The sequence below is a fragment of the Streptomyces sp. NPDC030296 genome (assembly GCF_055572815.1).
On the sequence record NZ_JBVICQ010000004.1, the window covers coordinates 734,797 to 791,703 of the forward strand.

Annotated in this window: 47 protein-coding genes and 2 pseudogenes (2 of these 49 cut by a window edge); 28 read left to right on the forward strand and 21 right to left on the reverse strand. The window is 71.4% G+C overall.

Annotated features, from left to right (window positions below; translation table 11 throughout):
* Positions 1–378, reverse strand: the start of a protein-coding gene (locus tag ACZ4Z3_RS15175; RefSeq protein WP_468501364.1) for an ADP-ribosylglycohydrolase family protein. 534 nt of this gene lie to the left of the window's left edge; only the first 378 of its 912 coding nucleotides appear in the window; its start codon is at positions 376–378; the stop codon falls past the left edge of the window.
* A gap of 1,164 nt (positions 379–1,542) precedes the next feature.
* On the opposite strand from ACZ4Z3_RS15175, the pseudogene ACZ4Z3_RS15180 reads away from it, so the two are divergent.
* Positions 1,543–2,457: pseudogene (locus ACZ4Z3_RS15180) on the forward strand (non-reducing end alpha-L-arabinofuranosidase family hydrolase); the annotation flags it as partial.
* 250 nt (positions 2,458–2,707) lie between these two features.
* Positions 2,708–4,141 (forward strand): DEAD/DEAH box helicase, encoded by a 1,434-nt coding sequence (locus ACZ4Z3_RS15185; protein ID WP_468501365.1) that lies wholly within the window; start codon positions 2,708–2,710, stop codon positions 4,139–4,141.
* A gap of 76 nt (positions 4,142–4,217) precedes the next feature.
* On the opposite strand, the pseudogene ACZ4Z3_RS15190 reads toward ACZ4Z3_RS15185, so the two are convergent.
* Positions 4,218–4,379: pseudogene (locus ACZ4Z3_RS15190) on the reverse strand (helix-turn-helix domain-containing protein); the annotation flags it as partial.
* Positions 4,380–4,643: 264 nt separating this feature from the next.
* On the opposite strand from ACZ4Z3_RS15190, the gene panD reads away from it, so the two are divergent.
* Genes panD through ACZ4Z3_RS15205 form a run of 3 tightly spaced genes read left to right on the forward strand, consistent with a single transcriptional unit; the run spans position 4,644 to position 6,092 of the window.
* Positions 4,644–5,063 carry an aspartate 1-decarboxylase gene (gene panD / locus ACZ4Z3_RS15195; RefSeq protein ID WP_468501366.1) on the forward strand — a complete coding sequence of 140 codons (420 nt, stop codon included), beginning with the start codon at positions 4,644–4,646 and terminating at the stop codon, positions 5,061–5,063.
* 49 nt (positions 5,064–5,112) lie between these two features.
* On the forward strand, positions 5,113–5,457 hold the full coding sequence (locus ACZ4Z3_RS15200; protein ID WP_468501367.1) for a GNAT family N-acetyltransferase: 345 nt from the start codon (positions 5,113–5,115) through the stop codon (positions 5,455–5,457).
* An 8-nt stretch (positions 5,458–5,465) separates the two neighbouring features.
* A complete protein-coding gene (locus tag ACZ4Z3_RS15205) occupies positions 5,466–6,092 on the forward strand; it encodes an aspartate/glutamate racemase family protein (protein ID WP_468501458.1) in 627 nt (208 codons plus the stop codon).
* A gap of 423 nt (positions 6,093–6,515) precedes the next feature.
* Here ACZ4Z3_RS15205 and gndA read toward each other — a convergent pair whose 3' ends face one another.
* Entirely contained in the window at positions 6,516–7,955 is a 1,440-nt protein-coding gene (gene gndA, locus ACZ4Z3_RS15210) for an NADP-dependent phosphogluconate dehydrogenase (protein ID WP_468501368.1), read from the reverse strand.
* Positions 7,956–8,368: 413 nt separating this feature from the next.
* On the opposite strand from gndA, the gene ACZ4Z3_RS15215 reads away from it, so the two are divergent.
* Positions 8,369–9,514 (forward strand): transglycosylase family protein, encoded by a 1,146-nt coding sequence (locus ACZ4Z3_RS15215; RefSeq protein ID WP_468501369.1) that lies wholly within the window; start codon positions 8,369–8,371, stop codon positions 9,512–9,514.
* Positions 9,515–9,555: 41 nt separating this feature from the next.
* Here ACZ4Z3_RS15215 and ACZ4Z3_RS15220 read toward each other — a convergent pair whose 3' ends face one another.
* A complete protein-coding gene (locus ACZ4Z3_RS15220; protein ID WP_468501370.1) occupies positions 9,556–10,686 on the reverse strand; it encodes a DMT family transporter in 1,131 nt (376 codons plus the stop codon).
* Positions 10,687–10,914: 228 nt separating this feature from the next.
* Here ACZ4Z3_RS15220 and ACZ4Z3_RS15225 point away from each other — a divergent pair, with 228 nt between their 5' ends.
* The 5 genes from ACZ4Z3_RS15225 (at position 10,915) to ACZ4Z3_RS15245 (ending at position 17,451) form a co-directional block, all read left to right on the forward strand.
* A complete protein-coding gene (locus ACZ4Z3_RS15225; RefSeq protein WP_468501371.1) occupies positions 10,915–11,664 on the forward strand; it encodes a (2Fe-2S)-binding protein in 750 nt (249 codons plus the stop codon).
* 76 nt (positions 11,665–11,740) lie between these two features.
* Positions 11,741–12,892: a glycogen synthase gene (gene glgA / locus ACZ4Z3_RS15230; RefSeq protein ID WP_468501372.1), complete on the forward strand. Its 1,152-nt coding sequence runs from the start codon at positions 11,741–11,743 to the stop codon at positions 12,890–12,892.
* A 47-nt stretch (positions 12,893–12,939) separates the two neighbouring features.
* The gene (gene glgC / locus ACZ4Z3_RS15235) at positions 12,940–14,160 is read left to right on the forward strand and encodes a glucose-1-phosphate adenylyltransferase (RefSeq protein WP_468501373.1); all 1,221 of its coding nucleotides are present in this window, start codon (positions 12,940–12,942) and stop codon (positions 14,158–14,160) included.
* Between the two features lie 225 nt (positions 14,161–14,385).
* Positions 14,386–15,732 (forward strand): wax ester/triacylglycerol synthase family O-acyltransferase, encoded by a 1,347-nt coding sequence (locus tag ACZ4Z3_RS15240; RefSeq protein ID WP_468501374.1) that lies wholly within the window; start codon positions 14,386–14,388, stop codon positions 15,730–15,732.
* 216 nt (positions 15,733–15,948) lie between these two features.
* The gene (locus ACZ4Z3_RS15245) at positions 15,949–17,451 is read left to right on the forward strand and encodes an SDR family NAD(P)-dependent oxidoreductase (RefSeq protein ID WP_468501375.1); all 1,503 of its coding nucleotides are present in this window, start codon (positions 15,949–15,951) and stop codon (positions 17,449–17,451) included.
* Here the strand turns inward: ACZ4Z3_RS15245 and ACZ4Z3_RS15250 are convergent.
* A complete protein-coding gene (locus tag ACZ4Z3_RS15250; protein WP_468501376.1) occupies positions 17,430–17,933 on the reverse strand; it encodes a hypothetical protein in 504 nt (167 codons plus the stop codon). The two genes, ACZ4Z3_RS15245 and ACZ4Z3_RS15250, sit on opposite strands and share 22 nt — an antisense overlap.
* A gap of 493 nt (positions 17,934–18,426) precedes the next feature.
* On the opposite strand from ACZ4Z3_RS15250, the gene ACZ4Z3_RS15255 reads away from it, so the two are divergent.
* Positions 18,427–18,600, forward strand: a complete 174-nt coding sequence (locus tag ACZ4Z3_RS15255) for a hypothetical protein (protein WP_167738834.1) — start codon at positions 18,427–18,429, stop codon at positions 18,598–18,600.
* Positions 18,601–18,653: 53 nt separating this feature from the next.
* Complete coding sequence (locus tag ACZ4Z3_RS15260; RefSeq protein ID WP_468501377.1) at positions 18,654–19,136, forward strand: GNAT family N-acetyltransferase; 483 nt, start codon at positions 18,654–18,656, stop codon at positions 19,134–19,136.
* A 65-nt stretch (positions 19,137–19,201) separates the two neighbouring features.
* Here the strand turns inward: ACZ4Z3_RS15260 and ACZ4Z3_RS15265 are convergent, their stop codons facing one another.
* Entirely contained in the window at positions 19,202–20,548 is a 1,347-nt protein-coding gene (locus tag ACZ4Z3_RS15265; protein WP_468501378.1) for an amidase, read from the reverse strand.
* A gap of 141 nt (positions 20,549–20,689) precedes the next feature.
* Positions 20,690–22,114 (reverse strand): lipase maturation factor family protein, encoded by a 1,425-nt coding sequence (locus ACZ4Z3_RS15270; protein WP_468501379.1) that lies wholly within the window; start codon positions 22,112–22,114, stop codon positions 20,690–20,692.
* A gap of 128 nt (positions 22,115–22,242) precedes the next feature.
* Between ACZ4Z3_RS15270 and ACZ4Z3_RS15275 the strand changes: the two genes are divergently transcribed.
* Positions 22,243–24,324, forward strand: coding sequence for a SpoIIE family protein phosphatase (locus tag ACZ4Z3_RS15275; RefSeq protein ID WP_468501380.1), 2,082 nt, complete (start codon positions 22,243–22,245; stop codon positions 24,322–24,324).
* A gap of 253 nt (positions 24,325–24,577) precedes the next feature.
* A complete protein-coding gene (locus tag ACZ4Z3_RS15280; protein WP_468501381.1) occupies positions 24,578–25,447 on the forward strand; it encodes an Fpg/Nei family DNA glycosylase in 870 nt (289 codons plus the stop codon).
* A 116-nt stretch (positions 25,448–25,563) separates the two neighbouring features.
* Here the strand turns inward: ACZ4Z3_RS15280 and ACZ4Z3_RS15285 are convergent, their stop codons facing one another.
* From ACZ4Z3_RS15285 to ACZ4Z3_RS15300, 4 genes are all read right to left on the reverse strand, one after another.
* Positions 25,564–26,223 carry a hypothetical protein gene (locus tag ACZ4Z3_RS15285; protein ID WP_468501382.1) on the reverse strand — a complete coding sequence of 220 codons (660 nt, stop codon included), beginning with the start codon at positions 26,221–26,223 and terminating at the stop codon, positions 25,564–25,566.
* A gap of 252 nt (positions 26,224–26,475) precedes the next feature.
* The gene (locus ACZ4Z3_RS15290) at positions 26,476–26,991 is read right to left on the reverse strand and encodes a hypothetical protein (RefSeq protein ID WP_468501383.1); all 516 of its coding nucleotides are present in this window, start codon (positions 26,989–26,991) and stop codon (positions 26,476–26,478) included.
* Between the two features lie 147 nt (positions 26,992–27,138).
* Positions 27,139–27,684, reverse strand: a complete 546-nt coding sequence (locus ACZ4Z3_RS15295; protein WP_468501384.1) for a sigma-70 family RNA polymerase sigma factor — start codon at positions 27,682–27,684, stop codon at positions 27,139–27,141.
* 594 nt (positions 27,685–28,278) lie between these two features.
* Entirely contained in the window at positions 28,279–28,740 is a 462-nt protein-coding gene (locus ACZ4Z3_RS15300; RefSeq protein ID WP_468501385.1) for a universal stress protein, read from the reverse strand.
* Between the two features lie 195 nt (positions 28,741–28,935).
* Between ACZ4Z3_RS15300 and ACZ4Z3_RS15305 the strand changes: the two genes are divergently transcribed.
* Positions 28,936–29,790 (forward strand): polysaccharide deacetylase family protein, encoded by an 855-nt coding sequence (locus tag ACZ4Z3_RS15305; protein ID WP_468501386.1) that lies wholly within the window; start codon positions 28,936–28,938, stop codon positions 29,788–29,790.
* 65 nt (positions 29,791–29,855) lie between these two features.
* On the opposite strand, the gene ACZ4Z3_RS15310 is transcribed toward ACZ4Z3_RS15305, so the two are convergent.
* Positions 29,856–30,527, reverse strand: coding sequence for a class F sortase (locus ACZ4Z3_RS15310; protein WP_468501387.1), 672 nt, complete (start codon positions 30,525–30,527; stop codon positions 29,856–29,858).
* 332 nt (positions 30,528–30,859) lie between these two features.
* Here ACZ4Z3_RS15310 and ACZ4Z3_RS15315 point away from each other — a divergent pair, with 332 nt between their 5' ends.
* Complete coding sequence (locus tag ACZ4Z3_RS15315; protein WP_468501388.1) at positions 30,860–31,351, forward strand: hypothetical protein; 492 nt, start codon at positions 30,860–30,862, stop codon at positions 31,349–31,351.
* 266 nt (positions 31,352–31,617) lie between these two features.
* Here ACZ4Z3_RS15315 and ACZ4Z3_RS15320 read toward each other — a convergent pair whose 3' ends face one another.
* Both ACZ4Z3_RS15320 and ACZ4Z3_RS15325 read right to left on the reverse strand, forming a co-directional pair.
* Positions 31,618–32,382 carry a bestrophin-like domain gene (locus ACZ4Z3_RS15320; RefSeq protein ID WP_468501389.1) on the reverse strand — a complete coding sequence of 255 codons (765 nt, stop codon included), beginning with the start codon at positions 32,380–32,382 and terminating at the stop codon, positions 31,618–31,620.
* Positions 32,383–32,398: 16 nt separating this feature from the next.
* Entirely contained in the window at positions 32,399–32,995 is a 597-nt protein-coding gene (locus ACZ4Z3_RS15325; protein WP_468501390.1) for a hypothetical protein, read from the reverse strand.
* 273 nt (positions 32,996–33,268) lie between these two features.
* On the opposite strand from ACZ4Z3_RS15325, the gene ACZ4Z3_RS15330 reads away from it, so the two are divergent.
* The 3 genes from ACZ4Z3_RS15330 to ACZ4Z3_RS15340 all read left to right on the forward strand — a co-directional run bounded on the left by ACZ4Z3_RS15330 (position 33,269) and on the right by ACZ4Z3_RS15340 (position 37,505).
* Positions 33,269–34,264 (forward strand): SCO0930 family lipoprotein, encoded by a 996-nt coding sequence (locus ACZ4Z3_RS15330; RefSeq protein WP_468501391.1) that lies wholly within the window; start codon positions 33,269–33,271, stop codon positions 34,262–34,264.
* 296 nt (positions 34,265–34,560) lie between these two features.
* Complete coding sequence (locus tag ACZ4Z3_RS15335; protein WP_468501392.1) at positions 34,561–35,373, forward strand: SAM-dependent methyltransferase; 813 nt, start codon at positions 34,561–34,563, stop codon at positions 35,371–35,373.
* Complete coding sequence (locus tag ACZ4Z3_RS15340; RefSeq protein WP_468501393.1) at positions 35,370–37,505, forward strand: putative bifunctional diguanylate cyclase/phosphodiesterase; 2,136 nt, start codon at positions 35,370–35,372, stop codon at positions 37,503–37,505. Before ACZ4Z3_RS15335 ends, ACZ4Z3_RS15340 begins: the two co-directional genes overlap by 4 nt.
* Before the next feature lie 91 nt (positions 37,506–37,596).
* On the opposite strand, the gene ACZ4Z3_RS15345 is transcribed toward ACZ4Z3_RS15340, so the two are convergent.
* Positions 37,597–38,481: a LysR family transcriptional regulator gene (locus ACZ4Z3_RS15345; RefSeq protein WP_468501394.1), complete on the reverse strand. Its 885-nt coding sequence runs from the start codon at positions 38,479–38,481 to the stop codon at positions 37,597–37,599.
* A gap of 93 nt (positions 38,482–38,574) precedes the next feature.
* Here ACZ4Z3_RS15345 and ACZ4Z3_RS15350 point away from each other — a divergent pair, with 93 nt between their 5' ends.
* From ACZ4Z3_RS15350 to ACZ4Z3_RS15370, 5 genes are all read left to right on the forward strand, one after another.
* Positions 38,575–39,282: a succinate dehydrogenase gene (locus ACZ4Z3_RS15350; protein ID WP_468501395.1), complete on the forward strand. Its 708-nt coding sequence runs from the start codon at positions 38,575–38,577 to the stop codon at positions 39,280–39,282.
* 2 nt (positions 39,283–39,284) lie between these two features.
* A complete protein-coding gene (locus ACZ4Z3_RS15355) occupies positions 39,285–41,243 on the forward strand; it encodes a fumarate reductase/succinate dehydrogenase flavoprotein subunit (protein WP_468501396.1) in 1,959 nt (652 codons plus the stop codon).
* Complete coding sequence (locus ACZ4Z3_RS15360; protein ID WP_055711854.1) at positions 41,240–41,989, forward strand: succinate dehydrogenase/fumarate reductase iron-sulfur subunit; 750 nt, start codon at positions 41,240–41,242, stop codon at positions 41,987–41,989. Before ACZ4Z3_RS15355 ends, ACZ4Z3_RS15360 begins: the two co-directional genes overlap by 4 nt.
* 238 nt (positions 41,990–42,227) lie before the next feature.
* Positions 42,228–43,010, forward strand: a complete 783-nt coding sequence (locus ACZ4Z3_RS15365) for a GNAT family N-acetyltransferase (RefSeq protein WP_468501397.1) — start codon at positions 42,228–42,230, stop codon at positions 43,008–43,010.
* Positions 43,011–43,014: 4 nt separating this feature from the next.
* Positions 43,015–43,878 (forward strand): lysophospholipid acyltransferase family protein, encoded by an 864-nt coding sequence (locus tag ACZ4Z3_RS15370; RefSeq protein ID WP_468501398.1) that lies wholly within the window; start codon positions 43,015–43,017, stop codon positions 43,876–43,878.
* On the opposite strand, the gene ACZ4Z3_RS15375 is transcribed toward ACZ4Z3_RS15370, so the two are convergent.
* The 6 genes from ACZ4Z3_RS15375 to ACZ4Z3_RS15400 all read right to left on the reverse strand — a co-directional run bounded on the left by ACZ4Z3_RS15375 (position 43,833) and on the right by ACZ4Z3_RS15400 (position 54,030).
* Positions 43,833–44,849: an LLM class flavin-dependent oxidoreductase gene (locus ACZ4Z3_RS15375; RefSeq protein WP_468501399.1), complete on the reverse strand. Its 1,017-nt coding sequence runs from the start codon at positions 44,847–44,849 to the stop codon at positions 43,833–43,835. The genes ACZ4Z3_RS15370 and ACZ4Z3_RS15375 overlap by 46 nt on opposite strands.
* 142 nt (positions 44,850–44,991) lie before the next feature.
* Positions 44,992–50,187 (reverse strand): family 43 glycosylhydrolase, encoded by a 5,196-nt coding sequence (locus ACZ4Z3_RS15380; protein ID WP_468501400.1) that lies wholly within the window; start codon positions 50,185–50,187, stop codon positions 44,992–44,994.
* Positions 50,188–50,471: 284 nt separating this feature from the next.
* The gene (locus ACZ4Z3_RS15385) at positions 50,472–51,431 is read right to left on the reverse strand and encodes a GNAT family N-acetyltransferase (RefSeq protein ID WP_468501401.1); all 960 of its coding nucleotides are present in this window, start codon (positions 51,429–51,431) and stop codon (positions 50,472–50,474) included.
* Positions 51,432–51,606: 175 nt separating this feature from the next.
* Positions 51,607–52,335 (reverse strand): FAD:protein FMN transferase, encoded by a 729-nt coding sequence (locus tag ACZ4Z3_RS15390; RefSeq protein WP_468501402.1) that lies wholly within the window; start codon positions 52,333–52,335, stop codon positions 51,607–51,609.
* A 2-nt stretch (positions 52,336–52,337) separates the two neighbouring features.
* Complete coding sequence (locus tag ACZ4Z3_RS15395; protein ID WP_468501403.1) at positions 52,338–52,733, reverse strand: FMN-binding protein; 396 nt, start codon at positions 52,731–52,733, stop codon at positions 52,338–52,340.
* 10 nt (positions 52,734–52,743) lie between these two features.
* The gene (locus ACZ4Z3_RS15400) at positions 52,744–54,030 is read right to left on the reverse strand and encodes a ferredoxin reductase family protein (RefSeq protein ID WP_468501459.1); all 1,287 of its coding nucleotides are present in this window, start codon (positions 54,028–54,030) and stop codon (positions 52,744–52,746) included.
* Positions 54,031–54,235: 205 nt separating this feature from the next.
* Between ACZ4Z3_RS15400 and ACZ4Z3_RS15405 the strand changes: the two genes are divergently transcribed.
* The 3 genes from ACZ4Z3_RS15405 to ACZ4Z3_RS15415 form a co-directional block, all read left to right on the forward strand.
* The gene (locus ACZ4Z3_RS15405) at positions 54,236–54,925 is read left to right on the forward strand and encodes a response regulator transcription factor (RefSeq protein ID WP_468501404.1); all 690 of its coding nucleotides are present in this window, start codon (positions 54,236–54,238) and stop codon (positions 54,923–54,925) included.
* On the forward strand, positions 54,922–56,385 hold the full coding sequence (locus tag ACZ4Z3_RS15410; protein ID WP_468501405.1) for a sensor histidine kinase: 1,464 nt from the start codon (positions 54,922–54,924) through the stop codon (positions 56,383–56,385). The genes ACZ4Z3_RS15405 and ACZ4Z3_RS15410 overlap by 4 nt, the downstream gene beginning before the upstream one ends.
* 151 nt (positions 56,386–56,536) lie before the next feature.
* Positions 56,537–56,907: the 5' portion of a polysaccharide deacetylase family protein gene (locus tag ACZ4Z3_RS15415; RefSeq protein ID WP_468501406.1), read on the forward strand. The gene runs 406 nt beyond the window's last position; the window shows 371 of its 777 coding nt (coding positions 1–371); its start codon is at positions 56,537–56,539; the stop codon falls past the right edge of the window.

Here is a 56,907-nt window from a genome sequence, read left to right on the forward strand (position 1 = left end):
GCCGTTGCCCCAGGATCCCTGGCCGCCGAACTGGCCCGTGACCACCTCGCGCCAGGGTTCGCCCGCGCCGATCCGGCGCAGCACGTCGTGCATCGAGGCCCCGTAGCCGCGGTGCGTGTCGGCGGCGTAGGCGGCCGCGAGACGCAGGGCGAGACGGTCCTGGTCGACGGTGCCGCCGCCCTCGGCGAGTTCCCGTACGAGGACGAGCGCCTGGGCGGTGTCGTCGCTCCACCGCCACGGGTGCTCCTGGGGCAGCGTCCGCGCTGCGAGGGCCGCGTCACCGTCCCGGCGCAGAATGCGGAACCAGCGGTCGCCGAAGGCGTCTCCGAAGGCGAGGCCGTACAACGAGTCCAGGGAGGCGGGAGGGATGTCGATCACCGGAGCAGTATCACAGCGCCGACCACGCCCCGGCACTCCGGTTTTCCCCGGGCCCGGAGCCCGGCGGTGTCCGCGGGCCGTCGTAGGCGGGGCTCCGGATCCGCAGGGCCGTCGAAAGCCTGCCTCGGCGTCCGTGGGGCCGACTCAGCTCTGCCACCCGGTGTGCGGGGAGGTGAAGTCCTCGCCGGGGAAGGGCGGTCAGGGGCAGTGGGGCCGCGCGCGCACCGCCCCAGCTGGGGCCAGACCCGCTCGACCTTGCTGATGCGCCGCTCCAGGCCGTGCCCGGTGGGCAGTGCGGCGGCCTTCCGCCGGAAGGCGGCCGCGTGCAGGTCGGTGACCGCCCGTACGTCCCGCACCACCGCGCTGTCCCGTCTGCCCTGGAGCAGGGGCGCCACGGACGTGGACACGTGCCACCGGCGCGCGAGAACACCACGGGGTGCCGAGGCTTCGCGTGCCGATGCCGCCGCCAAGGTCTGTTTGCTTCGCCTCAGTCGAAACCCTCACCTCTCGGCGTCGGTGCGCGGGCGCCCGGGGAACCCGGCGGGCACGCTCCACCTTGCCTTACGCCTTCGGCAGGCCCTTCGAACGCGCCTTCCGGAGTTCCTGTGGGCCGGTCGGGGCTTTGCTCTGGCTCATTCGCAACCTCGGGCGACCTCGCAGGCCCACGGACCGGCCCGTCCCCGTCGAAACATTTCGACATGGGTATCGAATCTTGCGAGAGGTATTGACGCCGTTCATCGGCTCCCTATGATCCGAATTGGTCGACACTCCGCCCCTTGTTCGAAATCACGCACAGGTCACAGGGTGTTCCGCTCGGACGGCGGGGCACCTCCGGGCCGCGCCCCATCGAAACAGTTCGAGCCGCAAGGAGTACGTCGCTCATGCGTATGTCATGCCCTCGTCAGTGCGGCGAGGTGAGTCGCGCAGAGACATCTGGACCCCGGTCGCCTCCGCGCTCGCGGACCGCCGTCAGCCGCACCGCATCGACAGTCCGGCCGCCCCTCCGACAGGGCCGGCCCGGAACGGAACCGTTCACTCCAGAATCGAGAGGTCGTCATGCGCAAAGGAACGTTCAGCCGCAAGCGTCTGTCTGTGGTGCTGGCCGCCGCCACCGCGGCACTGATCTCGGCGGCGTCGCTCGTCGCCAACCCGGCTCAGGCCGCCTCCAGCGCCGCCTGTGCCCTCCCGTCGACGTACCGGTGGACGTCGACGGGTCCGCTGGCGCAGCCGTCGAACGGGTGGGCCTCGCTGAAGGACTTCACCAACGTGACGTACAACGGCAAGCACCTGGTCTACGGGACGAACTTCGGCTCCAACTGGGGCTCGATGATGTTCACCCCCTTCACGAACTGGTCGGACATGGGCTCGGCCCGTCAGAACAGCATGAGCCAGTCCACGGTGGCGCCCACGCTGTTCTACTTCGCCCCCAAGAGGGTCTGGGTCCTGGCGTACCAGTGGGGCGCGTGGCCCTTCATCTACCGCACGTCGAGCGACCCGACCAACCCCAACGGCTGGTCCGCGCCGCAGCCGCTGTTCACGGGAAGCATCTCCGGCTCCGACACCGGCCCGATCGACCAGACCCTGATCGCCGACGGCCAGAACATGTACCTGTTCTTCGCCGGTGACAACGGCAAGATCTACCGGGCGAGCATGCCGATCGGGAACTTCCCGGGCAACTTCGGGTCGTCGTACACGACGATCATGAGTGACACGAAGGAAAGGCTGTTCGAGGCGCCGCAGGTCTACAAGCTCCAGGACCAGAACCAGTACCTCATGATCGTGGAGGCCATGGGGGCGAACGGGCGCTACTTCCGCTCGTTCACGGCGTCCAGTCTGAACGGATCGTGGACCCCGCAGGCCGCCAGCGAGAGCAGGCCCTTCGCGGGCAAGGCCAACAGCGGTGCCACCTGGACCAACGACATCAGCCACGGTGACCTGGTCCGCAACAACCCCGACCAGACCATGACCGTCGACCCCTGCAACCTGCAGTTCCTCTACCAGGGCAAGGCCCCCAACTCGGGCAACCTCCCCTACAACCGCTGGCCGTACCGGCCGGGTGTCCTCACCCTGCAGCGCTGACCGGCCTGATCCGGGAAGCCGGCCGACGGGTGCCTGACGGGGGTTCTCCCACGTCAGGCACCCTCGCGTGGGAGTACGGAGCGACGGGGTGCCGTCCGTCGGCGGCCGAGGGGCCGTCGGTGCCGTGTGCTAGCGTCATGCGTTTGCGTGGTCGTGGCGGTGGGTGGTTCCGCGCGTGCGGCCGGCACTGGTGCGTGGGCCGCTCGATCCTGCCGGGCCTTCCCCATACGTCCCCTGCGGAAGGCAGTTCATGAAGCATCCCGATGACTCCGGCACGGCTCACGGCGGTTCCGACCGGCCCGCTGCCACGGCGACCCCGGAGCCGCCGTCCCCGGCCGTCTCCTTCGCCGGTGCGGGACTGCCGGCGGAGGTGCTGCGGACCCTGACCCGACTCGGCGTGCGTGAACCCTTCCCCATCCAGGCCGCCACCCTGCCCGACGCGCTGCGAGGGCGCGACGTCCTGGGACGTGGGCGCACCGGCTCGGGCAAGACGCTCGCCTTCGGTCTGCCGCTGCTGACCCGCACGGCCGGGCGGCGCGCCGAACCGAAGCAGCCGCACGCGCTCGTCCTCGTGCCCACCCGGGAGCTGGCCGAACAGGTCACCGAGGCGCTGGCGCCGTACGCCGAGGCGCTGCGGCTGCGGATGGCCACGGTCGTCGGCGGCCTGTCGATCGGCCGGCAGATCGCCGCGCTGCGCCAGGGCGCGGAGGTGGTCGTCGCCACCCCGGGACGCCTGCACGACCTGATCGAGCGCAAGGCCTGCCGTCTGGGGCGGGTGAGGATCACGGTGCTGGACGAGGCCGACCAGATGTGCGACCTGGGATTCCTGCCGCAGGTCGTCGACGCTCTCGACCAGGTGCACCCCGAGGGCCAGCGGATGCTGTTCTCGGCCACGCTGGACGGCGACGTCGACCAGCTGGTCCGCGGCTACCTCCGCGATCCTGTCGTCCACTCGGTCGACCCCTCCACGGGCACGGTCACGACGATGGAGCACCACGTCCTGGTCGTCCACGGCCCCGACCGCTACGCCGTCACCACGGAGATCGCCGCCCGTGACGGCCGCGTCCTGCTGTTCCTCGACACCAAGCACGCCGTCGACCAGCTCACCCGGCATCTGCGGGCGAGCGGGGTGCGCGCCGGGGCGCTGCACAGCGGCAAGTCGCAGCCCCAGCGCACCGCGACGCTGGCGCAGTTCAGGGACGGCCGGATCACCGTTCTGGTGGCGACCAACGTCGCGGCCCGCGGCCTGCACGTCGACGACCTCGACCTCGTGGTCAACGTCGACCCGCCCACCGACCCCAAGGACTATGTGCACCGGGCGGGCCGCACCGCCCGCGCCGGCGAGTCCGGCAGCGTGGTCACGCTCGTCCTGTCGGGCCAGCGCCGTGAGGTGAGCCGGATGCTCGCCGGGGCGGGCATCGAGGCGACCGTCACCAAGGTGCGCTCGGGGGAGGCGGAGCTGAGCCGGATCACCGGCGCGAAGGCTCCCTCAGGGGCCCCGCTGGACGGCGGTCCCGCCGCTCCCCGCCCCAAGAACACCAACGCTCCCTTCCGGGGCCTCGGCACGTCCAAGGGCGCGGCCAGGGGCACCTCCCGCGGCGCCGGCGGCGCCTCCCGCAGGGCCGGTGAGGCCCGCAAGCTGGCGGAGGCCCGCAGGGCGGCCCGGGTGCGCCGCGACGGTTGATTCCAGCGACCACGACAGGTCGGACGGACGGCTCACACGGTTCCTCGGCGGAGTCATTCAGCTCGTTGAGGTGGTGGTAGATCGTGAAGCGGCTGACCGTGAGCGCGGCGGCGGCCGTTTCGGGGGCCTGCTTGACCAGGAAGAACCCGCGACGTTCCAGATCGGCGACGACCTGGAGCCTGTGTTCCTTGCGCACCCGATCGACGGGCACGCCGACCGCGTGGACGGCCGCGTCCACCAACAGGGCGGACAGCTCCTCGACGCTGTGGGGGAAGGATTCCCCTCGAGCAGTGGCGGCCGGCCCGGCCGAACCCCCGGGGGCCGACCATGTCCGACCGGCCTTCGACTCGCCGTCGCATTGGATCGGGGATCCGACGACCTCTGCGACTGTGTCGCTGGTCGCGCCCTCGGAGGGCCCTTCGGGTCCGCGGCACGTCGATGTACAGTGAGCGGCGCCCTCGACCTGCAGAAGCGGCGGGGAGCCGTCTCAGAGGAGTCCAAAGTGCTGCGTACTCTCTTCAAGTCCAAGATCCACAGAGCCACCGTCACCCAGGCCGACCTGCACTACGTCGGGTCCGTGACCATCGACGCCGACCTGCTCGACGCCGCCGATCTGCTGCCCGGTGAGCTCGTGCACATCGTGGACATCACCAACGGCGCCCGTCTGGAGACGTACGTCATCGAGGGCGAGCGCGGTTCGGGGGTCATCGGCATCAACGGCGCCGCGGCCCATCTCGTGCATCCCGGAGATCTGGTGATCATCATCAGTTACGCTCAGTTCACCGACGCCGAAGCCCGGACGATGAGGCCCAGGGTGGTGCACGTGGACGGCGACAACCGGATCGTGGCCCTCGGCGCGGACCCGTCCGAACCGGTACCGGGCTCGGACCAGCGGCGCAGCCCCCAGGCCGTCACGGCCTGAGTCCACGGGCGGCCGCCCGGCGACGCCGACCGTACGCGAGGAGAACCGCATGAGCGACATCGAGATCCGCGACGACCGGGCCGGCGGCCGCCTGGAGGCCTTCGCCGGGGACGAACTGGCCGGACACATCCAGTACTTCGTCCTGGAGGCCCCGCGGCGCGCCCTCGTCCCGGTCCACACGATCGTCGAGACCGCGTACGAGGGCCAGGGCATCGCCGGTTCGCTGGCACGGTGGCTGTACGGCACGGCGGAACGCGAGGGCATCGTCGTCGCGCCGCTGTGCCCGTACGTCGTGAAGTGGGCGGAGCGGCACCCCGACGAGGCCCCGGCGGCCGACCCGGAGCTGCTGCGGGCCGCCAAGGACTGGCTCATCGCCCATCCGGAGGGCTTCTGATGGGCGACGTGCTCGCCCTGCTGCACACCTCCCCCCTCCACATCCCCGTCTTCGACACCCTCCGCGACGAGGCCCACCCCGGCCTGGAACTGCGGCACTTCGTCGCCGAGGACCTGCTGACCCGCGCGGGCACCGACGGTCCCGCGTCGGTCGCCGGCGATGTCCGCGCCCTGCTCGACGAGGCCGTCGCCGAGGGCGCCGCGGCGGTGTTGTGCACCTGCTCCAGCATCGGCGCCGTCGCCGAGGCGACCGACGTCGGCGTGCCCGTGCTCCGCGTGGACCGCCCGATGGCGGCCGCCGCCGTGGCCGCCGGGCCGCGGATCGTCGTCCTCGCCACGGTACGCAGCACCCTGGCCCCGACGGCGGCCCTGATCGAGGAGGAGGCCACGGGCCCCGTGGAGATCCGCACCCTCCTCCTCGACGACGCGTGGGCGCTGTTCGAGGCCGGTGACACCGAGGGCTACGCCCGAGCGATCGCCTGGGCCGCCGACGAGGTCACCGACGCAGACGCGATCGTCCTGGCCCAGGCGTCCATGACGCCCGCCCGCCGGTGGACCACGACCACGACCCCCGTCCTGTCCAGCCCTCGACCGGGGCTGGCGGCGGGCGCGGCGGCGGTGCGGCCGACCGGGTGACTGTCCGTGGGGCGCCCGGGTACCCGTGGCACAAGTCCATGGCCGACACCCACTGGCTGGAGGACACGATGACCCACCCAGAACCGGACCCCGTGCGGCCAGGGCCCACCCCGGGCCCGGGCCCCGACCGCCCCGAACCCGTCCCGGCCCCCAACCCCTACCCCGACCCGGTGCCCCCACCGGAACCCGCACCGACCCCGGAGCCGGACCCGGTCCCCCAACCGCCGGGCCCCGACCCGATCCCGGGAGAACCCACCCCCAAACCCCTGTCGTAGCGGGCCCGATGGGCCGACGAACGACCGGTGGCCCGGCGTGAACCACTCCACGCCGGGCCACCGCCCTGTCAGTCGAAGGAGGAGTCAGGGGACCGCCGAGCCCGACCACGACCGGCCGGCCCCGGCGACGTCCCCCGAGGTCACCGTCCTACGCCTCGACCTCCGACCGGTCCCCGCCCCACAGCGTGTGGAACGAGCCCTCGCGGTCCACCCTCCGGTACGTGTGCGCGCCGAAGAAGTCGCGCTGGCCCTGCGTGAGCGCCGCGGGCAGCCGCTCCGCGCGCAGGGCGTCGTAGTACGCGAGCGCCGCGGCGAAGCCCGGCGTCGGCACGCCCTGCCGGGTCGCGGCCACGATCACCTCACGCCAGTCGTCCTGCGCCGCCGCGATCTCCTGCGCGAACGTCTCGTCGGACAGCAGGCTCGGCAGGTCGGGCCGGGCGTCGTACGCGGCGCGGATACGGTCGAGGAAGGCCGCCCGGATGATGCAGCCGCCCCGCCAGATCGAGGCGACCTTGCCGAGGTCGATGTCCCAGTCGTACTCGGCGCGGGCCGCGTCGATCTCGTGGAAGCCCTGCGTGTACGACACGATCTTGGAGGCGTACAGCGCCTGCTCGACCCGGTCGGCGAAGGCGCCCGCCTCCGCCGCGCTGAGCGGCGCCGCCTTCGGGCCCGCCAGCGAACGGGAGGCATCACGCAGGGAGGCGTGTCCGGACAGCGAGCGCGCGAAGACGGCCTCGGCGATACCGGAGACCGGCACACCCAGGTCCAGCGCGATCTGCACGGTCCAGCGGCCCGTGCCCTTCTGCTCCGCCTGGTCGACGACGACGTCCACGAACGGCTTGCCGGTCGCCGCGTCCACGTGCGCCAGCACCTCGGCGGTGATCTCGATCAGATACGAGTCGAGGCGCCCGGTGTTCCAGGTGCGGAAGATCTCCGCGATCTGCGCGGGGGAGTAGCCGGCCACATCGCGCAGCAACTGGTACGCCTCGCCGATCAGTTGCATGTCGGCGTACTCGATGCCGTTGTGGACCATCTTCACGAAGTGCCCGGCGCCGTCCGGACCGACGTGCGTCACGCACGGCGTCCCGTCGGCGGCCTTCGCGGAGATCTTCTCCAGCATCGGGCCGAGGGAGTCGTACGACTCGGCCGGGCCGCCCGGCATGATGCTGGGCCCGTTGAGCGCACCCTCCTCACCGCCGGAGATGCCCGCGCCCACGAAGAGGATGCCCTGCTCGCGCAGCGCGGCCTCGCGGCGACGGGTGTCGGCGAAGTGCGCGTTGCCGCCGTCGATGATCATGTCGCCGGGCTCCAGCAGCGGCGCGAACTCCTCGATCACCGCGTCGGTGGGGCCGCCGGCCTTCACCATCACCACCAGACGCCGGGGGCGCTCCAGCGCCTGGACGAATTCCTTGGCGGTCTCGGCCGCGATGAAGTCGCCCTCGTGCCCGTGCTCCTCCACCAGCGCGTGCGTCTTCGCCGCGGAGCGGTTGTGGACGGCGACCGTGTAGCCGTTGCGGGCGAAGTTGCGGGCGAGATTGCTCCCCATGACCGCGAGGCCGGTGACGCCGATCTGGGCTGAAGTGCTCATGCGGTGGGCTCCTATGGATCCTGGAATCAGTGGTGCCGGTGAATCGGTCGAGTCGTGATGGTCACGTCGTGATGGGCAAGTGGTGCCGGTAGGTCCTCATATTGGTGCTGCCGTCAGTGCTCGCCAGTATTGCCCTTCCGGTCATCCTGACGTGCGGCGGCCCCTTGCACACCGCGCGCCACGTCGTTCTTGAGTACGCGGAAAGGGCCCCACCTGCCTCAATGGAGCGCGCAACCGGCGCGCTTCACGCGCCGCACCCGCTCACGCGTGCGCCGGACAGAGGTACTTACGCGCCGGGACAGGTCGTTTCCACGCCACTCGCGAGGTTGGTGCGGCTGGATTTTCGTCTTGTCATGGCCGGTTCGCGGCGCTTACTTTTGCGACTTCGTGGCAGAGGCGAGGGGGGCTACTCCATGGCCGTACGCGGCCGGCACCGCCGGTACCAGCCGAACAGGATCAACCGTGCTTCACTCACGGTCACAGCCGGCGGCGCCGGCATCGCACTCCCGCTGATCGGCACGGGAGTCGCCGAGGCGGCCGACGTGGACACCTGGGAGAAGGTCGCGGCCTGCGAGTCCACCGGTGACTGGGACATCAACACCGGCAACGGCTACTACGGCGGCCTCCAGTTCAGTCAGTCGACGTGGGAGGCGTACGGCGGAAGGGCCTACGCCGCGCGCGCCGACCTGGCGACCAAGGAACAGCAGATCGCGATCGCCGAGAAGGTGCTGGACGGTCAGGGCCCCCGCGCCTGGCCCCACTGCTCGGTCCGCGCGGGCCTCACCCGCGGCGGGGACGCGCCGCGCACCATCGAGGACGTCAAACCGCAGACCACGCCCCAGTCGCAGGCGGGCAAGGTCGAGATGTACACGGTCGTCCGGGGCGACACTCTCTCCGAGATCGCCGAGTCCGAGGAGGTCAAGGGCGGTTGGCGCGGGCTCTACAACGCCAACCGCAGGGTCATCGGCTCCGATCCGGACCGCATCCTGCCGGGCCAGCGGCTGAGTCTGACCTCGGCTGCCCCGAAGAAGGAGCACAAGAAGGAGCAGCCGAAGAAGGAGCAGACGAAGAAGGAGCGGCCCGAGAAGGAAGCCAAGAAGGAGCCGAAGAAGGAGCAGAAGCGGGAGCAGCGGACCGACTCTCGGCAGGAGTCCGGGTCCCGGGTCGCCCCCGTGAACGCCTCCCTCGGCACCCCGTACCGCGCCTCCGGCTCCTCGTGGTCGAAGGGCTACCACACGGGGGTCGACTTCCCGGTGCCGACCGGCAGCACCGTCAAGTCCGTGGCCTCCGGTGAGGTGGTCACGGCCGGCTGGGGCGGCTCCTTCGGCTACCAGGTGGTGATCCGGCACGCCGACGGCCGGTACACGCAGTACGCCCATCTGTCGGCGATCTCCGTGAAGGCGGGGCAGCACGTGAGCGCGGGCCAGCGCATCGGCCGCTCCGGATCCACCGGCAACAGCTCGGGCCCGCATCTGCACTTCGAGGTGCGGACGGGGCCCGGCTTCGGCAGCGACGTCGACCCGATCGCCTATCTCCGGGCCGGAGGGGTGCGCCTCTGACGCGCCGCCGTACCGCGGGAGGCCCGCTCCGGGCCTCCCGCTCACGTCCCGGCGTGGTCCCGATGCCGGTCGGCGTGCGGCCGCGGCACATACAGCTCGCCGTGGAACGGCCGCAGCTCCAGGCCCGGCCGCCCCTCGTCCACGGGACCACCGGCCCCGCGGAACGGCGCCGGTACGACCACCCGCTGGTCGAGGCCGATCGACCCGTCGGCCGCCGCCGTAACCCCGGCCGGCCGTGAGGGAAGCCCCGCGAGCAGCCGCTCCACGGCGAGAGCCGCCTCCCGGTCGGCGACCGTCGACGCGTCCGCCGTGTCCTCGTCCCCGACCCGCTCGCGCCGCGCCTCCTCGTGGAGCCGCTCGGTGGTGAGCAGGATCAGACCGCCCGCCGCGACGACCCCGCAGCCCAGCGCGAGGAGGGTGCCCGTGGTGCCGTAGCGGAACGTCTCGCCGAACATCGTGATGCCGACGGCCGCCGCCACCACCGGGTTCACGACGGTCAGGGTGGCGAGCGGGGCCGCGAGACCGCCGTTGCGGTAGGAGGCCTGGGACAGCAGCAGACCGGCCGTGGCGAAGACACCGATGACAGCGAGGGTCGGCAGGTCGCCGAGCGCGACACCGTCCGTCCAGTCCACGGCCACCGTCTTGGTGAACACCGAGGACATGCCGAACGCGACACCGGACGCCACCGCCAGCAGGATGCTGCGCGTCGTCGGATGCCGGTGCGTGGCGTGGGCCGCCGTCATCAGCGCCGCCACCGCGCCCGCGCTGACCAGGGCCACCAGCACGCGCTCGGCGGTGTCCAGGGACCGCGCGTCGGCCGTGCCGACCAGGGAGAGCAGGCCGGCGAGACCCACCGTCGCCATGATCGCGCCCCGCCAGGCCGTCGCCCCGGCCCTGCGGCCGACGAAGAGCGCCGCCATGGGCAGAGCGAAGACGATGGTCAGCGCGCCCAGTGGCTGCACCAGGCTGAGCGGACCGTACGCCAGGGCCACCACGTGCAGCAGCCCGCCGAGACCGTTCAGTCCGACGGCGGCCCACCAGCCCGCGCGGCGCAGCGGCGCGTAGGTCCGGCCGGGGGAGGTCACCGCGACACGCTCCTGCACGATCGCACCGCCCGCGTAGGCCACGGCGGAGACGAACGACAGCAGCACGGACAACGCGAGGGCGCTCATGAGCGGCTCCTCGACGAGGGGCGGGGGCGCTCGGCCCGCCACTGCGAACGGTCGGCTTTCATGGTGACCACGATGCCTCGCGAACGTGTTCGCGTCGTCGTACCTGAGCACTCATTTCGTCGTACTGCCGATGGAGTACGACTCGCCGCCTGTCATCCTCAGGAGGGGCGACACGGAGTGCACCCCTCCCCGCGAACACGCCCGTGGGCCCTGGTACTACTCGATGTCGTGGACCACGCCGCCGACCTCACGAACCTCTCCGCCCTCGGCGGCTTCTTCGTACTACGCACGGGGCAGGCACCGGGACGCACACTGCCGACCCTCGCGGAGGCGTACGCGGCACGGGATGCCGATGTGAAGAAGGAGGTTTACGCGAATCCCGTAATTTTCCGTGCCCGGAAGGTGGCGGACAGCGTCCGGGCCCCCGAACCCCGCGTCGCGGCCTCCATCGCGCACCTCGGCCTCGCCGCCCGGCTGTGGTCGGTCGCCCTCGGCACCGCCGCCCTCCACGACCGCGTCCCCGATCTCGACCCGCGGCTGCTGCGCTGGGACCCCGACGCGAGTGCCCCGGACGACCTCTGGCTCACCGGGGTACGGATGCTGCCCGCCGACCGGCTCGGCGAGGTCGTACGGGAGGCGCATCTCGTCCCCCTGGCGGCGGCCCTCTGCTCCCAGCTGCCCGTTTCCCCCCGTCTCCTCCGGGGGAACGCGGCCTCGGCGCTCATGGGAGCCGTGCGGCAGATCGACCGCTGGGCCGCCGCGCACGGACGTGCGGAGGCGGCCGCCCGCGTCCGGCGGCTGGCCGCCGCGCAGCTCGCCCACCCCGATCTCGCCGGCACCCTCGACCCCGCCACCCACCGCCGCCGCAGCTGCTGCCTCTACTACCGGCTGCCCGGCGGCGGACTCTGCGGCGACTGCTGCTTCGACCGGCCACCGGCCCGGACCCGGCCGTCGGGCAGGACGGGTGGCACCCCCTAGAGACATGGCGCTCTTCCCCAACCGCCCCGTGTGGGTGACCATGTGGGAACGAGTCATGTGAGACAGGGGGTTCCGGGTGCGAGTCGGCCTGCTGACCCGGGAGTATCCGCCCGACGTCTACGGCGGCGCGGGGGTCCACGTCGAGTTCCTCGCACGGGAGTTGAGATCCCTCGTCGACCTCGACGTGCACTGCTGGGGCGAGGGCGCCGCGGGCGGCGTCGTACGCCACCGGCCCTGGTCGGCGCTGGACGGCGCCAACGACGCCCTGCGCACGTTCTCCGTGGACCTGTCCATCGCCGCCGGCCTCGCAGGCCGGGAGCTCGTCCACTCGCACACCTGGTACGCCAACCTCGCCGGCCACTTCGGCAAGCTGCTGCACGGCATCCCGCACGTGATGACCGCCCACTCGCTGGAGCCGCTGCGCCCCTGGAAGGCCGAGCAACTGGGCGGCGGCTACGCCCTCTCCAGCTGGGCCGAGCGCACCGCGATCGAGTCCGCCGACGCGGTGATCGCGGTGTCCGGCGCCATGCGCGACGACATCCTCGGCTGCTACCCGGCCCTGGACCCGGCCAAGGTGCGGGTCGTGCACAACGGCATCGACACCTCCCTCTACCGGCCCGACCACGCCACGGACGTCCTCGACCGCGTCGGACTGGACCGGGCCCGCCCCTACGTCCTGTTCGTCGGCCGCATCACCCGCCAGAAGGGCGTGCCCCATCTGCTGCGGGCCGTACGGGACATCGACCCGGACGTCCAGGTCGTGCTGTGCGCCGGCGCCCCCGACACCCCGGAGATCGACCGGGAGTTCCGCGACCTCTTCGAGGAGCTGAGCCGCGTCCGCGCGGGCCTGCACTGGATCCCGCAGATGCTGCCGCGCCCGGAGGTCATCCAACTCCTCACCCACGCCGCCGTGTTCGTCTGCCCCTCGGTGTACGAACCGCTCGGCATCGTCAATCTGGAGGCCATGGCCTGCGGCACGGCGGTGGTCGCGTCACGGGTGGGCGGTATCCCGGAGGTCGTGGACGACGGCGTCACGGGACTCCTCGTGTCCACCGAGGACGACTTCGAAGCTCAGCTGGCCCGCGCCCTCGACTCGGTCCTCGCCGACCCCGCGACCGCCGCCCGCATGGGCGAGGCCGGACGGGAGCGCGCGGTGCGCGAGTTCGGCTGGGACGCGGTGGCCCGGCGGACGGTCCACCTGTACGAGGAAGTCCTCAAACAGGGGTAGGCACACAGGACAGAGCACGGCACAACCGGGCGTAGAGGGGCGGCGGCATGCGGCGCGGTGGACCTTCGGTGCTGGGAATCGTACTGGCGGGCGGCGAGGGCAAGAGGCTGATGCCCCTGACCGCCGACCGCGCGAAACCGGCGGTGACCTTCGGCGGGACGTACCGTCTCGTGGATTTCGTACTCTCCAATCTCGTGAACGCGGACATCCTGCGGATCTGCGTCCTGACCCAGTACAAATCGCACTCCCTGGACCGGCACATCACCACCACCTGGCGGATGTCGAGCCTGCTCGGCAACTACGTCACCCCGGTCCCCGCCCAGCAGCGGCTCGGCCCGCGCTGGTACCTGGGCAGTGCCGACGCGCTGCTGCAGTCCCTGAACCTGGTGCACGACGAACAGCCCGAGTACGTCGCCGTCTTCGGCGCCGACCACGTCTACCGCATGGACCCCCGGCAGATGCTGGCCCAGCACATCGAGGGCGGCGCGGGAGTGACCGTCGCCGGGATACGCGTGCCCCGCACCGAGTCCTCCTCCTTCGGTGTGATCACCCCCGGCTCCGACGGCCGGTCCGTGGAGCGCTTCCTGGAGAAGCCCGCCGACCCGCCCGGCCTCGTCGACGACCCCGAGTGCGTGTTCGCCTCGATGGGCAACTACATCTTCACCACCAAGGCCCTGGTGGAGGCGCTCCAGCGGGACGCCGAGGACGAGAACTCCGTCCATGACATGGGCGGCTCGATCCTGCCCCAGCTCACCGAGCGGGGCGAGGCCCAGCTGTACGACTTCAGCGCCAACCACGTGCCCGGCGAGACCAACCGCGACCGCGGCTATTGGCGGGACGTCGGGACCCTCGACGCCTACTACGACGCCCATATGGACCTCATCGCCGAGCGCCCCGCCTTCAACCTGTTCAACCGCAGCTGGCCCATCTACACCAGCTCCGGGCAGCTCTCCCCGGCCCGCTTCAACGCGGGCGGCATCGCCAGCGAGTCGATCATCAGCGCGGGCTGCCTCATCCGGGGCCAGGTGACCCGGTCCGTGCTGTCGCCGGGCGTGGTCGTCGACCCCGGCGCCGTGGTCCAGGGGTCGGTGCTGCACGACAACGTCCACATCGGCCGGGGCGCGGTCGTCCGGGGCGCCGTCCTCGACAAGAACGTCCAGGTCCCCCCGGGCGCCACCATCGGCGTGAACCCGGAGCGCGACGCCGAGCTGTACACGGTCTCCAAGGGCGGGGTGATCGCCCTCGGCAAGGGCCAGCAGGTGTCGTGACTCTGCACAGACGCGCGTCGAGCGCCTGTGCGGTTCATCACGCCGCGCTGGGCCGGGTGGGTTGAGATGACCCCCGAGTGACGGCAGATGCCCCGATGGTCCCGCCTCTCCCCAGGAGGTGGGACTTAATCTGCTGTTAACTGAGCGTAGCTCGATCGTACTTGACCGTAATCGGCAATCGGCGATTGACTGCACACTCACCCGTCGTCGACGCGAGGCAAGCCATTGACTTCTGACGAGCTCGCACCACTCGACCTGGCCTTCTGGAACATCGAGTCCGCCGAGCATCCCATGCACCTGGCGGCCCTCGGCGTCTTCACGGCGAACTCGCCGACCGCGGGCGCCCACGCCGCCGACCTGCTCGCCGCTCGTGCCGCCGGGGTGTCCGCGCTGCGGATGCGGATCCGGGACGTCTGGCGGCCCGACGTCCGCCTGCCGCTCACCTTCGGCGGCGCGACCCGCGAGCCCGTCGCCGACTTCGAGCCCTTCGACCACGTACGGCTGCACGCGCCGACCCGCGACTTCCACGCGGTGGCCGGCCGGCTGCTGGAACGCCCCCTGGAGCGCGACCGGCCGCCGTGGGAGGCGCACGTCCTGCCCGGGGAGGACGGCACCTCCTTCGCCGTGCTGTTCAAGTTCCACCACGCCCTGGCCGACGGACTGCGGGCGCTGACCCTCGCCGCCGCCGTCATGGACCCCATGGACATGCCCGCGCCCCGGCCGCGCCCCGCCGAACCCCCGCGCAGCCTCCTCGGGGAGGTGCGCAAACTGCCCGCGCTCCTCCGCGACACCCTCTCCGACCTGGGCCGGGCCGTCGACATCGGCACCTCCGTCGCCCGCACCACGCTCGACGCGTCGCTGGGCGCGCGGGGCACCGCCGCGCTGACCGCCGAGCCGAGCGGCACCCGCCGCACCGTCGGCGTGGTCCTCGACCTCGACGACGTGCACCGCATCCGCAAGACCGTCGGCGGCACCGTCAACGACGTCCTCATCGCGGTCGTCGCCGGCGCGCTGCGGCGCTGGCTGGACGAACGGGGCGACGGCAGCGAGGGGGTCACGCCCCGGGCGCTCATCCCCGTCTCCAAGCGCCGGCCGCGCACCGCGCACCCCCAGGGCAACCGGCTCTCCGGCTATCTGATGAAGCTGCCCGTCGACGACCCCGACCCGCTCGGCAGGCTCCGTACGGTCCGTACGGCCATGGACCGCAACAAGGACGCCGGGCCGAACCGCGGCGCCGGCGCGGTCGCGCTGCTCGCCGACCATGTGCCGCCGCTGGGGCACCGGCTCGCCGGGCCCCTGGTCAGCCAGGCCGCGCGCCTCTGGTTCGACCTCCTCGTCACCAGCGTGCCGCTCCCGAGCCTCGGCCTGCGGCTCGGCGGCTGCCCGCTCGCCGAGGTGTACCCGCTGGCCCCCCTCGCCCACGGGCAGTCCGTGGCGGTGGCGATCTCCACGTATCGGGGGAGCGTCCACTACGGGCTGGTCGCCGACGCGGAGGCCGTGCCGGATCTGGAGGTGCTGGGGAAGGCGGTGACGGGGGAGCTGGAGGAGCTGCTGGCGGCGTGCGAGAGCTGACCGGGGGCGCCTTATGGCTCGGGGGTGCGCGGTTCGTCGGCGGGTGCGGGTGGTGTGTGGTTTCTCCCCACCCGCCCGCACCCGCCAAAAACGACGCGTACCCCCGAGCTGCTAGGCGCCCTGGGTTTGGCCAGCCGCGCTCGCGTCCGTAGAATTCCGCGTTCGGTGACGGGCGCGAGTCGGCGCGCCGCGGGTGATCAGGGAAACGGCAGCGCGATGACGGTGACAGAGGACGGCCCGGCGACCACGGACGAGGCCGTGTACGGCCCCGGTATCGACCCGGAGCGGCTCGCCGTCTGCCTCAGCGTGCTCGAGGAACTCGACACGCTGGACGTCGACCACCCGGACGCGATCACGGTGCGCCGCGCCACCGCCGCCATCTACCGCACGGTGAAGCAGCGCCGCCGCCAGGAGCGCCGCGCCGCGAAGACCGCCCACGACAAGGCGGTCACCGAGGCCACCGCGACCGGCTCCGCCCAGCGCATCGACGACGAGACCGAGGGCATCCTGCCGTCGTCGGTGACCGACGCGGGACAGATCGCGGGGATACTCCAGCGCCCGCGCTCCTGCTACGTCTGCAAGACCCGCTACGTCGAGGTCGACTACTTCTACCACCAGCTCTGCCAGGACTGCGCCGCCGAGAACCGCGCCCGCCGCGACGCCCGCGCCGACCTCACCGGCAAGCGCGCCCTGCTCACCGGCGGCCGCGCCAAGATCGGCATGTACATCGCCCTGCGGCTGCTGCGGGACGGCGCGCACACCACGATCACCACCCGGTTCCCGAAGGACGCGATCCGCCGCTTCAAGGCGATGGACGACTCCGCGGACTGGATGCACCGCCTGGAGGTCGTCGGCATCGACCTGCGCGACCCCGCCCAGGTCGTCGCGCTCGCCGACCAGGTCACCGACGCGGGCCCCCTCGACATCCTGATCAACAACGCGACACAGACCGTGCGCCGACTGCCCTCCGCCTATGCCGCCCTGGTCGAGGGCGAGAGCGCCCCACTGCCCGCCGGGGAACTGCCCGCCCACCATGTCATCGGCGCCTTCAACTCCGGCGCGGTGGACCGGCTGACGGGCCCGGCCGAGCTGCCCGTCGGCACCAGCGGCCTCGACGCGCAGCGCGTCGCCGACCTCGCGCTGGTCGCGGGCAACGCCAGCGTCGCCCGGCACCTCGACGGCACCGCCATCGACGCGGGCGGGCTCGTCCCCGACGTGGTGGACAGCAACACCTGGGTGCAGACCATCGAGCAGATCTCCCCGGTGGAGCTGCTGGAGACCCAGCTGTGCAACTACACCGCGCCGTTCATCCTCATCAGCAAGCTCCGCCCGGCCATGGCCGACGCCGCCCGGAAGGCGTCGAGCGGACGCGCGTACGTGGTGAACGTCTCCGCGATGGAGGGCGTCTTCGGCCGCGGCTACAAGGGCGCCGGCCACCCGAACACCAACGCCGCCAAGGCCGCGATGAACATGGTGACGCGGACCAGCGCCCAGGAGATGTTCCAGACCGACGGCATCCTCATGACCTCGGTCGACACCGGCTGGATCACCGACGAGCGCCCCCACTTCGACAAGCTCCGCCTCGCCGAGGAGGGCTTCCACGCCCCGCTCGACCTCGTCGACGGCGCGGCCCGCGTCTACGACCCGGTCGTCCGCGGCGAGCAGGGCGAAGACCTGTACGGCGTCTTCCTGAAGGACTACGCGCCCGGCAAGTGGTGAGACGCCCTCGCCCGGTCCGACACCAGCTCCAGCACCGTCCGCCAGTCCTCCAGCACCCCGGCGTCCACCCCCGGGACGCGGCCCGCCTCGTGCGCGTCCCGCAGCGTCAGCACGTCCTCCGTCAGGGCCGTGTCGGCCCAGCCGCCCGCGTGCATGCGCACGAGGTCGTCGGGGCCGAGGACGTGCAGACGTACGAGACGGGCAACCCGCTCGCCGAGCAGGGGGCGCACCGCGTCGGCGGCCAGGTCGGCGTGGCCGCTGTCGTCACCCGGACGGAGCAGACGGCCGAGGGTGTGCACCAGGCCGGCCACCTGGAGCTCCTTGTCGGCCGGCCGTGCCCGGCGCAGCAACGCGGCGGTGCGCAGGGCGTGCTCGTGCTGATCACCCGGACCACCTGGGCCGCCGGGGACGCCGGGCGCGTCCCTGGCACCTCGGCACGCGTACAGCAGATCCATCAGCTCGTCGATGCCGCGCAGCTCCATGCGTCGGTCCTCCCGAGTCCGCCCGCGAGAAATGCTGTTGCGACACAGGAGCAGATCATGGTCGGCTTGCTATTCGGCCAACGGGACCTGAACTGCGTGCCGAAGGCAGCGATCCGCTGGAGCGCTGGTGGAGCGCGCAGTTCAGGAACTAGGCCGATCGGGTGGTAGTAAAGCGTAATGAAATAGGGCGAACAGCCGGACGGTGGCCCGCTGAACGCGGAATGACTCGAGACAGTTACCTTGTGTTTTCAGCCCCATCGAGCAGGCACCCGCTCATTTGGTTACTCTGTACCGGACGGACAGCCTTATATGGGTTCCACCCACACCCACGGTCCGTCCCGGGACAAGCCGGTCACCACGGCCTGCTCTCACCCAAATGAATCCGGCGCCACCGCGTCCGAACTGACCTCGACTCAGACCCGAGCGGATGTCAGGCGAACAGCGGCAGGCTGGGCCGACGTCCCGAGGGTGACCGACACATAAGGAGTGCGCGGTGACACCAGAGAAGACGAATCGCGATCAGCGCCCCAAGGAACGCACCGAAGGCGCCGGCCGGACGAAGAAGGAACTCGGCAGCCTCGACGTGTGGGCCAGGTCCGCCCCGATCCGGCTCGCCGGCTACGAGGACGACCTCGCCGAGCCCCACATCCTGCCCAGCGTGGACTGACCCCTCAGCGCCCTCGCGATCGCCGTCTGCATGGGCGTGCCAGACTCACGCCCATGCAGATCAGAGAAGCCACCGCCGAGGACTGGCCGCGGATCTGGCCGTTCTGGCACCGCGTAGTCGCCGCCGGCGAGACCTACACCTGGGACCCGGACACCTCCGAGGAAGCCGCCCGCACCCTCTGGATGGGCCCCGCCAAGCGAGTGTTCGTCATCGAGGACGGCACCGGAGCGGTCGTCGGCTCCGCCTTCCTCACGCCCAACTACGGTGGTCCCGCCGCCCGCATCGCCAACGCCGGCTTCATGGTCGACCCCGAGCACGGCGGCCGGGGCATCGGCCGCGCGCTCGCCGAGCACGTCCTGGCCGCGGCCAAGGCCGACGGCTACCGGGGAATGGTCTTCAACGCCGTCGTCGAGACCAACCCGGCCGTCCGACTGTGGACCTCCCTCGGCTTCACCGTCCTGGGCACCGTGCCGGACGCCTTCGAACACCCTCGGGACGGCAGAGTGGGGCTGCACATCATGTACCGGGCCCTCTAGGCCGTGTCCGCCACGCACCGGCCATCGGGACATGCGTTGTCGGCCGGAGGCCGCCTCGGCCCCCGTCAGTCGAGCGGCGCCGTCCGCCGCCACGGGTGCAGCTCCTGCAACTGCTCCGCCACGGCGAGGAGTTCGAGCTCGGATCCGGGGCGGCCCACCAGCTGCACCGCGCAGGGGGCGCCCGACGGCAGCGTGCCGAACGGCACCGACATCGCCGGCCAACCCGTCAGGTTCCACGGCGGGGTGAGCGGCGAGCAGTTCGTGTTCACCAGCAGATTGCGCAGCCATCCCCGCTCGTGCCAGGGCGCGGCGGCCGGCCCGCGCCGGGCGAGCGCCGGCGTCAGCAGCACCTCGTGCTCGGCGAAGAACGGCTCCATCCGCCGGCGCAGCTGCTCCCGCCGGTCGCCCGCCCGGACGCCCTTCAGGAAGCGGCGCCCCACCGCGGCGTGCACCCGGGTGCGCCGGGTCAGCAGCGCCGGGTCGAGATCCTCGGCGTCCACCGCCGTGCCCGCCGTCCAGTGCGCCAGCGACGTCGTGCCCAGCCAGAGCGGATACGGCGGGTCGGCGCGCCGCACCCGGTGGCCCGCCCCGGCCAGCGCCGCTGCCGCCCGGCGCGCGGCATCGGCGTACGGGCGCGTCACGCTCACCCCGACCAGGGGGCTGCGCAGGGAGAGGGCGATGCCGCGGGGCGAGGGGGAAGGGGCCGGTTCGCCGGGGTCCGTGCCCGCGAGGACCCGGAACATCAGGCGGGCGTCCTCGACGGTCGTCGCCAGTGGGCCGTTCTCCGACATGCCGAACCAGTCGCCGTGTCCGATGTCCGCCGGGACGGCACCGAAGCCCGGCTTCAGCCCTACGAGGCCGCAGTTGGCGGCCGGTATGCGCAGCGAACCCATCCCGTCGTTGCCCAGCGCGATCGGCACCAGGCCGGCGGCGACCGCCGCCGCGCTCCCACCGGACGAGCCACCGGTGGTGCGGGTGAGGTCCCAGGGATTGCGGGCGGTGCCGTGCACCCCGTCGGTCGTACCGAAGACACACAGCTCGGGCACGTTCGTCAGGCCCACGACCACCGCGCCCGCCGCGCGCAGCCGGGCCACCGTCACATGGTCCGCGGCGGCCGGGCTGTCCGGTGTCGCCGCCGACCCGTTGCGCGTGGCCTCGCCCCGCACCGCGAGGTTGTCCTTGACCGCCACCGGGACCCCGGCCAGCGGCAGTCCGCCCAGATCGGCGCGGGCCGCCACGTCGTCCGCCTCGGCGAGCGCCGCCTTCGCCCGGACGGTACGGAACGCGCCGATCCGCTCGTCCAGCGACGCGATCCGCGCGAGATGCTCCGCCACCACTTCGCGCGGCGTCACCCGCTTCTCCTGTACGGCGGCGGCGATTTTGGCGGCGGTCAGGCCGACCCAGCTGGTCACGGGGGCTCCCTGTCGATCTGGTGTGCGTGGGAGCACTGTGTCCCCTGGGGCGGCGCCGCGTCGAGAGTCATGACGGCCGAGCACGCGGCATCCCGCGCGGACCGCCGAGTTCGGCTCCACCGGTCGCGGCCGTGACCGGTCCTACCGGTCCCGGACCGCCGACACGGCCAGCCGTGTCGGCGGCATGAACTCCCGTACGTACGTCCGCTCCCAGCAGGCGCCCGTCGCCCGCAGCTCCCGCCAGGTCGTGTAGCGGTAGCGGAAGAGGCGGGCGCGGACGAAGCGCGGCGGGGCGTCGGCGGGGAAGGGGGACCGGCGCAGCAGCCGCAGGGTGTCGCGGTCGTTCTCCAGGAGGCGTTCGACCAGACCGCCGAACCAGGGGTGCGCGTACGCCGGGGAGAGCGCCGCGAACCACATCAGCCAGTCCAGCCGCAAGTGGTACGGGGCGAACTGGCGCGGCCAGCGTCGAGGGTCACCCGGCTTGCCCCGGAACTCGTACTCCAGCCAGCCCGTGTCCTCGCGGGGCACCTCGTCCGCCGTTCCCTCCACCACCACCTCGTACCGGACGCGGCTGACACTGCCGAAGGCCCCGTAGGTGTTGACCAGGTGCAGCGGGTCGAAGGAGCGGTTCATCACCTGGCGGCGGGAGATCATGTTGCGCACCGGGTGGTAGCTGAGCCAGAGGACCAGCGCGGTCATGGCGAGGACGACGATCTCGTACCACAGGGGCGCGCCGGGGGTGTCGGGGGCGCCGGTGCCGAGGTCGACCGCCGACAGGGCCAGCACGATGGTGATCCAGTTCAGCCAGCTGAAGTTGCCGGACAGCACCAGCCACAGCTGGGTCAGGATCATCAGCGTGGCGGCGGCCGTCGCCACCGGCTGCGGGGTGAACAGCAGGAACGGGACGACCAACTGGGTGACGTGGTTGGCGGCCACCTCGACCCGGTGGAGCGGCTTCGGTAGATGGTGGAAGAACCAGCTCAGCGGTCCGGGCATCGGCTGCGTCTCGTGGTGGTGGTCGAGGCAGGTCAGCTTCCGCCAGCACTCGTCGCCGCGCATCTTGATCAGGCCCGCGCCGAACTCCACCCGGAACAGCACCCAACGCACCAGGAACACGACGACGATCGGCGGCGCCACCTCGTCGTTGCCCAGGAACACCGCGAGGAAGCCGACCTCCAGGAGCAGCGACTCCCAGCCGAACGAGTACCAGGTCTGGCCGACGTTCACGATCGACAGGTACATCGCCCACGGCACCAGCCACAGCAGCATGCCGCCCCACAGGGGCAACAGCGAGTCGACTCCGGCGACGAGCGCCGCCGACACCACGCAGCCCGCCCACGCCCACGCGGCGAAGAACCGGTCCGAGTAGTGGAGGTGGAACACGCTCGGTGACCGCCGCCAGGGCATCCGCGCGACGAAACGGGGGATCGGCAGCATCCCCCGCTCCCCGAGCAGCGCCCGGAACTGCAGGGCCGCCCCCAGAAAGGCCACCAGGTAGATCACGGCGAGGGAGCGCTGGAAGAGCAGCCGGGCGAGCCAGTAGTCGGGTGCGGTGAACCAGTCCATGGCTTCGCGCTCCTGGGTCGCGCGCCGGAACAGGGGCGGTACCGACATTAGTGATCGGATCCGGAGGGCTGAAACGGGACAGCCCGTCCCCACTCGAATAATCGGGCAAACCCTGGCAAAGTGGCCACATGGTTGATCGGGGAGCGAGTGAGCTGCCGCTGCCGGACGATTGGCTCGCCCACCCGGACCCCGTCCTGGCGCTCAATCTCATGGGCAGCTTCGACTGGGACCTCGACGCCGGCGTGATGCACATGGACGCCACGGCCCACGAGGTCTTCGACCTGCGCCCGGACGAGTACGACGGCCGCCCCGAGAGCCTGACCGTCCGGGTCCCCCCGGTGGAGGGCCGCAAGCTCGACACCCTGGTGTCCCAGGCCCTCAAGGACGGCAGCGAGAACTACGGCGCCTACTTCCGCATCCGGACGCGCGACGGGACCCTCCGCTGGACCCACACCCAGGGCTACATCCGCCGCGACGAGACCGGCCGCCCGTACCGGGTCATCGGCATCGTCCGCGACGCCACCCGCGAACTGCGGGAGATCAGCGCACGCACGGAGCAGGCGACCCTGGACGAGGCCCGCCGCAGACGCACCGACGTCGTGCAGGTCATCACCGCCGCCCTGGCCCACGCCCGCACCGTCCAGGACGTGATCGACGTCCTGGAGGACACCGACGGCATCACCCACCTCGGCGCGACCAGCCTCGTCATGGGCCTGGTCGAGGCCGGCCGCATCCGGATGATCGCCGCCGGCCCCCGGGCCAGCTACGTACCCGGCACCCGGATCACCCGCCTCGACGTGAAGTACCCGATGAACGAGGTCGTTCGGAGCCTCGCACCGCACTTCATCGAGTCACCGGAGGAGTTCGCCGAGTCGTATCCGCTGCTCTGGCCGCACATCACCGACCTCCAGATCACCTCGGCCGCCTATCTGCCCCTGATCGTGCAGGCCCGGCCCATCGGCGCCATGGGGCTGCTCTACAACGACCGCAGAGGCTTCACCAGCGAGGAGCGCGACGTCCTCGTGGCGCTCGGCAGCAGCATCGCCCAGAGCCTCCAGCGGGCCATGTTCTACGAGGGGGAGAAGGACCTCGCCGAAGGCCTCCAGCAGGCCATGCTGCCCCGGTCCATCCCCAGCGTGCCCGGCGCCGACATCGCCGTCCGCTACCGGGCCGCGTCGTTCGGCGGCTCCCTCGGCCGGGACATCGGCGGCGACTGGTACGACCTCGTCCCTCTGCCCGGCGGCCGCGTCGGCGCGGTCATCGGCGACGTCCAGGGCCACGACACCCATGCCGCCGCCGTCATGGGCCAGCTGCGCATCGTCCTCAAGGCGTACGCCACCGAGGGCCACACCCCGGCCACCGTGATGTCCCGCGCCTCCGCCTTCCTCCACGAACTCGACACCGACCGCTTCGCCACGTGCCTGTACGCGGAGGCCGACCTGTCCACCGGAGTGGTCCAGATCGTCCGGGCCGGACACATCGACCCCCTCATCCGGGCGCCCGACGGCGCCTGCCGCCGGGTGACCGTCGACGGCGGCCTGCCGCTCGGGCTGTCGGCCGAGTTCGGGGGCCTGGAGTACCCAGTGAGCACGATCGAGCTGGACCCCGGGGACACGTTGCTGCTCTGCACGGACGGCCTCATCGAACAGCCCGGCGCCGACCTCGACGACGGCATGCTCACGCTGCAGGAGCTGATCACCACCGGCCCCGACGACGTCGACGACCTCGCCGACCGGCTCATCGACGTGGCGGAGGAACGCGGTGGCGACGACGACGTGGCCCTGCTCCTGCTGCGCCGCCGCAGCCGCAGCTCGGAACAGCCCGGCGGGCGGGTCCAGCAGCATGTCGGCCCCGGCGACCCGGAGGCGCTCACCGAGGCCCGGCACATGATCGGGGCGGCCGTCCGCACGTGGGGCGCGCGGGAGCGGGCCGACGAGATCGAACTCGTCGCCGACGAGCTGATCACCAACGCGCTCATGCACACGGAGGGCTCCGCGATCGTGACGCTGCGGGCGTTGACCGGCACGGAACGGAGACTGCGGGTGGAGGTCGAGGACTCCTCCAGCGCGCTGCCGCGGCGTCGGGAGGCGGGGGAGTCGGGTGTCTCGGGGCGGGGGCTGCTGCTCGTGGACCGGCTGACGGATGTGTGGGGGGTGGAGGCGCGGGGCGGGGGGAAGTGCGTGTGGTGTGAGTTCGTGTTCGCCCAGTAGCTCGGGGGTGCGCGTTCGTATGGCGGGTGCGGGTGGGTGGGGGTTGTTCGCGCAGTTCCCCGCGCCCCTGAAAAGCGACCGGGCCTGCGCCCCGTGCTTTTCAGGATGAAGGCCGGGCCGCAGGCCCGTTCCCTTCAGGGGCGCGGGGAACTGCGCGAGAAACCACGACGAAACAGCACCCGCCGACGGACCGCGCACCCCCGAGCTACTGGGCGCCCGGCGAACCGCCGCAGGCAGTGGCACTCTGGATGGCATGCCGGAACTGCCCGAGGTCGACGCCCTGCGGGACTTCCTGGTCGGCGCTCTCGTCGGCCATGAGGTCGTCCGCGTGCTGCCGGTGGCGATCAGCGTGCTGAAGACGTACGACCCGCCGGTCACCGCCCTGGAGGGGCGGCAGGTCACGGCGGTGGGCCGGTACGGGAAGTTCCTGGACGTGGAGACGGACGGCGGCGAGCTGCACCTCGTGACCCATCTCGCCCGCGCCGGCTGGCTGCACTGGCGGGACCGGCTCCCCGACGGCCCGCCTCGCCCCGGTGGCAAGAGCCCGCTCGCGCTGCGCGTCGCGCTGGAGACCGGCGAGGGCTTCGACCTGACGGAGGCCGGCACCCAGAAGCGGCTCGCCGTGTACGTCGTACGGGATCCGCTGACCGTCCCCGGTGTCGCCCGGCTCGGCCCGGACCCCCTCGCCGACGACTTCGACGCGGCCCGCCTCGCGGAGCTGCTCGCCGGGGAGCGCCGCCAGATCAAGGGCGCCCTCAGGGACCAGAGTCTGATCGCGGGGATCGGCAACGCGTACAGCGACGAGATCCTGCACGCCGCAAGGATGTCGCCCTTCAAGCTGGCGTCGTCACTGAAGCCGGAGGAGGTCCGCGGGCTCCACGAGGCGCTGCGCACCACGCTCACGGAGGCCGTCGAGCGCTCACGGGGCCTGGCCGCCGGGAGGCTGAAGGCGGAGAAGAAGAGCGGACTGCGGGTGCACGGCCGGACCGGTGAGCCCTGCCCGGTGTGCGGGGACACCGTCCGCGAGGTGTCCTTCAGCGACTCGTCGCTGCAGTACTGCCCGACCTGTCAGACCGGGGGCAAACCGCTCGCCGACCGACGGATGTCGCGACTGCTGAAATAGCGCGGCGGCGGTCCAGGAGCCTTCCCGACTCGGGTCCGACTCGGCTCCGTCCATGATCCGCAACCATTGAAGGTACGGACCAGGTACGGGTCGGGCGGCCGGTCCCGGCGGGCGGCTCAGTGCCAGGCCGGGGCCTTCAGTGTGACCAGGAGTTCACCCTCCTGGCTGCGTACCTCGAAGTGGCTGATGTCCTCGCGCTGCATCGAGGTGCCGCCCTGCATCTCGGAGGGGCGGTCCGCGCCCTCCGGGGACTTCCAGTTGGCGGCGGTCTCCTCCGACCCGTCCTTGCCGATCACGATGAGCCGGCAGGCGTGGGCGTCCTCGGCCTCCTTGACCTTCAGCTGGATGTCGCTGCCCCAGATCCGGTCCTCGGCCCTGACCTCGGCCCACACCCCCGTCTTGGGGTCCGTGGCGGCGACCGCGTCCGGAGGGGCGCCCGGACCTGCGAGAACGGCCACGGCGGGGCCGCCGACGGCGATGATCACGGAGGCGGCGAGAGCGAACAGCCAGCGCCTGCGACGTGCACGATGGCGGGCCGCCACCTCGTCGAGCAGCCGTCCGAGCAACTGCGGGCCGGGCGCCGCGAAGGGGTGCACGGCGCGCGGTGTCGCGTTCCGGTACAGCATCAGCTGCCGGGCGGCGGGACGGAACTCGGTGACCTGTACCGCGCACTGGGGGCAGCCGCGGACATGGTCCTCGAAGTGGAAGGACTCCACCTCGTCGAGCACGCCCAGCGAGTACGCGCCGACGTCGTGATGACGATCCTGGGACCACATGGCAATTCCTCGGGCCGGTGTGCGGTGGGGGTTGCTTCCTGCCCCCACCGGTACGGACCAGACCCGAGAATCACTCAAGCCCGCGACCAATGCCAACCAAAAGATTCGGAGCCGTGATCTCGGCGGATTGGTCGCCGACCGAGAAAACTTCCCCGCCGCTGCCCTGACCGGCAGTTCACCGCACCGACATGCCTCGGTCACCCGGAGTGTCCGCGGGGCAGGCCGTCCTCAGAAGGGTCCTCAGAAGCGTCCTCAGAAGAGATGGATCGCCAGATGGCCGAGCGGCAGGCCGAGCCGCCACGCCGGTGTCCAGACCTTGGGGCCGTCGTCCTCGCCGAGCACCGCCCCGCCCCCCGGCACCGCGTCCAGGTCGGGCGCGAGCAGCTCGGTCTCCTCCAGCCACCGCCAGGCCGCCGCCGCCAGTTCCAGGTCCGGCGCGGGGCCGCCCGCCTCCAGCGCCTCGGCGGTGAGGTGGGCCATGCGCTCGCCCACCCAGTCCTGCCACGGCTGGTCGTACGCCGTCAGCGACAGCCAGGTCTCCAACTGGGTCACGACCCGGATGCCGGAGAGCTCACCGCCGGAGTCCGCGAGGAAGATGGTCAGCGCCAGGGCGTCGCGCCCCGCACGGAACTCGAAGGACGTCGGCGGCATGAGGTCGCCGGTCCGCAGCAGTTCCTCGGCGATGTACTCGGCGTAGAACCACGCCATGGGGACGGTCAGTTCGCCGCCGCCGGCGCCGTCCGTGCTCTCTTGACCTCTGTGCAGCATCCCTTCCTGCCTTCCTCCGGTACGTGCGCGTCGCCCGACACCGGGCCCCGGGGCAGGGCCCCATCCGGAACACGGATGAGGACAGCTGATTGCTCAACAGCGGTCCTCAGCAAGGCGCTTTACGGAGGTTTGACTCGGCCATGGGTTTCACCGCAGGTCGGCCGCGTATCCCGGAAGCACCCGGCGCAGGGCGCGCAGCGCGTAGTAAGCGCGCGACTTCACCGTACCGGGCGGGATCCCCAGGGCTTCGGCGGCTTCCGCCACACTCGCCCCCTGGAAATACACCTGCACCAGTACTTCCCGGTGCTCCGGAGTGAGTGTCTTCACAGCTTCCCGCACATCGAGGGTGGCGACGGACCGCTCGGCGTGGTCAGCCATCACTCGGGCGTTCTCCAGCACCGCGTCCCCCACCTCCGCCGGGCGCGCCTGGCGGGCCCGCCGCGCGTCGATGGCAAGGCGCCGGCCGACGGTGAGCAGCCAGGGGCGCACGGATTCGAAGTCGTCGGCGCGCAGCGCCTCCGGGTGCTGCCAGGCGCGTACGAAGGTCTCCTGCACGAGGTCCTCGGCGCGATGGCGGTCCCCGTCGGAGAGCCGCAGCAACAGGGCGAAGAGGGGGCGTCCGTGTTCACGCTGGATCTCGGCCAGTTCGTGTTCGGCGGTCGTCCCGTTGGTGATCGTGGTTCCGGCCGTCATGGGCGTATGGGAACGCGGGCGGCTCCCTGGGGACAGGGGCCGGTCACGGGTGTGCGACGGGCGGTCGAAGCTGTCGACGAACGGTGCGACGAACGGTCTGTCGGCAGGTCGGAGGCGCTGCCTCCGGTCTCCGCACCGGTCTCCGGCCCCGCCCCGCGAAGCCCGGACCCGCGCGAAGGGCGGCTTGATGTCGGCGCCCCGCCCGGCGCCCTGCCGGCGCCCCGCCCGGGTCCCGGCTCAGGGCGGGCCGGAAAGGGCCTGTGGGGGCGCGGGCCCCCTCGCGGGCCGGAGATCCCACCGAAGCCCTGCCCGGGCCCCCAGCGGCCCCCCACGGCTCAGCCGCCCGACACCGCTCCGCGGCGTGGCTCGCGCCCCACGGCACACCGGCCCTGCCGCACTCGGGCGCCGCAGCACAAGGGCCTCGCGGCACAACGGTTCCGTGGCGCTTGGCCCAGACCGCTCGACGGTCCCGTGGCGCTTGGCCCGACCGCTAGGCGGTCCCGAGGTGCTTGCTGCCCCGGCCGCTCGACGGTGTCGCGACACTGGGGCCCCGCGGCTCGACGCGGCTCCGCGTGGCTGTCGTCGTCGGCCGGGCTACGGGACCACCGTCACCGGCCAGCGGCCCGCCTTCACCAGGCGGACCGCGACCGAGCCGACGATGCGGTGGCCGGCCTGTTCGGAGGCGCCCACCACGACCGCGTCCGCCTTGAGGTCGTCCGCCGCCCTGACCAGCCCGTTGTACGGGTCGCCGCGGAACGTGTGGAACTCCCAGCGGGTCTCGAAGACGCCCTTCACCTGCTCGGCGGCCTCACGGATCTGCGCGACGAGGCTCTCGGCGATCTCGTCGGTCGTCCCGGCCACCGGCACCCCGAGTGCCGCTCCGGCGGCCATCACCGGCTGCACGTACACGATCGCCAGCAGCGCCCGCTGCCGTCGGGCGAGGCCCGCCGCGTAGGCCACGGCGCGCAGGGAGGAGTCGGAACCGTCCAGTCCGACGAGGATGACCTTCGGCCCGTCGGTACCCCGTTCGAACTGGTGCGCTTGCTGATCCGTCACGATGGTGAGGCTATCCGAGAGCCCTGGCACCGGTGTGCGCCGAGCGGTCCTGGAGAGCAGCGAGGCGAGGGGCGCGGGCAGAGGTGCACGGACGGGCGCACGGGGGGCGCGAAAACTACTCCCATCGGGTGTTTCCATGCCGCCGCTCCGGTGTCGTGGTGGTGCGCCGTTCCCGAGTTGGTCGACTCATGAGTCATGACGAAGGATCAGATGTTCACGCGCCGCCGCCTCCTGCTCGGCGGTGCCGCCCTGCTCGGAGCGGCCGGTGTGGCGGGCACGACCGCGCTGCTCACCGGCGAGGGGAGCTCCGGCCCGACCCGGGGCGCCGCCACGGCCGCCGGTCCCGGCGCCCGTCCCGCGTTCAAGCCCTCCACCTACCGGTTGCAGCCCATCGCCGGCTACGGCGCCCCGCCGCCCCGGCGTCGCACCCTCGTCCCCGCCACCGTCCGCAGCCGGCCGTACCTGCGGGTGGACGGACGCGGCCGGACCATGGTGCTGACCTTCGACGACGGCCCGGACCCGCGATACACCCCCGACATCCTGCGCATCCTCCGCAAGCACGACGTCCGCGCGATGTTCTTCGTGTGCGGCGAGATGGTGAACCGGCACAAGGGCCTGCTGCGCGAGATGGCGGACGCCGGGCACGCCGTCGGCAACCACACCTGGTCGCACCCCATGCTGCCCAACCTCTCCCGGTCCCGGATCCACGCCGAGATGTCCCGCACCAGCGAGATCATCGACAAGGCCTACGGCGAACCCCCGCTGTGGTTCCGCGCGCCCTACGGCGCCTGGAACCGCGCCACCTTCGAGTTCGGCGCCGAACTCGGCATGGAGCCCCTGGCATGGACCGTGGACACCCTCGACTGGCGTGCCCCGGCGGCGGCCACCATCGCGGACCGCGTGGAGAAGGGCGCGGCACCCGGTGTCGTCGTGCTCTCCCACGACGCGGGCGGCGACCGCTCCCAGAGCGTCCGGGCACTGCGCGAATACCTGCCCGAACTGCTCGACGCGGGATATCGGATCACGGTGCCGCAGCGGAGATACGCGTAGGAGATACGCGTAGCACTGGAAAAGCGAATCGGCTCCGGGCCTTCGCCCGCCCGGTCGGGGAACGCTCAGCGAACCTCGACCAGGCGGGCGAACACGACGACGTTCCCGTCGTAGCCGTTCTGCTTGGAGAAACCGCCCCCACAGGTGATGACCCGCAACTCGGGAATTCCGCTGTTGCCGTAGACGCGGTCACCGGGGAAGTTGTTCTTCGCGAAGACCTCGATGCCGTAGATCTCGAACACCGCGGTCTTCGCGTCACCGCGCTGCACCTCGACGCGGCTGCCCTTCTTCAGCGCCCCGAGACCGTAGAACACGGCGGGGCCCTGATTGTTGTCGACATGGCCGACGAGGACGGCGGTGCCCTTCTCGCCGGGGGAGACCGCGCCAGTGAACCAGCCGGCGAGGTTCGGGTCCTCGGCGGGCGGCGCGTCGACCCAGCCCTGGGCGTCCAGCCCGACGGGCACGACCGGCGCGTCGACCTGGATCGAGGGGATCCGCACCCGGTCGACCAGGGCGTACGGCAGGGGATCGGGCACATTGGTGAAGGTGCCGTGGGGGGCGCTGCGACTGTCGGCGGCGGCCGCCTGGGCAGGCTGCGGCGGTCCCACGTCGAATTCCCCCGAACCGTTCCGGATGAGAGCGAGACCGGTCAGCAGAACCAGCGCTATCACGCCCCACGGCGCGCGCTTTCTCCGCCGCTCCTCCTCTTCGGCCTCGGCCGGCTGGGACCAAGCCATTCGCCATCCCCTCTCGACACGGCCGTCGCCGCGTCAGTCGCGCATAGGAAAACGCTAAGCGTGCCGCAGCAGGACGGCGACGGGGCAGGTACGAACGGGTGGCGGCGAGCCGGGGCCCTCGGCCATCCGAGTCGCCGCCCCCAGGAATTTTCTGACGGTCCGTGACCTGCGGCGATATCCGACGACGCGGAATTATCACGGCGTGTCCGCTCACCAGGACGGACCAGCCCCGAAATGCGGCCCTCTGCACGGCATCTGAGGGTCTATTCAGGAGGCGCTTTCTCGCCGATCGACCGGGGACGGGTCCCGGGGCGTCTTCCGCGGAGGATCACATGCGTACTACTCGTGCCCTGGCGGCTTCGGCCGTCGCGGTCACCCTGGTCGGTCTCGCCGCACCGACGGCCGCCGCCTGGGACCAGCCCACCTCGGTCACGGCCGCCCCTCAGGTCATCGCCCGGGGCGGACAACTCGTCCTCACCGTCAGCGGCGGCGACGCGTGCGGGACGCCCAACAGCACCATCAGCTCGAACGCGTTTCCGACCACCAATCTCAGGTCGATGGATGGGCGGACCGCCACGGCGACGGTGCGCGTCAACACCAACGCGAACCCCGGCGCGTACAGCGTCACCACCCACTGCGAGGGCCAGCGCAGGACGTTCAACAACGTCTTCACCGTCATCGGCGGTGTCCGCGGCGGCCTCGGCGGCAGCAGTTCCAGCGGGGCCACGCCGACCGACATCGCGATCGGCGGCGGGTTGGTGGCCGCCGCGGCCATCGGCGGCGGCGTCTTCTGGATGCGCCGTCGCTCGGAGAACAAGATCTGAGGGCACCACGGCACAGGCCCGGGAACAGGATCTGTCGCTCACCCCTTCGGAGCACGGACCGCACGCCGTTCAGCCTTTCGCCCCGGTCCCGCTACGGGATACCGGGGCGAAAGGCTGAACGGCGTCCGCCGTCAGGTTCGTACGCCGTCAGACGTGGCGTCGGCGGCCGGTGCCGCGTGCGCGGCGGGAGCGGTGAGGGAGAGGGCGGTCACGACGGGCGCGTGGGGCGCCCGTCCCCCGGCCGCGGGGGTCCTGCCGGCCTGCCGTCAGGTCTTGACGTCGGGGAAGAGGGCCATGAACGGCTCGGCCGTGGCGGTCAGCCCACGGCCGTAGGGCGAGTCGAAGTCCCAGACGAGGAACAGCAGGAAGGCGATGAGGGCGGAGAACAGACCGGCGAGGATCAGCTCGCGTGCCGTCCGCCGGATCTGCAGGGCGAAGACCATGCCGACGGTCACGACGGCCCCGGCGATCAGCCCGAACCACACCACCCCCGGCATGGTCTCGCCGGTGGAGTCCGCGCGGGAGTTGCGCGCCGCGTCGGCCGCCGCCATCTGGTCGAGCAGCGGCTGGTACGCCTGCGCCTCGAAGTCGTTCGCCGGCTCGTAGTCGGTGACGTCCCGGCGGACGGTGTCGAGCAGTTCGTCGCCCCGCTCGGTCATCTCGCCCTTCGCCGCCATCGACTTCCACTCGGTGGACACCACATGGCCGACATACGCGTCGATGTCCCCCCGGATCCGGTCCCGCACCCCGGCCGGGTACACCCGCACCCGCTCGTCGATCTCGTGCAGCGCCTGCGCCTCCGCCTGCACATGGTCCTGGGCGACGCTGCGGGCCTCCCAGACACCGGCGATGGCCAGACCCAGGACGATCGCGTACACCACGCCGATCATCATGGTGATGTACTCGATCACGTCCGGGGTCTCGGACGGGTCCTCGTCCGCCGGTGCGGCGTGATGCCGTACGACGGCCACGATGAGGACGACGAGACACGCCGCCCCCATCGCGAGGGTGAGAACAAGCCATTCCGACAAGAGGTTCCTCCTGGGGTCAGCGCGGGCGCAGCGCGGCGACGGCGAACACCGCGGGCGCGGTGATGAGCAGGGCGAGGGAGACGAGGGAGGGCCCCGAACGCTTGGTCCGCGGGCGGGCCGTCGCCTTGTAGGGCGGGTAGTGCACCGGGCTCGGCGAGACCTCGGGCGTGGGGCTCGGCGGCGGTTTCGGCGCGGGCGCCGGGGGCGGAGGGGACGCGGGCCGGGGCGCCTTGGTGACCGGCGCTGGTGGTGGCTCCGGCCGGGGCGCCGGCGGGGGCGTGGGCCGCGGGGTGGGCGCCGGATCGCGGCTCGGGTCGGGCCGGGCCTTCGGCGGCTTCGGCTGCGGCGGGGGCGTCGGGGTGGGCGTCGGAGTCGGCGGGCACCAGGGTGTCGGGGTGGGCGTGGGGGACGGGGTGGTCGCCGGAGCCGGCTCACAGGGGCCGGTGCCCGCGACCGCCACGGCGACGGCCCCGCCGCCCGGGCCCGTCGAGGCGTACGCGCAGGCGTCGGCGACCGCCGTGCCGCTCGGCGCTCCGGTGAGGAGCCAGGTCAGTGCGAGCAGGGCCGACAGCCGGAGGGCGAGAGCGGAACGGGTCCGCGGGGGTCCTTGCACGTCGGAGATCATCCGTGTTGTCGCGCGCCCGCGTACGCGGGAGCAGCTACAGATTGCTCCAAAGGAAGTAAAAACGGGCCACGAAGGTTTGGCCGGGGGGCCGATCGCTGACCGTCTTTTCGATGCTTTCGCAGGCCGCGCCGAGGGCGTCTGCGCGGAGTTTCGAAAGAAATCTGTGTTCCGTTGAACACTTCGACCACCCCCGCCCGTACCTAGGGCCAGCGAGCGGCGCAGTAGGGCGCTGCAACACCCAAGGATTGACGGGGAGTTGGAATGAACACCTCCTGGCGGAGCGCCTCACTCGTAGCCTCAGCTGCGGCTGTGCTGGCGCTGACGACGGCGTGCGGTCAGGAACAGGGCTCCACGTCCTCGCAGAACGTGGGTGCCGCTTCCACCCCCACGCTCGGCGCCGGCACCATCGCCGGGGCGGCCGGCACCGCAGGGGCCGGCGCGGCCGGGACCGACACGTCGGACCAGGCCCAGTCGACCACGGCGGCGTCCGCGGGCCAGCTGACCGTGTGGAACAGCGACGAGTACGGCAAGGTCCTCACCGACAGCGCCGGTCGCACCCTGTACCGCTTCGACAAGGACTCCTTCGAGCCGCCGAAGACGACCTGTGAGGGCGAGTGCGCCACCACCTGGCCGCCGGTCCCGGCCGCGGGCGCCACCGCGGCCGACGGCGTCGACAAGGCGCTGCTCGGCGAGATCACCCGCCCCGACGGCACCAAGCAGCTGACCGTCGGCGGCTGGCCGATGTACTACTTCGCCAAGGACACCAAGGCCGGTGACATCAAGGGCCAGGGCCTCAAGGGCACCTGGTTCGCCTCCGCCCCCAACGGCAAGAAGGCCTCCACCAAGGGCGGCGGCGGTGCCGGCGCGGCGGGCGACGCCGGTGGTGAGGCGGTCGGGCAGGCCGGTCTGACCACCCGCAACGACCCCAAGCTCGGCGAGGTCGTCGTCGACAAGAACGGCATGACGGTCTACCGCTTCCTCAAGGACAAGCAGTGGCCGATGTCGACCAAGTGCACCGGCGCCTGCCTCGACAAGTGGCCCGTCGTCGCCCCGGTCGAGAAGAACGACACCAAGGGCATCCTGCTCAAGGGCTACACGGTCTTCGACCGGCCCGACGGCATCAAGCAGCAGACCATCAACTGCATCCCGCTCTACACCTTCGCCGGTGACAAGGCCCCCGGTGACACCAAGGGCCAGGGTGTGGGCGGCACCTGGTTCGCCATCAACGGCGACGGAGAGCCGATCGGCGCGCAGTAACGAGATCACCTTCCCCACGCACCACATCAGCGCGGCCGATCAAGGACCCGCCCCCTCCGCACCGCACATCGGAGGGGGCGGGTCGCTTGGCGTGCCCGTACGCGCGGTCGCGGGCGACCGGCGGCGCTCGGGCGTGAACAGGCATGGTCGGGGCGGCGATTGGGCATGTGCCCACGGCAGCGACGTTGAACGGACGGTCAATTTCCGTTTTTGCTCGCTCCTTTGGCGGACGATCAGTAGCCTCTGCTCGAACACCGGATCGCCTACGCCGCCCCCGACGCGTTGGAGTCACAGATATGGAGCGTCCCGCCTGGGCCCCACGGAGCATCGACATCTCGATGCCCTCCGTGGCCCGCATGTACGACTACTACCTGGGCGGTTCGCACAACTTCGAGGTCGACCGGGAAGCGGCGCGCAGGGCCATGGAGTTCGTGCCGGGCCTGCCCAAGATCATGCAGGCGAACCGCGCCTTCATGCGCCGCGCCGTGCGGCACGCGGCCCGAGCGGGGATCACCCAGTTCCTGGACATCGGGTCCGGGATCCCCTCCTTCGGAAACGTGCACGAAGTGGCGAGGGACGCCGCCCCCGGGGCGCGCGTCGTCTACGTCGACCACGACCCGGTCGCCGTAGCACACACCCAGGCCGTTCTGGAGGGCGCCGACGACGCGAATGTGGTCGCGGCCGATCTGCGCAAGCCCCGGGACGTCCTCACGAGCCCCCAGGTCGAGCGGCTGATCGACCTGAACCGCCCAGTGGCCCTGCTCCTGGTTGCCATACTGCACTTCGTGGAGGACACGGACGACCCGTACGGAGCGGTGGCCGAGTTGCGCGACGCGCTCGCGCCCGGCTCCGTGCTCGTCGTCTCGCACGCCTCCTACGAGGGGATTCCGCTTCCCCGGGAACGGGTCGAGGGCGCGGTGGACGTGTACAAGGACATTCGCAATCCGCTGATCATGCGCTCGCGCGACGAGATCGCGCGGTTCTTCGAGGGGTACGACATGGTGGAACCCGGACTGGTGCCGATGGCGAAGTGGCGGCCCGACACGGCTCCCGAGGACGAGGATCCGTACGCCTTCTCCGGGTTCGCCGGCGTGGGGACGAAAGCGTGAGCGCGGAACCGGACGGGCCGGAGGACAGACTGCGCCGGTTCGCGACGATCTGGAGCCGCGCGGTCTTCCCCGCCACCTCCACGTCGCTGACCCGCCCCGAGTTCGAGGAACTGCTCCTGCCGCTCGCCCGGCGCCTGAGCGAGGCGCTGCGGGCCAGGACGTACGACGCCGCGGAGGGCAGGGCCGTCGGTGCCGCCCTCGTCGAGGCGCACTGCACCGAACCCGAGGCCCTCAGCCGGGCCCTCGACTGCGTCGACGCCTATCTGGTGCTCTACTGCGGCGGCGACGGCCACCAGGAGGACCTGCGCGCCCGCGCCGCGCGGCTGCAGTCGGCGATGGCCGCCGGGTACGCCGAGGCGCTGCGGCAGCGGACCCTGGCCGAGCAGGAGGCGATCGCCCGCGCGGCCCTGGAGGCGCAGGGCGCCGTCGCCCGGGCGCTGCACGCGACCGAGGCCCGCTTCCGCGCGGTGTTCGAGGGCGCCGCGATAGGCATCGGCATCGCCGACCTCGACGGCAACATCCTCCAGGTCAACGGCGCGCTGCTGCGCATGTTCGGCGTCACCGAGCAGACGATGCTCGCGCGTTGCGTCACCGAGTGGACGCACCCCGAGGACGCGCCGCAGGTGTGGCGCCTCTACGAGGAGCTGGTGCGGGCCGAACGCGAGCACTACCACACCGAGAAGGCGTTCTACCGCCCCGACGGAACCGTTCTGTGGACCAATCTGACGGTCTCCCTGCTGCGGGACGCGGACGGCAACCCCCAGTACCAGCTGGCGCTGATGGAGGACACCACCGAGCGCCGTCTGCTCAATCTCCGCCTCCGCTACGAGGCCACGCACGACGCGCTCACCGGACTGCCCAACCGCACCCTGTTCTTCGAGCGCCTGGAGAAGGCCCTCGCGGCGGGCGACGGCCAGCGGTTCGGCCTGTGCTACCTCGACCTGGACGGCTTCAAGGCCATCAACGACAGCCTCGGCCACGCGGCCGGCGACCGGCTGCTCGTCGAGGTCGCCGACCGGCTCCAGTCCTGCGCGACCGCCCCCGGTGAGATGGTCGCCCGGCTCGGCGGCGACGAGTTCGTGGCGCTGACCACCGGCCCCGACACCGAGAGCGAGGTCGACGACCTCGCCGACCGCATCATGAACGCGCTGGTCACCCCCGTCCGCATCGACGGCCGGGAACTCCTCGTCCGCGGCAGCATCGGCATCGTCGAGGGCCCGGCGGGCGAGCGCGGCCCGGCGGAGGTGCTGCGCAGCGCCGACATCACGATGTACCGGGCGAAGTCGGCGGGCGGCAACCGCTACGAGGTCGCCGACGCCGAGGCCGACGCCCGTGCCATCACCCGGCACGGGCTCACCACGGCCCTGCCCGCGGCCCTCGACCGGGGCGAGTTCTTCATCGAGTACCAGCCGCTCGTCCATCTCGGCGACGGCACCGTGCGCGGCGCGGAGGCGCTGGTCCGCTGGCTGCATCCGCAGCACGGTGTGCTCGGCCCCGACCGCTTCATCCCGCTCGCCGAGCGCACCGGCCTGATCGTGCCGCTCGGCCGCTGGGTGCTGGAGCAGTCGGTGCGCCAGGCCCGCGAATGGCAGCGACGGCACGGCGGCACGGGGCCGCTGCGCGTCAACGTGAACCTGTCGCCGTGCCAGCTCACGCATCCCGGGCTGGTGCAGGACACCGTGGAGATCCTCGAGCGGGCCGGCCTCGAACCGGACGCCCTGTGCCTGGAGGTGACCGAGTCCGCCCTGATCGGCGCCGACGACGATCTGCTCAAACCGCTGCGCAGGCTCTCCGAGATGGGCGTCGACATCGCCCTCGACGACTTCGGCACCGGCTACTCCAACCTCGCCAATCTGCGGCGGCTGCCGGTCCGGGTGCTGAAGCTGGACCGGTCCTTCACGCAGGGCATGCAGCAGTTCCCGGCGGACCCCGTCGACCTGAAGATCGTCGAGGGCATCGTCTCCCTCGCCCACAGCCTCGACCTCGCGGTCACCGTCGAGGGCGTCGAGACGGGCGCGCAGGCCGAGCAACTGCGGATACTCGGCTGCGACACCGCCCAGGGCTGGTACTACGCCCGCCCGGGCCCACCGGAACGCCTGCACGAACTGGCCCTGGTGGACGCGACGGGTTAGGGGCGCGGGGAACCGCGCGACAAGCCACAGCGCCCCGCAGACCCGAACGGCGCTCATCTCCAACGGCGCGACCGGGCACCGCAGCGCACGCTCACCGCTCCACCAACATCCGCTGCAACTCCCTCGCGGCCCGAGGCGGAGCCACGTCGCTGCGGTGCGCCAGCGCGATGGTGCGGTGCAGTCCGGGGCGGGCCAGCGGGGTGACCCGCAGACCACGGCCCGCACCGGTCGCCACCATGCGCGGGACCACGGCCACCCCCAGCCCCGCCCGGACGAACCCCAGTACCGCGTCCATCTCACCGCCCTCCACCGCGAAATCCGGTTCGAACCCGGCGGAGCGGCACGCGGCCACGGTCAGCTCCCGCAGGTCGTAGCCGTGCCGGAACATCACGAGCCGCTCGCCCTCGAGGTCGGCGACTCCGATCGTGCGCCGCCCCTCGCCGGGCTTGGCCGCGTCCGGGGAGGACACCACCACCAGGTCCTCGCGCAGCAGCTCCACCGTGGTCAGCGCGGGGGACGGCGTCGGCAGGGGCAGGACGACCAGGGCCAGGTCGAGGGCGCCGCGCGCGAGCTGCCGTACGAGGTCGTGGGAGCCGCCCTCCTCGATCAGCAGGCGGATGCCGGGGTAGCGGTCGTGGAAGGCCCGCAGCACGTCGGGCAGCAGACCGGTGCACAGGCTCGGGGTGGCGCCCAGCCGGACCCGGCCCCGGCGCAGCTGCACCAGCTCCTGCACCTCCAGCCGGGCCGTGTCCGTGTCGGCCAGGATGCGGCGGGCCAGCGGCAGCAGGGCCTCACCGGCGTCGGTGAGCGTGATGTTGCCGCGCGCCCGCAGGAACAGATCCGCGCCCAACTCCCGTTCCAGCGCCCTGATCTGCTGCGACAGCGAGGGCTGGGCGACATGGACCAGCTCGGCGGCGCGGGTGAAGTGCCGGGTCTCGGCGACCGCCACGAAGTACTGGAGCTGCTGGAACTGCACCCTTCCACGATACGGGACGATAGCCTCCGGCTATCGAATCGAGCCGCATCATGTCTTGGACCGATGAGGGGTGCCGGTCCTAGCGTCTTGTCCATGGCTCTGGCAACGCGGACGGACCGGAAACCGTCCATGGCACGCACGGTGTGGCACAGCTCCGTCGGCAAGAAGACGGTGATGGCCGTCAGCGGTCTGATCATGCTGGCGTACCTGGTCGTCCACATGCTGGGCAACCTCAAGATCTTCTTCGGCTCGGCCGAGTTCGACGGGTACGCGCACTGGCTGCGCACCCTCGGCGAGCCCTTCCTCCACCACGAATGGGCGCTGTGGATCGTCCGCGTGGTCCTCGTCGCCGCGGTCGTCGCCCACGCCACGGCCGCCTACCAGCTCAGCCGCCGGGATCTCAGGGCCCGGCCCACCAAGTACGTGCACACCAGGCGCCGGGCGAGCTACGCGACGCGCACCATGCGGTGGGGCGGCGTCATCCTCGGACTGTTCATCGTCTGGCACATCCTCGACCTGACGACCGGCACCGTCCACCCGAACGGCTTCCAGTCCGGCCACCCGTACCAGAACGTGATCGACACCTTCTCCACCTGGTACGGCAACGTCATCTACCTCGTCGCGATGCTCGCCCTCGGCCTGCACATCCGACACGGCTTCTGGAGCGCCGCGCAGACCCTCGGCGCCGGCAGCCGCACCCGTGACCGGGCCCTGAAGGCCACCGCGAACGTCCTCGCGCTGGTGCTGACCCTGGGCTTCGTCTCCGTACCCGTCGCCGTCATGACCGGAGTGGTGAGCTGATCATGAGTACGTCCTCCGCGTACGCGGACTACACCACCGGGGACCCGGTCGTCGACACCAGGGCGCCCGAGGGCCCGATCGCCGAGCGCTGGGACAAGCGCCGCTTCGAGGCCAAGCTCGTCAACCCCGCCAACCGCCGCAAGCACACCGTCATCGTCGTCGGCACCGGTCTCGCCGGCGGCTCCGCCGGGGCCACGCTCGCCGAACAGGGCTACCACGTCGTCCAGTTCTGCTACCAGGACTCCCCGCGCCGCGCCCACTCGATCGCCGCCCAGGGCGGCATCAACGCCGCGAAGAACTACCGCAACGACGGCGACTCCGTCCACCGGCTGTTCTACGACACCGTCAAGGGCGGCGACTTCCGGGCCCGCGAGTCCAACGTCCACCGCCTCGCACAGATCTCCGTGGAGATCATCGACCAGTGCGTCGCCCAGGGCGTGCCGTTCGCCCGCGAGTACGGCGGCCTGCTCGACACCCGCTCCTTCGGGGGCGTCCAGGTCTCCCGCACCTTCTACGCCCGCGGCCAGACGGGCCAGCAGCTGCTGCTCGGCGCCTACCAGGCCCTCAGCCGGCAGATCGCCGCCGGAAACGTGGAGCTGCACCCCCGCACCGAGATGCTCGACCTGATCGTCGTCGACGGGCGCGCCCGCGGCATCGTCGCGCGGGATCTCATCACCGGGAAGATCGACACCTACTTCGCGGACGCCGTCGTCCTCGCGTCCGGCGGCTACGGCAACGTCTTCTACCTGTCGACCAACGCCATGAACTCCAACGCGACCGCCGTCTGGCGGGCGCACCGGAGGGGCGCGCTGTTCGCCAACCCGTGCTTCACCCAGATCCATCCGACGTGCATCCCGCGCACCGGTGACCACCAGTCCAAGCTGACGCTGATGAGCGAGTCACTGCGCAACGACGGCCGGATCTGGGTCCCGAAGGCCAAGGGCGACCAGCGGCCCCCGCACGAGATCCCCGAGGACGAGCGCGACTACTACCTGGAGCGGATCTACCCCTCCTTCGGCAACCTGGTGCCCCGCGACATCGCTTCCCGCGCCGCGAAGAACGTCTGCGACGAGGGCCGGGGCGTCGGACCCGGTGGGCAGGGCGTCTACCTCGACTTCGCCGACGCCATCGAACGGATGGGCCGGGCGGCCGTCGAGGCCAAGTACGGCAACCTCTTCGACATGTACCAGCGGATCACCGACGAGGATCCGTACCGGGTCCCCATGCGGATCTACCCGGCCGTCCACTACACGATGGGCGGACTGTGGGTCGACTACGACCTCCAGACCACCGTCCCCGGCCTGTTCGCGATCGGCGAGGCCAACTTCTCCGACCACGGGGCCAACCGGCTCGGCGCCTCCGCGCTGATGCAGGGCCTCGCCGACGGGTACTTCGTCCTCCCGGCGACGATCAACGACTACCTCGCCCGCCACCCCCGCCAGGACGAGATCGGCCCCGAACACGCCGTCGTGCAGGAGGCCCTCGCGGAGACCGAGGACCGGCTGCATCTGCTGCTCGCCGTCGACGGCGACCGTACGCCCGACTCCTTCCACCGCGAACTCGGCGAACTGATGTGGGAGTTCTGCGGCATGGCCCGCACCGAGAGCGGCCTGCGCAAGGCCCTGGAGCGGATCCCGCAGATCCGCGAGGAGTTCTGGCGGCGGATCAAGGTCCCGGGGACGGGCGAGGAGTTCAACCAGTCACTGGAGAAGGCCAACCGGATCGTCGACTACCTGGAGCTCGCCGAGCTGATGTGCCTCGACGCGCTGCACCGCGCCGAGTCGTGCGGCGGGCACTTCCGCGAGGAGTCACAGAGCCCGGACGGTGAGGCGGAACGCAAGGACGACACCTTCTCGTACGCGGCCGCCTGGGAGTTCACGGGCACCGGCACCGCCCCCGTCCTGCACAAGGAAGACCTCGTCTTCGAGTACGTCCACCCCACCCAGCGGAGCTACGCATGAAGCTCACCCTGCGCGTCTGGCGACAGCGCGCCGCCGACACCGAAGGCGCCATGTCCACGTACGAGGTGGACGACATCTCGCCCGACATGTCCTTCCTGGAGATGCTCGACACCCTCAACGAGGACCTCATCCTGCGGGGTGAGGACCCCGTGGCGTTCGACCACGACTGCCGGGAGGGCATCTGCGGGGCGTGCTCGCTGGTCATCAACGGGGACGCGCACGGGCCGGAGCGGACGACCACCTGCCAGCTGCACATGCGGTCCTTCGCGGACGGCGACACGATCGACGTGGAGCCCTGGCGGGCCTCGGCGTTCCCGGTGATCAAGGACCTCGTCGTGGACCGGTCCGCGTTCGACCGGATCATCCAGGCCGGCGGCTACATCACCGCCCCCACCGGATCCGCGCCGGAGGCCCACGCCACGGCCGTGCCGAAGCCGGACGCGGACTTCGCCTTCGAACACGCCGAGTGCATCGGCTGCGGGGCGTGCGTGGCCGCCTGCCCCAACGGCGCGGCGATGCTGTTCACCTCCGCCAAGGTGAACCATCTGAACGTGCTGCCGCAGGGGGCGCCCGAGCGCGAGACCCGCGTCCTCGACATGGTGGCCCGGATGGACGAGGAGGGCTTCGGCGGCTGCACCCTCGCCGGCGAGTGCGCCACGGCCTGCCCCAAGGGCATCCCCCTGGTCTCCATCACGAACATGAACAAGGAGTGGCTGCGCGCCACGCGGAAGGCCGGGAAGCGGTAGCGGGACACGGAGACGTTCGCCGACGAGTGCGGACGGGCGGGGCCGGGAGTGGTGCTCATCCCCGGCCCCGTCTGGTTTCCCGGAAGGCCTCCCGGTTCGTTCAGCGAGCGCACATCCGCGCTCCCGCCCTCGGTCACGCGTCGGCCAGACGACGTCGGGAGAACAGGTACGAGCGCGCCGCACCCGACCGGCCCGCTCTTCCGCCCAGGCCGAACCGGCCCGTGACCTGGAGTGAGCCATGACCGCCGTACCCGCTCTGGACACCCCGCCCCTGCCCTCCCCGTCAGCGGTCCCCACCCGATACACCGTCGGTCTCGCCCGCGACGAGGACGACGTACGCGCCGCGCAGCGCCTGCGGCACGACGTGTTCTCCGGCGAGATGGGCGCCCTGCTGACCGGCCCGCAGCCGGGCCTCGACATCGACGCCTTCGACGCGTACTGCGACCACCTGCTCGTCCGGGAGACCCTGACCGGGCAGGTCGTCGGCACCTACCGGCTGCTGCCGCCCAAGCGCGCCGCCGTCGCCGGACGGCTGTACTCGGAGGGCGAGTTCGACCTCGGCCGCATCGACGCGATCCGCCCGGACCTCGTCGAGGTCGGCCGCTCCTGCGTGCACCCCGACCACCGCGACGGCGCCGTCATCGGCCTCATCTGGGCCGGCATCGCCCGCTACATGCTCGACCACGGCCACGAGTGGCTCGCCGGCTGCTGCTCCGTCCCCCTCGCCGACGGCGGCGCCCTCGCCACCGCCACCTGGGACCGGGTGAAGGGCAAGTACCTGGCGCCGGACGAGTACCGCGTCCGCCCCCTGCTGCCGTGGATCCCCAAGGCCGAGGCCCCCGCCGAGCGCATCGACCTGCCCCCGCTGCTGCGCGGCTACCTGCGGCTCGGCGCCTGGGTGTGCGGCGAACCCGCGCACGACCCCGACTTCGGCGTCGCCGACCTGTACGTGCTGCTGCCGATGCGCCGTGTCAACGCCCGCTACCTGCGGCACTTCCTCTCCCTCGTCCCGGCGGCCTGACGCGATGAGCGTGTGGCTGCCCGGCGCGCCCTGCACCCCGCGGGCGTGCGTGGACACCGCGCGGCCGACCGCCGCCGCGCCACGGGCCGTGCTGAGGCTCACCACGGTCCTGGCGCTGATCCTCGCCGGGATCCTCCTGAGCGGACTCGGCCCCCGGATCCCGGCGGGCGCGGTACGGCACTGGTGCCGGTGGATCGTCCGGGCCTGCGGGGTCCGGATACGGATCACCGGCGCCGCCGCGCCCGCCGGGGGCCTCCTCCTCGTCGCCAACCACATCTCCTGGCTGGACATACCGCTCCTCGCGGCGGTCCGCCCCGCACGGATGCTCGCCAAGTCCGACATCCGGCGCTGGCCCGTCGCCGGCACCCTCGCCGAGCGGGGCGGCTCCCTCTTCATCGAACGGGACCGCATCCGCGGCCTGCCCGGCACGGTCGCCCGCATCGCCGACGTGCTGCGCGCCGGCACGGCGGTCGCCGTCTTCCCCGAGGGCAGCACCTGGTGCGGCCGGGCCCAGGGGCGCTTTCGCCGGGCCGTCTTCCAGGCCGCGCTCGACGCGGGCGTCCCCGTACAGCCGGTGCGCGTCCGCTACCGGTGCGCCGGGGGAGGGGCCAGCACCGCGCCCGCCTACGTCGGGGACGACCAGCTCCTCACGTCCGTGTGGCGCGTGGTCACCGCCCGCGGAGTCGTCGCCGAGCTGGACGTACGGCCCCTGATCGCCCCGGGCACCCATCCCGACCGGCGCGCCCTGGCGGCGGCCGCGCAGGCGGCGGTCACCGACGTGGAGGCCATGACCGCACACGTCACGGAAGGACGCCTGGGCGCTCAGGAAGCACTGCCGAGGCCCGCGACCCGGGCAAGCCTCCGGTAGGAGTCCAGCAGCGCCGCACGGTCGTACGTACTGGTCGTGACCAGCACCTCCTGGGCGCCCGTCTCCTTGATCACCGTCTCCAGTTCGTGCGCGACCTGCTCCTTGGTGCCAACGACATGGCCGGTGAGCCCCGACTCGTAGAGGCCGCGCTCCTTGTCCGTCATGGTCCGCCGCTCGATCTCCTCCGCGGGGGCGAGCGGCGGGAACGTGCCGTGGGTGCGGGAGTACGCCATCGCCCATGCCTCGGGCAGGAGGATGTGGTGGGCCTCCTCGGGGGTCGCGGCGACGGCGACCGTGCCGGAGACGACGACGTACGGCTCCGCCGCCCAGACCGACGGCCGGAACTCGGCGCGGTACCGCTCGACGCCGCGCAGCATCCGGTCCCGGGCGCGGAGGTCGCCGATCACCATCGGCAGGCCCGCCCGCGCGGCGATCGACGCGCCCTCGCCCATCGCCAGGACGAAGGGCGGAACGGACAGGCCCTCCGGGGGACGCGCGTGCACGCCGGTCGTGGAGGTCCCGAGGAACCAGCCGAGCAGCTCGTCGAGCTGCGCGGCGAAGTCGTCCGTGTCGGCGGCGTCCTTGTCCCGGCCCAGCGCCCTGCGGACACCGTCGGTGAAGCCCACAGAGCGGCCGAGGCCCATGTCGACGCGCCCCGGGAAGAGGGACTCCAGGACACCGAACTGCTCGGCCACGACCAGGGGGCGATGGTTGGGCAGCATCACTCCGCCGGTGCCCACCCGGATCGTGCGGGTGGCCGCCGCGACGGCCGCCGCCAGGACCGTCGGCGCGGAACCGGCCACCCCCGGCACCCCGTGGTGCTCCGAGACCCAGAACCGGTGGAAGCCCAGCTCCTCCACGTCCCGCGCCAGCCGCACGGTGTCCCGCAGGGCCTCGGGCGCGTCATGGCCCTCCCGGACGCGGGAGCGGTCGAGGACGGAGAAACGGGTGGAGGAGAGCACGGAGGTCACAGGGGGTTCAACGTTCTGGGGGCGCCGGGATTCCCGACGCCCCCGACCCACGCGGGACCGGCCCTCGCACGTTCCGGCCGCCGACGTGCCGAGGGGCGCCCGGAGGTGTCTCCGGGCGCCCCTCGGTGAAGCGGTTCATCGCCTAGCGGCCGACGCTGATTCCCTTCGTCTTCGCGGCCTTGGTGTTCTCGTAGACGACCTTGCCGGTGGACTTCTTCCAGATCTTGATCTTGAAGGTGTCCGGGCCGTCGGTCGCGGTGATCCGGAAGGCGTAGCCGCTCGCGCCGCCGACCTTGCCGGAGCCCTGGTAGACGGCCTTGTCACCGGTCACCACGAGCCAGTCGGAGCCCGTGGAGCGGAACTTCAGCCTCGCCGCGCCGAAGTCGAAGGAGGCCCTGCCCGTGGGGACGGTGGCGTTCTTCGTGTACTTGGCGAGGAAGGAGAAGGCCGCCTTGCCGGTCAGAGCGGCCTTGGCCGGGTAGGCGCCCGCCGGTGAGGTGAACGTCCCGGTACCGGTCGCGGAGCCCGCGGCGCGGTCGTAGACGATCAGCTCGGGGAGCTTGGCGGTGTCCGAGGCGCCGTCGTCGTCGGTGACCGTGACCACCGGGCGGTGGATGCCTGCCTTGCGGTAGACGTGCTCGGCCTTGCAGACGCCGGTGGTGATCTTGCCGGCCGTCGGCTTGGTGCCGTCCTTCCAGTCGACCTTGCAGGTGTGCTTGTCGGCGGTGCCCGGGTCGGTGAACTTCACCGTGACCGAGGTGCCCTTGCCCGCCGCCACCGGCGACTTCGGGCCGGTCGCGGAGGTGATCACCGGGGGCGCGTTGGTGACGGTCACGGTGGCCTTGTCACTGCTGCGGCCGCCGGTCAGGGTCACCGTGTAGATGCCGTTGTCGGCGCAGGTGATCGTCGTCCTCGCGGCGGAGGCGTCGGCGAAGACGCAGGGCGCGCCCACCTCGACCTTCCACTTGGCGGTGCCCGCCCCGGAGACGGTGCCGTCGAGCTGGATGCGCTCGCCCTCCTTGCCCTTGGCGTCCTGGCCGGCCCGGGCGATGGTGACCGGGTCGATGCCGCCGAGGGTGGGGACGACCTTCTTGATCAGGCCGTCGTCGTCGAACTCCAGCTTGTCGATGGTGGTTTCGCGGTGGGTGCCGTCTCCGCCGGGGATGGCGAAGCGGTGGTAGGCGATGTACCAGTCGTCGGTGTTCGGGACGTGGACCACGGAGTGGTGGCCGGGGCCCTTGATACCGAGCGAGAGGTCCTTCTCCAGGATCACGCCGCGCTTGGTCCAGGGACCGGTGGGCGAGGAGCCGGTGGCGTAGGCGACCCGGTAGTTCTCGTCACGTGTGTCGTTCTCCGACCACATGAAGTAGTAGGTGCCCTTGCGCTTGATGACGAACGTGCCCTCGTTGTAGCCGCTCGGGGTGATGTCGGTGACCTTCGAGGCGTCGAAGGAGACCATGTCGTCGTTGAGCGGCACGACGTAGGCGCGGCCGTTGCCCCAGTAGAGGTACGACTGGCCGTCGTCGTCGGTGAAGACCGCCGGGTCGATCATCTGGCCGGGTCGGTCGCCCGCCTTCAGCAGCGGCTTGCCCAGCGCGTCCTTGAACGGGCCGGTCGGCGAGTCGGAGACCGCGACACCGATGTTGGCGTCGGCGCAGAAGTAGAAGTAGTACTTGCCGTTCTTCTCCTCGATGGCCGGCGCCCATGCCCGGCTGTCGGCCCAGGAGACGTCAGGACCGAGGTCGAGGATGACGCCGTGGTCCTTCCAGTGGACCAGGTCCTTCGACGAGTACGCCTTGAACTGCGTGCCGCTCCAGCCCTCGAAGCCGTCGGTGGTCGGGTAGATGTAGAAGGTGTCGCCGAAGCGGACGATGTTCGGGTCGGCGTTGAGTCCCGGCAGGACCGGGCTCTTCATGATCAGTGCCGAGACCGTCCAGGTGCGCTTCTTGCCGTCCGAGCCGGTGACCTCGTACGTCTTCGGCTCGCTGAAGTCGCGCAGGGTGCCGGAGGCCGGGCTGATGGTCGCGCCGTGGGCCAGGGTGAACTCCGGTGCCAGGGCGGTGATGTCGCTGCCCTCGGCCAGTGGAAGGACGATCTTGCTGTCCTTGTCGTCGATGATCGCGTCGACCCTGAGCGCCGGGTGGGTCGCCGCGGCGATCCCGGTGGTGTTGCCGCCGAGCTCCAGGACCTCGGCGGGCGACAGGGCCCGGTTGTAGATCCGGAAGTCGTCGACCTCGCCCCCGAAGTACGGGTCCGGGGCGTACAGGGACCTGCCGATGTAGCCGGAGTGGTCCTTGGCGGCGTCGTACAGGTCGGACGGCTTGATGGTGACACCGTTGACGCGGGCCACCTCGGCGCCGTCCACGTAGAGGATCGCCGTCTCCGTCGCGCCGTCCAGGGTGACGGTGAGGTGCTTCCACTCGCCCTGGGTGAGCGGGGAGCCGCCGATCATCTGCTTCTCACCGGACCAGGTGGCCTTGGTGATCGCGGAGAACAGCTTCCCGGCGCCGTTGGACGGGGTGGCGAAGAGGTACTTGTTGTTGTCGGGGCCGAGGCCGAACAGCCACTGGAAGTTGTCGCCGCCCTTCCACTTGACGTACGTGGAGACGGTGACGCCGTTCGCGCCCTTGAGGACCCCGTTCGGGATCTTCACGTACGGCGAGTCGGAGCCGCTGTTGCCGCCGGACATCTTGAACGAGCCGCCGTCGACACCGGTCCCGAAGTCGGGCGTACGGACATAGGTGCCGTGGTAGCCGTGGCCGCTGGAGTCGCGGACGATGCTGCCGCCGGTCTCGTCGAAGCCGTAGTGCAGGACCAGGTCCGTCGGGACGTCCGGGCCCTTCTCGGAGACGGTGACCTCGGCGCGGACCCCGATCGTGGCGTCGCCCGGCAGGGTGCCTTCGACCGTGAACGTGCCTGCCTGCGCGTACTTCGACGCGTCCACGTCCGCCCAGGTGACCGCGATGGGCTTCTTGGTGCCGTCGGCGTACTCGGCGATGACGGTGGCGGGCAGCACCGGGGCCTCACCGATACGCGTCTCGACCTTGATGTCCTCGACGCTCTTGACGATCTGGTCCGGCTGGTAGGTGCTCAGCAGCCGGTCGTACTCGGCCTGCGTCACCGGCAGCACCGTGCCGTGCCGGGGCTTGGCCGGCAGGTCGTACGAGCCGGACGGCGTCCACACGCCGGAGGCGAGGTCGGTGGTCTCGAAGGGGATGTAGCCGCGTCCGCCGAACTCGTCGAGGAACGCGTACCACTTGTCCTCGGTGTTCGACTTGAACACCAGCGGGCCCTCGGCCGCGCTCATCGCGCCCTTGCCGATGCCTTCGGCGACCGGGTCCCAGGACAGGTCGAGCAGCGAGTCGCTCTTCTCCTCGAAGACGAACTTGCTGTTGGGAGTGGAGGAGCTGTTGTTCCGCTCGTCCTTGGAGAGACGGAAGTACGTGCCGTCGTGCTGGATGACCGTGGAGTCGATGACCGAGTAGCCGCGGTCGATCCAGACCTTGGGCTCGCTGAACGTGTAGAAGTCGCGGGTCGTCGCGTACATCATGCGGTTGTACGTGTCGCCGGTGTGCGCCTCGTTGTCGTACAGCTTCGACGCCCAGAAGACGACGTACTCGCCGAGCTTCTCGTCGTAGTACGCCTCGGGGGCCCAGGTGTTGCCGGCCGCGTCGGGGGAGACCTTGACCAGGCGCTGGTCGGTCCAGTTCACCAGGTCGGTGGACTCCCACACCATGATGGACTTGCTGCCGGAGCGCTGCGAGCGGTCCCAGTCGCCGTTGCCGTAGATCTTCAGGTCGGTGGCGATCTGGTAGAACTTGTCGCCCTCGGGGGAGCGGATGATGAACGGGTCGCGCAGGCCCTTCTCGCCGAGCGAGGAGGTGAGGACGGGCTTGCCGTCGTTCAGCTCACGCCACTTCAGCGGGTCGTTGCCCTTGCTGAGCGCGAAGTAGAGCTGCTCGCCGTCCGAGGTGCCCTCGCCGGTGAAGTAGCTGAACATGTAGCCCTTGCGGGCTTCCTTCTTCGGCAGCTCCGGCACCTTCACGGTGAAGGCGCGGGTGGTCTTCGCGTCGTTCTTGGTGACGGTCGCGGTCAGCTCGGCGGTCGTGCCGCCGTCGCCGTGCGCCGGGCGGTGCACCACACCGTCGTCGGTGACGACGTCCGGGTCCGCGGAGGACCACGACACCTTGGTGCCGAAGTCGCCGGACGTCGGGAGCGTGAGGTTGCCGCGGGCGTCGTCGGCGTTGTGCACGGTCAGCGCCTCGGCGGCCTGCTTGACGGCCGTGGTGTCGTCGAAGGACGGCAGGACCGTGACCTCGAAGGTCTTGGTGTCCGTCACGGAGCCCCGCTTCAGGGTCGCCGTGAGGGTGGCGTGGCCGTTCGGCTCACCGGCGGCGGGGCGGGTCACCGCGCCGGAGTCCGCGACCACCGAGGTGTTGTCGCTCTTCCAGCTGATGGAGGAGCCCCCGGCCGTACCGGTCTTCGGCAGGTCCAGGTCGGCGGTCACCGCACTCGTGTCACCCAGGGTGAGAGCGGCCTTGTCGGCGGCGACGCCCTGGACGGCGACGGGGAGCGAGAGCTGCTCGACCTCGGTGGCGGCGAGGGCGCGGTTGTACACCCGGAAGTCACGGATCTTGCCCTTGAAGAGCTTGTCCCCGGTGTAGACCGACTTGCCTATGTAGTTGGCGGTCGTGGTGCCCGAGCCGATCGAGCCCGGCGTGGTGGTGACGGAGGTGTTGCGGCCGACCTCGACGCCGTCCTCGTACAGCACGCCCGTGGTGCCGGTCTGTGTGTACGTGAGCTGCTTCCACACCGAGCGGGTCAGGTTGTGCGAGTCGCCGGGCCGGGTGTTCTGCTCGGTCGACCAGTTCCCGGACGCGATGGCGGTGCGCAGCGAGTTGCCGGTGGCGAAGAGGTAGCCGTTGCCCGTGCCGCCGCTGGTGTTGCCGAAGCCGTAGATGAAGTACGGGCCGGCCTGCGACTCGTCCATCAGCACGTCCATGGAGACGCTGATGGAGTTCATGCCCTTCATGACATCGTTGGGCACCTTCACATAGGTGTCCGAACCGTTGAACGTCAGGCCCTGGCCGTCGCCCGTCCAGCCGGCGGTGCCGTTCACCGTGCCGTCCCGGCCGTTGCCGGAGGCGTCGGTGACGGTGGTGCCGGAGGTGGCGTCGAGCTTGTACCAGAGGGCCAGGCCGTCGGTGAGGTCCGCGCCGTCCGCGACGGCGGGGGCGACCGGTCCGGCCAGGCCCAGGAGCAGTGACGCGGCGGTCAGCCCGGCGAGTCGGCCTGCTCGGCGTCTCGCGCGGCCGCGTGGACCTGCGTTGTACGTCATATGGATTTTCCCTGCTGAGAGCACGGCTGATGAGGGGGCGGAACCAGGAAAAGGGGGACGGCCGAGGGCGAAGGACCCCGTCCCTGGGTGCTCCGCCGTTTCGGCTGTGTGACGTCGTGTTGCGAGAGTGTCAATCGAGGCGTGGCGGGGCGTCAAGAGGTTTCGAACCATGTCCGACCTGTCGAACAAGTCGGACGGTCGCTCGCCAAGAACCACCATGAGCAGCCGCGTTGACGTGATGCCGTGCTACCGATTCAACGCTTTGTCGACAGTGCTACCCCCGGTCACACCACGGGGCGGACGAGCTCCCAGGTGTCGACGGCGAAGTCCAGCTTCATGCCGTGCCGCTCGTACAGCGCGAGGGCGCCGGAGCTGTTGTCGGTGTCGACACCGAGGCCGATGCGGTCGCGGCCCCGCGCCGCGTAGTGGCCGAAGGCGTGGCGCAGCAGATGGCTGCCGAGACCCCGGCCGCGGGCCTCGGCGAGAACGCCGAGGGAGGAGATCCACGCCATGGTCGTACGGTCGTCGCGGGTGCGCAGGGCGGCCGCGTCGCCGAGTCCGTCGACGTGCGCGATCCAGATCAGCGACCAGTCGGTGTTCGCGGCGTCGATGTCGTCCAGCCACTGCTCGTAGGTGCGCGGCTGGAAGTCGAAGTGTTCGGCGAAGGAGGCCTGCAGCAGGGCGTGTGCCTGCCGGCGGTCCGCCTCGTCCGCGCAGGGCCGCAGGCTCACGCCGGGCGGAGGGACGGGGAGCGTGTCGGCGGCGGACAGGGGCCGGTCCAGCACGTGGTAGCGGCGGACCGGGCGCCAGCCCCGGCCGCGCAGGGCGTCCAGGTCCGTGGTGGGCGCGATGTTGAGGTGCAGGTGGACGACCGCGCGGTCCGCCCCGTTGGCCGCGGCCCGCTCGGCGGCACGGGCCTCCATCAGTTCGAACAGGTGCAGGGCGCCGAGCGGCTGGTCGGGCAGCGCGTAGTGGTCCATGTCGATGCGCTCACCGCCCGACTCGTCCCACATCAGGCCGTACCCGACGAGCCGGTCCCCGTCGAACAGCAGCCAGGAGTCCCGCTCCAGGTCCACCTCGGGATGCTTCAGATCCGCCTGGACCTCGGCGAGCTCGGTCTCGGCCCGGCCGATCTCCAGCCGGTCGACCTCGTTGAGCAGAGCACACACCGCCACCGCGTCCTCAACACGCGCCGGTCGTACGGTCATACCGGCCGGCAGTGCGGCGGAGTGCGTCATCGTCATGCCGCCACTGTCGACGCCACCGCCCGTCCCCGCAACGCAATTTCCCCCACACGGCCACTCCTTGAGACTGAGGCTCACCCCCTCAAGGGGCGCGGGGAACTGCGCGAACAGCCACGAACCACCCGCAGGCGCCCTACCGCACGCACTCCCGAGCTCAAGCGCCGCAGATAGCCCCTCAGGTCGTCGTCGCCACCGGCAACCCCGGAGTCCGGTACACCTTCCGGTCCGCGTCGACCGCGAACACCTCGCACCCCTCCCTCGACGCGGCCCACTCGACCCCCTCCATCCCCATCGCGAACGCCGCTGTCGCGGTGGCGTCGGCCTCCGTGAGGGACGCCGCGACGACGGTCACGCTCAGCAGCCCCGTCGCCGGGCGCCCGGTTCGGCCGTCGAGGATGTGGTCGCCCCGTTCGTAGCGCGCGGACGTGGCCACCGCCCCCTCGCCGACCTCCAGGACCGTACAGAGCCGGTCGGCCCGCTCTGGGTGGCGCACGCCGACCCGCCACGGCCCGCCGGTCACCGCCACGTCGCCGCCCGCGTTGAGGCAGAGCCGCCGCGCCCCCCGCTCCGTCAGCAGGTCCGCGGCCCGTTGCACGGCCCACCCCTTCACCATCGCGCAGGGGTCGAGCCCGCGCCCCGGCAGCCGTACGTCGAACGCGCCACCGGTCGCCACGCGGTACTCCTCGCACAGGTCGAGGACCTCGGCCAGGTCCGGGCTGAGCTCGTGTGGGGCGAGCTCACCCCGGTCCAGCCGGGACACCTCGCTGTCGGCCCGGAACGGACTGAACCGGGCGTCGACCTGGCGCAGCAAGTCGAACGCCGGCTCCGCGGCCTCGGCGGTCGTGCCCTCGTCCTCGATGAGCAGGGAGATCGGGAAACCCATGATGTGTTCGACGCGGCGCATGCTCAGCTCTTCGCGTCGAGGGCGGCCTGGAGGGACTTCCGGTAGGCGCCACTGGTGATGGTGGCGCCGGAGACCGTGTCGATGTCGGCGCTCTGGGCCTGCAGCGTCTCCTCGATCAGCTTCGGCACCGCCGCCTCGGTCTGCGGATGGTTCGGCTGCTGGAGCATCTTGACCGCGGTGATCTTGTCGCCCTTGAAGGTCGCCTGGACCTGGACGGGACCCTTCTCCGTGTCGATGGTGGGGCCCGAGACCACGGTGGAGTCACCGGAGGTGGACGGGGAGGCCGACGGGGCCGGCTCGGCGGTCGCCGTGGTGGTCGTCGCCGTCGAGGGCGTGTAGCGCCACACGGGGACCAGCGCGGCGGCGCTCAGGATCAGGGCGGGAATCGCTCGGTTCACGGTGTCTTCCTCATCCCGCCAGGCTGAAGCGTTCGAAGTGGATCTGCGGCTTGGGCACGTCCAGCTCGCGCAGGCTGCCCAGGACGGCGTTCATCATCGGCGGCGGCCCGCACAGGAACACGTCCCGGTCGGCGATGTCGGGCACCATCCGGGCCAGCTCGCGCGGCGCGAGGAGGTCGGGCACGACCGGCCCCGAGACCAGGTGCAGTTCGGCGCCCTTGTCGAAGGCGAGCCGCTGGAGCTCCTCGTAGAGGACGGCGTCCTGCCTCGTGCCCACCCGGTAGATCACCACGGCGTGCCCCTGGATCTCCTCCAGCAGCGCCCGGATCGGGGTGACGCCGACGCCGCCCGCGATGAGGACCGACTCCGGCCGGGTGCGGTGCATCGCGGTGAACGCGCCGTAGGGGCCCTCCGCGAACACGCGCGTGCCGACCTTCACATGGCGCAGCGCGGCGGAGCCCGCACCGGCCGCCTTGGCCGTCAGCCGCAGCTGCTTGCCGTCGGGCGCCGCCGACAGCGAGAACGGGTTGGCCTGCCACCAGCGGTCCCGGGTCAGGAACCGCCACAGGAAGAACTGGCCGGCCCGCGCGGGCATCCGGTCCAGGTCACGGCCGCTCATATAGATGGAGACGACGTGGTCGGACTCGTGGACGACGGCCGTGACGCGTAGCTGGTGCCGCCAGTTCCGCCACAGCGGCAGGACCAGCCGGCCCAGGAACACCGCGGTCAGGGCGCTGCCCCACAGCGTGTACCAGTACGCCGTCGCCACCTCGGACGAGGCGAACGTCGTGCCCGCCGCGACCTGGTGCGTGAAGGCGAGCACCACCGCCACATACGTGTACAGGTGGATGAAGTGCCAGGTCTCGTAGGCGAGCCGGCGCCGCGCGTAGCGGGCCGAGACCACGCCGATCACGATGATGATGCCGAGCGCGACGATGGCGCGGAGCACACCCTCGGTGGTCTCGGCGAGGTCGACCACCTGGTTCACCGGGTCCATGTCCGAGGACTGGGCGTACCCGAAGGCGATGAACACCCCGTGCGCCATCAGCAGCCACAGCACGGAGAAGCCGGTCCAGCGGTGCCAGGAGGTCAGCCGGTCCATGCCGATGCGCCGGTCGAACCAGGGCAGCCGGGCCACCAGCAGCAGCTGGAACGCCATCAGCAGCGCCCCGTACAGGCCCGTGAGGCGCCCCAGCACGATCAGGGCGTTCGAGGCGAAGCCTGCCTGGACGAAGAAGACGGCCACCGCGACCACGTTCGCCGCCAGCACCGCGTACAGACCGGTGCGGGCGACCACTTTGGGGCGCGCTCCCGAGCGGCTCGCCGCCGCGGGGGGTTGTTCGAGAGTGGTCACGCTGACAGCTCCTTGATCGGGTCCGGGCTACGAGCTTGGCCGGACGGCGCTGTCGTTTTGCTGTCGGTCAACTTTCAAGTTTTTATCGATCTTCTGGCAAGCCGTGAGCGGCTATGGCGGAAGGCGATCGGTGCCGCAGTATGAGCACGTGGAAAAAGTGCGACTTCTCGTGGTGGACGACGATCCGCCCATCGCGGATCTGGTGGCGACCGTCGCCCGCTACGAGGGCTGGGACGCGGTCACGGCGAACTCCGGCGAGGAAGCGCTGCGCCAGGCCGCGGAGTTCCATCCGGACATCGTGGTCCTCGACCTGATGCTGCCCGGCCTGGACGGCTTCGGTGTGCTCGACCGGCTGCGCCAGTCCGGCCGAATGGTTCCCGTGGTGTTCCTGACGGCCCGCGACGGCGTCGCCGACCGGGTCGCCGGACTGACCCGCGGTGGTGACGACTACCTGGTCAAGCCCTTCGCCGTCGAGGAGCTGATGGCCCGGCTGCGCACAGTCCTGCGGCGCAGCACCGGCCCCGCGTTCCAGCGTTCCGTGCTCCAGGTCGCCGACCTGACGATGGACGAGGACACCCGCGAGGTCCGCCGCGGCGAGAAGCTCCTCACGCTCACCCCCACCGAGTACGAGGTGCTGCGCTACCTCATGCGCAAGTCGCCGACCGTCCTCACCAAGGCGCAGATCCTCGACCACGTCTGGGAGTACGGCTTCGGCGGCCGCTCCAACGTCGTCGAGCTCGTCGTCAGCCGGCTGCGCCGCAAGCTCGACGACAGCGGCGAACCCCTCATCCACACCGTGCGCGGCTTCGGCTACGTGCTCCGGCAGGCCGCCGAGTGATCGCCCGACTGAGGGAGACCTACCGCGGCATGCGCCTGGGCACGAGGCTCGCCCTCGGGCTCGGCGCCCTCGCCCTCGTGGTGTTCGCCGTCGTCGGCGGCGCCCTGACCGTGTACATGCGCGACTACCTGTCACGACAGCTCGACGAACAGCTCTATGTCGCGCAGGTCGCCCAGTCCAAGAGCATCGCCGCCGACGGCACGCTGGAGGGCAAGAAGTACTGGGGCTGGTACTACGCCGTGTACGACATCAAGAACGGTACTCCCGAGCTGCGCACCCCCGAGGACTCGGTCGACCTGCCCCAGGACATCGACGACTTCACGCTCCTCGCCAGGGATCAGATCAACTCGGACACCGAGATCACCCGCACCGAACACCTCGAGGGAGCCGGTGTGTACCGGCTGCGGGCCTGTGAGGCGGAACCGGGGGTGATCCTGGTCGGCGCCGCCCCCATGGAGGAGATCGAGGACACCGTCGAGCAGCTGGTCACGATCCAGGTGATCACGTTCGCCCTCGCCCTCGCCGCCCTCGTCGTGTTCGGCCGGGGCATGCTGCGGCGCGGCCTGAAGCCCCTGAGCGACATGGCGCACACCGCCCGCGGCATCACCTCCCACGACCTGACGGACTCGGCGCGGCTGCCGGTGCGCCACGACCGCCGCGACGGCGGCCCCGAAGTCGAGGAGCTGCGGACCGCGTTCAACAGGATGCTGGAGCACATCGACGACGCGTTCGCGGTCCGCACCGCGGCCGAGCAGCGCCTGCGCCAGTTCGTCGCCGACGCCTCGCACGAGCTGCGCACCCCCCTGATGTCCGTACGCGGCTACGCCGACCTCTTCCAGTACGCCGCGGCGCACAGCCCCGAGGAACGCGACAAGCACCTGGCGCGGCTGCGGGCCGAGGCGGCCCGTATGGGGGTGCTGCTGGACGACCTGCTCACCCTGGCCCGCCTCGACGCGGCCGACGTGGAGGCGCCGCTGCGGTGCGAGGAGACCGACCTGGTGGAACTGGCGCAGCAGGCCGGGGACGCCTTCCGCGCGGGGCACCCCGACCATCCGCTCACCCTGACCGCGGGCCCCGACCGGATACGGCTGCGCCTGGACCCGCTGCGTATCCGGCAGGTGCTCGACAACCTCCTGACGAACGCCGCCGTGCACACCCCGGCGGGCACCAAGGTCCAGCTGGAGGTGTGCGTCGTCTCCGGCATGGCCGAGGTGCGGGTCACCGACTCCGGGCCGGGCATCCCGGTCGACGACCAGGAGCATGTCTTCGACCGCTTCTACCGCGTCGACAAGGCCCGCAGCCGCGACCGGGGCGGCAGCGGCCTCGGCCTCGCCGTGGCCCACTCCCTGCTCCGGGCCCACGGAGGCACCCTCACCCTGACCAGCGCACCGGGCGCGACGACGTTCACCGTACGCCTCCCTCTGAACGGCGCTACGGACCAGGGTCTGTCGTCTGGATGATGCCGGCTTCGGGCTACGGCATCTTGTGGCTGCCGGCGAGCCCCGCGGCCCAGACGTGATCCGACAGGCCGCACGCGCCGCGCAGAACGTGTCCTGCCTCACTGTCGAGACCGCCGGGCAACCCGTCGCGTGCTGCCCCCTTCTCCTTGATGTGAAGATCTTGAGAAGGCGTCCTCGATTGCTCATATTCCTGACCCTGGCCGTGGTCGCGGCCGTGACAACGACCGTCATCCTGGTCGTCCGGGCGAACAGGATGGACACGCTCTCCCCGCGCGAGGAACGGGCCCGGGCCGCGTCCGCTGCGGGCGCGCCGTCGGGGCAGGTGGACTGCCGGAAGGCGAAGTGCGTCGCGCTCACCTTCGACGGCAACCCGGGCGAACCCACCGCCCGACTGCTGGACCTCCTGAAGCGGTACAAGGCGCCGTCGACGTTCTTCCTCGAAGGGCGGCGCATCCACACGTGCCCGGACGTGGTGCGGCGCATAGCCGAGGAGGGCCATGAGATCGGTAACCACACCTGGAC

Bases quoted from the DNA above. Each gene is read 5' to 3' on its own strand.
- ACZ4Z3_RS15185 (WP_468501365.1), top strand. From the start codon at position 2,708: ATGAAGCATCCCGATGACTCCGGCACGGCTCACGGCGGTTCCGACCGG.
- ACZ4Z3_RS15200 (WP_468501367.1), top strand. From the start codon at position 5,113: ATGAGCGACATCGAGATCCGCGACGACCGGGCCGGCGGCCGCCTGGAG.
- gndA (WP_468501368.1), bottom strand. From the start codon at position 7,955: ATGAGCACTTCAGCCCAGATCGGCGTCACCGGCCTCGCGGTCATGGGG.
- ACZ4Z3_RS15215 (WP_468501369.1), top strand. From the start codon at position 8,369: ATGGCCGTACGCGGCCGGCACCGCCGGTACCAGCCGAACAGGATCAAC.
- ACZ4Z3_RS15220 (WP_468501370.1), bottom strand. From the start codon at position 10,686: ATGAGCGCCCTCGCGTTGTCCGTGCTGCTGTCGTTCGTCTCCGCCGTG.
- glgC (WP_468501373.1), top strand. From the start codon at position 12,940: ATGCGGCGCGGTGGACCTTCGGTGCTGGGAATCGTACTGGCGGGCGGC.
- ACZ4Z3_RS15245 (WP_468501375.1), top strand. From the start codon at position 15,949: ATGACGGTGACAGAGGACGGCCCGGCGACCACGGACGAGGCCGTGTAC.
- ACZ4Z3_RS15250 (WP_468501376.1), bottom strand. From the start codon at position 17,933: ATGGAGCTGCGCGGCATCGACGAGCTGATGGATCTGCTGTACGCGTGC.
- ACZ4Z3_RS15260 (WP_468501377.1), top strand. From the start codon at position 18,654: ATGCAGATCAGAGAAGCCACCGCCGAGGACTGGCCGCGGATCTGGCCG.
- ACZ4Z3_RS15270 (WP_468501379.1), bottom strand. From the start codon at position 22,114: ATGGACTGGTTCACCGCACCCGACTACTGGCTCGCCCGGCTGCTCTTC.
- ACZ4Z3_RS15275 (WP_468501380.1), top strand. From the start codon at position 22,243: ATGGTTGATCGGGGAGCGAGTGAGCTGCCGCTGCCGGACGATTGGCTC.
- ACZ4Z3_RS15280 (WP_468501381.1), top strand. From the start codon at position 24,578: ATGCCGGAACTGCCCGAGGTCGACGCCCTGCGGGACTTCCTGGTCGGC.
- ACZ4Z3_RS15285 (WP_468501382.1), bottom strand. From the start codon at position 26,223: ATGTGGTCCCAGGATCGTCATCACGACGTCGGCGCGTACTCGCTGGGC.
- ACZ4Z3_RS15290 (WP_468501383.1), bottom strand. From the start codon at position 26,991: ATGCTGCACAGAGGTCAAGAGAGCACGGACGGCGCCGGCGGCGGCGAA.
- ACZ4Z3_RS15295 (WP_468501384.1), bottom strand. From the start codon at position 27,684: ATGACGGCCGGAACCACGATCACCAACGGGACGACCGCCGAACACGAA.
- ACZ4Z3_RS15305 (WP_468501386.1), top strand. From the start codon at position 28,936: ATGACGAAGGATCAGATGTTCACGCGCCGCCGCCTCCTGCTCGGCGGT.
- ACZ4Z3_RS15310 (WP_468501387.1), bottom strand. From the start codon at position 30,527: ATGGCTTGGTCCCAGCCGGCCGAGGCCGAAGAGGAGGAGCGGCGGAGA.
- ACZ4Z3_RS15315 (WP_468501388.1), top strand. From the start codon at position 30,860: ATGCGTACTACTCGTGCCCTGGCGGCTTCGGCCGTCGCGGTCACCCTG.
- ACZ4Z3_RS15330 (WP_468501391.1), top strand. From the start codon at position 33,269: ATGAACACCTCCTGGCGGAGCGCCTCACTCGTAGCCTCAGCTGCGGCT.
- ACZ4Z3_RS15335 (WP_468501392.1), top strand. From the start codon at position 34,561: ATGGAGCGTCCCGCCTGGGCCCCACGGAGCATCGACATCTCGATGCCC.
- ACZ4Z3_RS15350 (WP_468501395.1), top strand. From the start codon at position 38,575: ATGGCTCTGGCAACGCGGACGGACCGGAAACCGTCCATGGCACGCACG.
- ACZ4Z3_RS15355 (WP_468501396.1), top strand. From the start codon at position 39,285: ATGAGTACGTCCTCCGCGTACGCGGACTACACCACCGGGGACCCGGTC.
- ACZ4Z3_RS15360 (WP_055711854.1), top strand. From the start codon at position 41,240: ATGAAGCTCACCCTGCGCGTCTGGCGACAGCGCGCCGCCGACACCGAA.
- ACZ4Z3_RS15365 (WP_468501397.1), top strand. From the start codon at position 42,228: ATGACCGCCGTACCCGCTCTGGACACCCCGCCCCTGCCCTCCCCGTCA.
- ACZ4Z3_RS15370 (WP_468501398.1), top strand. From the start codon at position 43,015: ATGAGCGTGTGGCTGCCCGGCGCGCCCTGCACCCCGCGGGCGTGCGTG.
- ACZ4Z3_RS15380 (WP_468501400.1), bottom strand. From the start codon at position 50,187: ATGACGTACAACGCAGGTCCACGCGGCCGCGCGAGACGCCGAGCAGGC.
- ACZ4Z3_RS15385 (WP_468501401.1), bottom strand. From the start codon at position 51,431: ATGACGATGACGCACTCCGCCGCACTGCCGGCCGGTATGACCGTACGA.
- ACZ4Z3_RS15390 (WP_468501402.1), bottom strand. From the start codon at position 52,335: ATGCGCCGCGTCGAACACATCATGGGTTTCCCGATCTCCCTGCTCATC.